Annotated in this window: 49 protein-coding genes and 5 tRNA genes (2 of these 54 cut by a window edge); 6 read left to right on the top strand and 48 right to left on the bottom strand. The window is 55.1% G+C overall.

Features of this window, described 5'->3' with window-relative positions:
• The 36 genes from rplN to JJL52_RS00405 all read right to left on the bottom strand — a co-directional run.
• Positions 1 to 365, bottom strand: the 5' portion of a protein-coding gene (gene rplN / locus JJL52_RS00580; RefSeq protein ID WP_202050444.1) for a 50S ribosomal protein L14. 4 nt of this gene lie to the left of the window's left edge; 365 of the gene's 369 nt are visible here — the first part of the coding sequence; the start codon lies at positions 363 to 365; the stop codon falls past the left edge of the window.
• A 38-nt stretch (positions 366 to 403) separates the two neighbouring features.
• The gene (gene rpsQ / locus JJL52_RS00575) at positions 404 to 667 is read right to left on the bottom strand and encodes a 30S ribosomal protein S17 (protein ID WP_202050443.1); all 264 of its coding nucleotides are present in this window, start codon (positions 665 to 667) and stop codon (positions 404 to 406) included.
• A 2-nt stretch (positions 668 to 669) separates the two neighbouring features.
• Entirely contained in the window at positions 670 to 861 is a 192-nt protein-coding gene (gene rpmC / locus JJL52_RS00570; protein WP_202050442.1) for a 50S ribosomal protein L29, read from the bottom strand.
• Positions 861 to 1,274: a 50S ribosomal protein L16 gene (rplP, locus tag JJL52_RS00565; RefSeq protein WP_005373952.1), complete on the bottom strand. Its 414-nt coding sequence runs from the start codon at positions 1,272 to 1,274 to the stop codon at positions 861 to 863. The genes rpmC and rplP overlap by 1 nt, the downstream gene beginning before the upstream one ends.
• Before the next feature lie 19 nt (positions 1,275 to 1,293).
• Positions 1,294 to 1,965: a 30S ribosomal protein S3 gene (rpsC, locus tag JJL52_RS00560; protein WP_005373954.1), complete on the bottom strand. Its 672-nt coding sequence runs from the start codon at positions 1,963 to 1,965 to the stop codon at positions 1,294 to 1,296.
• Between the two features lie 8 nt (positions 1,966 to 1,973).
• A complete protein-coding gene (gene rplV / locus JJL52_RS00555) occupies positions 1,974 to 2,309 on the bottom strand; it encodes a 50S ribosomal protein L22 (protein WP_005373955.1) in 336 nt (111 codons plus the stop codon).
• Positions 2,310 to 2,316: 7 nt separating this feature from the next.
• Positions 2,317 to 2,589: a 30S ribosomal protein S19 gene (rpsS, locus tag JJL52_RS00550; RefSeq protein ID WP_005373958.1), complete on the bottom strand. Its 273-nt coding sequence runs from the start codon at positions 2,587 to 2,589 to the stop codon at positions 2,317 to 2,319.
• A gap of 12 nt (positions 2,590 to 2,601) precedes the next feature.
• Positions 2,602 to 3,429 carry a 50S ribosomal protein L2 gene (rplB, locus tag JJL52_RS00545; RefSeq protein ID WP_202050441.1) on the bottom strand — a complete coding sequence of 276 codons (828 nt, stop codon included), beginning with the start codon at positions 3,427 to 3,429 and terminating at the stop codon, positions 2,602 to 2,604.
• Between the two features lie 40 nt (positions 3,430 to 3,469).
• A complete protein-coding gene (gene rplW, locus JJL52_RS00540) occupies positions 3,470 to 3,769 on the bottom strand; it encodes a 50S ribosomal protein L23 (protein WP_202050440.1) in 300 nt (99 codons plus the stop codon).
• Positions 3,766 to 4,386, bottom strand: coding sequence for a 50S ribosomal protein L4 (rplD, locus tag JJL52_RS00535; protein WP_202050439.1), 621 nt, complete (start codon positions 4,384 to 4,386; stop codon positions 3,766 to 3,768). Before rplD ends, rplW begins: the two co-directional genes overlap by 4 nt.
• 3 nt (positions 4,387 to 4,389) lie before the next feature.
• Positions 4,390 to 5,040, bottom strand: a complete 651-nt coding sequence (rplC, locus tag JJL52_RS00530) for a 50S ribosomal protein L3 (protein WP_202050438.1) — start codon at positions 5,038 to 5,040, stop codon at positions 4,390 to 4,392.
• 19 nt (positions 5,041 to 5,059) lie between these two features.
• Positions 5,060 to 5,371: a 30S ribosomal protein S10 gene (gene rpsJ, locus JJL52_RS00525; protein ID WP_005373966.1), complete on the bottom strand. Its 312-nt coding sequence runs from the start codon at positions 5,369 to 5,371 to the stop codon at positions 5,060 to 5,062.
• 6 nt (positions 5,372 to 5,377) lie between these two features.
• Positions 5,378 to 6,568: an elongation factor Tu gene (tuf, locus tag JJL52_RS00520; protein ID WP_202050437.1), complete on the bottom strand. Its 1,191-nt coding sequence runs from the start codon at positions 6,566 to 6,568 to the stop codon at positions 5,378 to 5,380.
• Between the two features lie 26 nt (positions 6,569 to 6,594).
• A complete protein-coding gene (gene fusA / locus JJL52_RS00515) occupies positions 6,595 to 8,697 on the bottom strand; it encodes an elongation factor G (RefSeq protein ID WP_202050436.1) in 2,103 nt (700 codons plus the stop codon).
• Positions 8,698 to 8,724: 27 nt separating this feature from the next.
• The gene (rpsG, locus tag JJL52_RS00510; protein ID WP_202050435.1) at positions 8,725 to 9,195 is read right to left on the bottom strand and encodes a 30S ribosomal protein S7; all 471 of its coding nucleotides are present in this window, start codon (positions 9,193 to 9,195) and stop codon (positions 8,725 to 8,727) included.
• A gap of 14 nt (positions 9,196 to 9,209) precedes the next feature.
• Positions 9,210 to 9,587 (bottom strand): 30S ribosomal protein S12, encoded by a 378-nt coding sequence (gene rpsL, locus JJL52_RS00505; protein ID WP_005373976.1) that lies wholly within the window; start codon positions 9,585 to 9,587, stop codon positions 9,210 to 9,212.
• A 189-nt stretch (positions 9,588 to 9,776) separates the two neighbouring features.
• Entirely contained in the window at positions 9,777 to 13,982 is a 4,206-nt protein-coding gene (gene rpoC / locus JJL52_RS00500) for a DNA-directed RNA polymerase subunit beta' (protein WP_202050434.1), read from the bottom strand.
• Positions 13,983 to 14,062: 80 nt separating this feature from the next.
• Positions 14,063 to 18,139: a DNA-directed RNA polymerase subunit beta gene (gene rpoB, locus JJL52_RS00495; RefSeq protein WP_202050433.1), complete on the bottom strand. Its 4,077-nt coding sequence runs from the start codon at positions 18,137 to 18,139 to the stop codon at positions 14,063 to 14,065.
• A 127-nt stretch (positions 18,140 to 18,266) separates the two neighbouring features.
• Positions 18,267 to 18,641 carry a 50S ribosomal protein L7/L12 gene (gene rplL / locus JJL52_RS00490; RefSeq protein WP_202050432.1) on the bottom strand — a complete coding sequence of 125 codons (375 nt, stop codon included), beginning with the start codon at positions 18,639 to 18,641 and terminating at the stop codon, positions 18,267 to 18,269.
• Positions 18,642 to 18,685: 44 nt separating this feature from the next.
• Positions 18,686 to 19,180, bottom strand: a complete 495-nt coding sequence (rplJ, locus tag JJL52_RS00485) for a 50S ribosomal protein L10 (RefSeq protein ID WP_202050431.1) — start codon at positions 19,178 to 19,180, stop codon at positions 18,686 to 18,688.
• Positions 19,181 to 19,371: 191 nt separating this feature from the next.
• Positions 19,372 to 20,067: a 50S ribosomal protein L1 gene (gene rplA / locus JJL52_RS00480; protein WP_202050430.1), complete on the bottom strand. Its 696-nt coding sequence runs from the start codon at positions 20,065 to 20,067 to the stop codon at positions 19,372 to 19,374.
• The gene (gene rplK, locus JJL52_RS00475) at positions 20,067 to 20,498 is read right to left on the bottom strand and encodes a 50S ribosomal protein L11 (RefSeq protein ID WP_202050429.1); all 432 of its coding nucleotides are present in this window, start codon (positions 20,496 to 20,498) and stop codon (positions 20,067 to 20,069) included. The genes rplA and rplK overlap by 1 nt, the downstream gene beginning before the upstream one ends.
• A 100-nt stretch (positions 20,499 to 20,598) precedes the next feature.
• Positions 20,599 to 21,132, bottom strand: coding sequence for a transcription termination/antitermination protein NusG (gene nusG / locus JJL52_RS00470; protein ID WP_005373997.1), 534 nt, complete (start codon positions 21,130 to 21,132; stop codon positions 20,599 to 20,601).
• A 4-nt stretch (positions 21,133 to 21,136) separates the two neighbouring features.
• A complete protein-coding gene (gene secE, locus JJL52_RS00465; protein ID WP_202050428.1) occupies positions 21,137 to 21,517 on the bottom strand; it encodes a preprotein translocase subunit SecE in 381 nt (126 codons plus the stop codon).
• A 39-nt stretch (positions 21,518 to 21,556) separates the two neighbouring features.
• Positions 21,557 to 21,632: transfer RNA gene (locus JJL52_RS00460), tRNA-Trp, on the bottom strand.
• A 46-nt stretch (positions 21,633 to 21,678) separates the two neighbouring features.
• Positions 21,679 to 22,869, bottom strand: coding sequence for an elongation factor Tu (tuf, locus tag JJL52_RS00455; protein ID WP_202050427.1), 1,191 nt, complete (start codon positions 22,867 to 22,869; stop codon positions 21,679 to 21,681).
• 33 nt (positions 22,870 to 22,902) lie between these two features.
• Positions 22,903 to 22,978: transfer RNA gene (locus JJL52_RS00450), tRNA-Thr, on the bottom strand.
• Positions 22,979 to 22,998: 20 nt separating this feature from the next.
• Positions 22,999 to 23,072, bottom strand: a tRNA-Gly gene (locus JJL52_RS00445).
• A gap of 15 nt (positions 23,073 to 23,087) precedes the next feature.
• Positions 23,088 to 23,172 (bottom strand) — tRNA-Tyr (locus JJL52_RS00440).
• 84 nt (positions 23,173 to 23,256) lie between these two features.
• On the bottom strand, positions 23,257 to 23,823 hold the full coding sequence (gene pth / locus JJL52_RS00435) for an aminoacyl-tRNA hydrolase (RefSeq protein ID WP_202050426.1): 567 nt from the start codon (positions 23,821 to 23,823) through the stop codon (positions 23,257 to 23,259).
• Between the two features lie 5 nt (positions 23,824 to 23,828).
• Positions 23,829 to 24,431 (bottom strand): 50S ribosomal protein L25/general stress protein Ctc, encoded by a 603-nt coding sequence (locus tag JJL52_RS00430; protein ID WP_202050425.1) that lies wholly within the window; start codon positions 24,429 to 24,431, stop codon positions 23,829 to 23,831.
• A gap of 45 nt (positions 24,432 to 24,476) precedes the next feature.
• The gene (locus tag JJL52_RS00425; RefSeq protein ID WP_005374006.1) at positions 24,477 to 25,430 is read right to left on the bottom strand and encodes a ribose-phosphate diphosphokinase; all 954 of its coding nucleotides are present in this window, start codon (positions 25,428 to 25,430) and stop codon (positions 24,477 to 24,479) included.
• A 42-nt stretch (positions 25,431 to 25,472) separates the two neighbouring features.
• A tRNA-Gln gene (locus tag JJL52_RS00420) sits at positions 25,473 to 25,547 on the bottom strand.
• A 5-nt stretch (positions 25,548 to 25,552) separates the two neighbouring features.
• The gene (ispE, locus tag JJL52_RS00415; protein ID WP_202050424.1) at positions 25,553 to 26,434 is read right to left on the bottom strand and encodes a 4-(cytidine 5'-diphospho)-2-C-methyl-D-erythritol kinase; all 882 of its coding nucleotides are present in this window, start codon (positions 26,432 to 26,434) and stop codon (positions 25,553 to 25,555) included.
• Entirely contained in the window at positions 26,415 to 27,062 is a 648-nt protein-coding gene (gene lolB, locus JJL52_RS00410) for a lipoprotein insertase outer membrane protein LolB (RefSeq protein ID WP_202050423.1), read from the bottom strand. The genes ispE and lolB overlap by 20 nt, the downstream gene beginning before the upstream one ends.
• 29 nt (positions 27,063 to 27,091) lie before the next feature.
• Positions 27,092 to 28,831 (bottom strand): tetratricopeptide repeat protein, encoded by a 1,740-nt coding sequence (locus JJL52_RS00405; protein WP_202050422.1) that lies wholly within the window; start codon positions 28,829 to 28,831, stop codon positions 27,092 to 27,094.
• Between the two features lie 171 nt (positions 28,832 to 29,002).
• Between JJL52_RS00405 and hemA the strand changes: the two genes are divergently transcribed.
• The 4 genes from hemA (at position 29,003) to JJL52_RS00385 (ending at position 32,685) form a co-directional block, all read left to right on the top strand.
• Positions 29,003 to 30,262: a glutamyl-tRNA reductase gene (gene hemA, locus JJL52_RS00400; RefSeq protein ID WP_202050421.1), complete on the top strand. Its 1,260-nt coding sequence runs from the start codon at positions 29,003 to 29,005 to the stop codon at positions 30,260 to 30,262.
• Complete coding sequence (gene prfA, locus JJL52_RS00395) at positions 30,259 to 31,344, top strand: peptide chain release factor 1 (protein ID WP_202050420.1); 1,086 nt, start codon at positions 30,259 to 30,261, stop codon at positions 31,342 to 31,344. The genes hemA and prfA overlap by 4 nt, the downstream gene beginning before the upstream one ends.
• 5 nt (positions 31,345 to 31,349) lie before the next feature.
• Positions 31,350 to 32,195: a peptide chain release factor N(5)-glutamine methyltransferase gene (gene prmC, locus JJL52_RS00390; RefSeq protein WP_202050419.1), complete on the top strand. Its 846-nt coding sequence runs from the start codon at positions 31,350 to 31,352 to the stop codon at positions 32,193 to 32,195.
• 67 nt (positions 32,196 to 32,262) lie between these two features.
• Positions 32,263 to 32,685 carry a M67 family metallopeptidase gene (locus JJL52_RS00385; protein WP_202050418.1) on the top strand — a complete coding sequence of 141 codons (423 nt, stop codon included), beginning with the start codon at positions 32,263 to 32,265 and terminating at the stop codon, positions 32,683 to 32,685.
• A 43-nt stretch (positions 32,686 to 32,728) separates the two neighbouring features.
• Here JJL52_RS00385 and JJL52_RS00380 read toward each other — a convergent pair whose 3' ends face one another.
• The 4 genes from JJL52_RS00380 to nifJ all read right to left on the bottom strand — a co-directional run bounded on the left by JJL52_RS00380 (position 32,729) and on the right by nifJ (position 40,015).
• A complete protein-coding gene (locus JJL52_RS00380) occupies positions 32,729 to 34,411 on the bottom strand; it encodes an ABC1 kinase family protein (protein WP_202050417.1) in 1,683 nt (560 codons plus the stop codon).
• A gap of 18 nt (positions 34,412 to 34,429) precedes the next feature.
• Positions 34,430 to 35,059, bottom strand: coding sequence for a DUF6781 family protein (locus JJL52_RS00375; RefSeq protein WP_202050416.1), 630 nt, complete (start codon positions 35,057 to 35,059; stop codon positions 34,430 to 34,432).
• A gap of 88 nt (positions 35,060 to 35,147) precedes the next feature.
• Positions 35,148 to 36,167: a dihydroorotate dehydrogenase-like protein gene (locus tag JJL52_RS00370; RefSeq protein WP_202050415.1), complete on the bottom strand. Its 1,020-nt coding sequence runs from the start codon at positions 36,165 to 36,167 to the stop codon at positions 35,148 to 35,150.
• A 233-nt stretch (positions 36,168 to 36,400) separates the two neighbouring features.
• Positions 36,401 to 40,015: a pyruvate:ferredoxin (flavodoxin) oxidoreductase gene (nifJ, locus tag JJL52_RS00365; protein WP_202050414.1), complete on the bottom strand. Its 3,615-nt coding sequence runs from the start codon at positions 40,013 to 40,015 to the stop codon at positions 36,401 to 36,403.
• Between the two features lie 170 nt (positions 40,016 to 40,185).
• On the opposite strand from nifJ, the gene JJL52_RS00360 reads away from it, so the two are divergent.
• A complete protein-coding gene (locus JJL52_RS00360) occupies positions 40,186 to 42,576 on the top strand; it encodes a Lon protease family protein (RefSeq protein WP_202050714.1) in 2,391 nt (796 codons plus the stop codon).
• A 124-nt stretch (positions 42,577 to 42,700) separates the two neighbouring features.
• Here JJL52_RS00360 and JJL52_RS00355 read toward each other — a convergent pair whose 3' ends face one another.
• The 7 genes from JJL52_RS00355 to JJL52_RS00325 form a co-directional block, all read right to left on the bottom strand.
• Positions 42,701 to 43,831: a PhnD/SsuA/transferrin family substrate-binding protein gene (locus tag JJL52_RS00355; protein ID WP_202050413.1), complete on the bottom strand. Its 1,131-nt coding sequence runs from the start codon at positions 43,829 to 43,831 to the stop codon at positions 42,701 to 42,703.
• Positions 43,828 to 46,530: a SpoIIE family protein phosphatase gene (locus JJL52_RS00350; RefSeq protein WP_202050412.1), complete on the bottom strand. Its 2,703-nt coding sequence runs from the start codon at positions 46,528 to 46,530 to the stop codon at positions 43,828 to 43,830. The genes JJL52_RS00355 and JJL52_RS00350 overlap by 4 nt, the downstream gene beginning before the upstream one ends.
• Positions 46,531 to 47,444: 914 nt before the next feature.
• The gene (locus JJL52_RS00345) at positions 47,445 to 48,068 is read right to left on the bottom strand and encodes an SPOR domain-containing protein (protein ID WP_202050411.1); all 624 of its coding nucleotides are present in this window, start codon (positions 48,066 to 48,068) and stop codon (positions 47,445 to 47,447) included.
• Position 48,069: 1 nt separating this feature from the next.
• Complete coding sequence (gene argS, locus JJL52_RS00340) at positions 48,070 to 49,830, bottom strand: arginine--tRNA ligase (RefSeq protein ID WP_202050410.1); 1,761 nt, start codon at positions 49,828 to 49,830, stop codon at positions 48,070 to 48,072.
• Positions 49,831 to 50,409: 579 nt separating this feature from the next.
• Positions 50,410 to 52,641: a primosomal protein N' gene (locus JJL52_RS00335; protein WP_202050409.1), complete on the bottom strand. Its 2,232-nt coding sequence runs from the start codon at positions 52,639 to 52,641 to the stop codon at positions 50,410 to 50,412.
• A 449-nt stretch (positions 52,642 to 53,090) separates the two neighbouring features.
• Positions 53,091 to 53,609, bottom strand: coding sequence for a disulfide bond formation protein B (locus JJL52_RS00330; RefSeq protein ID WP_202050408.1), 519 nt, complete (start codon positions 53,607 to 53,609; stop codon positions 53,091 to 53,093).
• 38 nt (positions 53,610 to 53,647) lie between these two features.
• Positions 53,648 to 54,439 carry a TSUP family transporter gene (locus tag JJL52_RS00325; protein ID WP_202050407.1) on the bottom strand — a complete coding sequence of 264 codons (792 nt, stop codon included), beginning with the start codon at positions 54,437 to 54,439 and terminating at the stop codon, positions 53,648 to 53,650.
• A 91-nt stretch (positions 54,440 to 54,530) separates the two neighbouring features.
• Here JJL52_RS00325 and JJL52_RS00320 point away from each other — a divergent pair, with 91 nt between their 5' ends.
• Positions 54,531 to 55,784, top strand: coding sequence for a multifunctional CCA addition/repair protein (locus JJL52_RS00320; RefSeq protein ID WP_202050406.1), 1,254 nt, complete (start codon positions 54,531 to 54,533; stop codon positions 55,782 to 55,784).
• On the opposite strand, the gene JJL52_RS00315 is transcribed toward JJL52_RS00320, so the two are convergent.
• On the bottom strand, positions 55,738 to 57,671 hold the final stretch of the coding sequence (locus tag JJL52_RS00315; protein ID WP_202050405.1) for an EAL domain-containing protein. It continues 2,236 nt past the right edge of the window; only the last 1,934 of its 4,170 coding nucleotides appear in the window; its start codon lies beyond the right edge, outside the window; it ends in the stop codon at positions 55,738 to 55,740. The two genes, JJL52_RS00320 and JJL52_RS00315, sit on opposite strands and share 47 nt — an antisense overlap.

Raw genomic sequence — 57,671 nt, 5'->3', positions numbered from 1 at the left:
AACACTTCAGGAGCGAGTGAGATGATCTTCATGAATTTCTCACCGCGGAGCTCACGGGTAACCGGCCCGAAGATACGGGTGCCCAGTGGCTGCAAGTTATTGTTCAGGATGACGGCGGCATTGTCGTCGAAGCGAATGACCGATCCATCGGATCTACGCACGCCTTTGCAGGTGCGGACTACCAGGGCGTTGTAAACCTCGCCTTTTTTTACTCTTCCGCGCGGGATCGCATCTTTGATACTGACTTTAATAATATCGCCAATATTCGCATAGCGCCGGTGCGAACCGCCGAGTACTTTGATACACATGACCTTTTTTGCGCCGCTGTTATCGGCGACGTCAAGGTTAGTTTGCATCTGAATCATGATAAATTCCCAGTTTTCTCAAATAAGGTTCGTGCTACTTATTTATTAGCACTTTCTAAAACTTCTACCAGTTTGAAGGTTTTGTGTCTTGATAACGGACGGCATGAGGTAATCGAAACAACGTCGCCTTCCTGGCACACGTTATTTTCGTCATGCGCCATCATCTTGGTCGATCTTTTGACGTATTTGCCGTAAACAGGATGCTTTACAACCCGCTCGACTAGAACGGTAATGGTTTTATCCATCTTGTTACTGATAACGCGTCCGGTGATCGTCCGAACTTTAGTTTGATTTTCGCTCATACTTATGCGCCTTTCTTTTCGTTCAAAACGGTCTGAATCCGGGCCATTTCACGGCGAACCCGTTTCACTTCGGAAGGCTTGGACAATTGACCGGTACTTTTTTGCATTCTCAAATTAAAACGCTCGCGCGCCAAATCGAGCAGTAACGAATTCAGTTCGTCTTGGTTTTTTTGGCGTAATTCTGTTGCTTTCATTACATTATCGTCCGCGCGGTAAACAGTGTTTTCAATGGCAATTTTGCCGCCGCCAGGGTAAACGCTTCCCGTGCCAGTTCTTCACTCACACCTTGGATTTCGTAAAGCATCATACCGGGTCTGACTTGAGCAACCCAGTATTCTACACTACCTTTACCTTTTCCCATACGAACTTCTAAAGGTTTTTTCGTAATCGGCTTGTCTGGGAAGACCCGGATCCAGATTTTTCCACCCCGTTTGACGTGACGAGTAATGGCTCGACGGCCGGCTTCGATCTGACGTGCGGTCAAACGGCCGCGAGTGATCGATTTTAATCCGAAGTCGCCAAAACTGACGGATGAACCCCGCACAGCCACACCGTTGTTTCTGCCTTTGTGCTGTTTACGAAATTTTGTTCTTTTCGGTTGAAGCATGTCTCTGTTCCTTCAACTATTATTTTTTGGTTTCAGAATTAAGCGCGGCCTGATGCGCATCCATGTCGAACACTTCACCCTTGAAGATCCAGACTTTGATGCCGATCACGCCGTAAGTGGTTTTCGCTTCCGCAGTCGCGTAATCGATATCCGCGCGCAGTGTATGCAGCGGCACACGGCCTTCGCGGTACCACTCGCTACGAGCAATTTCAGCACCGTTCAGACGGCCGCCGACGTTGATCTTGATGCCTTCGGCACCTAACCGCATCGTGTTGGTTACCGCGCGTTTCATGGCACGGCGATACATGATCCGTTTTTCAAGCTGCTGCGCGACGCCTTCCGCAACCAGTTGTGCGTCGAGCTCAGGCTTTCTGATTTCTTCGACGTTAACCTGGACGGGAATACCCATCATCTTCGAAACTTCCTGTTTCAAGATTTCGATGTCTTCACCTTTTTTGCCGATCACGATACCCGGACGCGCAGTGTGAATCGTGATGTGCGCATTATTGGCCGGCCGATTGATTTGAATCCGGCTAACCGACGCATGCGCCAGTTTCTTTTTGATGTAGTCTCTGACTTGCAAATCCTGATGCAGGAAGACCGAATAATCTTGGTTATTCGCATACCATCTGGAATTCCAGTCCTTCACGATACCCAGGCGAATACCTACTGGATGTACTTTTTGACCCATTGTGACCCCTATGCTTTCTCTGCGACTTTAACTGTGATATGGCAGGTCCGCTTCAGGATATGGTTTGCACGCCCTTTAGCTCTTGCCTTAAATCTTTTCAAGGTCGCCCCTTCATCAACATAAACGGTAGACACTTTTAACTCATCGATATCGGCACTGTCATTGTTTTCAGCATTCGCGATCGCGGACTCAAGCACTTTCTTCATGATCGCCGCGCCTTTCTTGGAGCTGAATTTCAACACGTTCAAGGCCTGATCCACCGGCAGTCCGCGGATTTGATCCCCAACCAACCGGGCTTTTTGCGCCGATAAAGGCGCATTACTTAATTTTGCACTAGTTTCCATCTCTCACCTATTTGGATTTCTTGTCGGCAACATGGCCTTTGTATGTTCGAGTTGGGGCAAATTCGCCAAGCTTGTGGCCGATCATATTCTCGGAGACGAGAACCGGAACATGAAGGCGTCCATTATGGACCGCAATGGTTAAACCCAACATTTCGGGCACTATCATCGATCTTCTGGACCAGGTTTTAATTGGTTTCCGATTATTGCTGCTTACCGCATCTTCCACCTTCTTGATAAGGTGGTGATCAACAAAAGGACCTTTCTTAATTGAACGTGGCACGCTAATTCCTCACTATTTTTGCTTACGGCGTCTGACAATCATATTGTCAGTCCGCTTGTTCTTTCTAGTCTTGTAGCCCTTGGTCGGCATACCCCATGGCGAAACCGGATGTCTGCCGCCGGAAGTACGGCCTTCGCCGCCACCGTGCGGGTGATCAACCGGGTTCATGACCACACCGCGAACGGTCGGTCTGATACCGCGCCAACGTTTCGCCCCTGCCTTGCCTAAGGAAGCCAGGTTATGTTCCGAATTGGAGACTTCACCGATTACCGCACGGCAATCGGCCAGTACCTTACGCATTTCGCCGGAACGCAGCCTCAAAGTAGCATGAGCGCCTTCGCGCGCAACCAATTGCGCCGATGCACCCGCACTTCTTGCCAGTTGGGCACCTTTGCCCGGCTTCAACTCGACGCAGTGTACTGTGGTGCCCAGCGGAATATTGCGCAACGGCATACAGTTGCCCGGCTTGACCGGCACCGTTTCGGAAGACAGCACTTCCTGACCGGCAGCCAGACCTTTCGGTGCAATGATGTAGCGGCGCTCACCGTCTTTGAACAAGACCAAAGCGATGTTCGCGGTACGGTTAGGATCGTACTCGAGGCGCTCGACAACGGCCGGAATGTCGGTTTTGTTTCTTTTAAAATCAATAATACGGTAGTGCTGCTTGTGACCACCGCCGACATGACGTGTTGTGATACGCCCTTGGTTGTTACGACCTCCCGATTTGCTGTTTTTATCCAGCAATGGTGCATACGGCTTGCCTTTGTGCAGATCGTCTGATTTGATCCGTACGACAAACCGTGAACCTGGTGATGTCGGTTTTGACTTTACAATCGCCATGTTAACTACCGTTTCCTAATTGATCTTTGTATCTGTTGAATTAAGCCGCGGAAAAATCGATGTCATGACCGGGTTTCAGCTTGACATACGCCTTCTTCCAATCCGATTTTTTACCCAAGGTACGGCCAAAACGTTTTTGCTTGCCTTGCACATTCAAGACATTGACGTTGTCGACTTCGACATTGAACATCAATTCGACCGCATCCTTGATTTGCTTTTTGGTCGCTTGCTTCAGAACTTTGAACGCGATAATTTTGTTCGCTTCGGCCTGCAGCGTGCTTTTTTCGGAAATGATCGGCGCGCGAATGACCGTCGTTAAATAATTTTGATGCGTGCTCATGCTAAGTGCTCCTCGATTTTTTTCAGCGCACCCGGAGTCGCAATAACCTTTTCAGCCGAAACCAGCAGCACCGGGTTCAGATTGTTCGCTTCCACCACTTCCACATAAGGGATATTACGCGAAGCCAATGCCAAATTTTGATCGACCGCATCAACCACGATCAGAATGCGGCGCGCATTTAAGCTTTGCAATTTAGCCGCAAAATCCTTCGTCTTCGGCGAAGTCGGCAAAATGTCGCTCGCTACGACCAATCGATCTTGTCTGAGCAGTTCGGACAGGATCGAACGGATGCCCGCGCGAAACATTTTCTTGTTCAGCTTTTGCTCGTAGTTGCGCGGTCTTGCCGCAAACGCCACCCCGCCGGTACGCCAGATCGGACTGCGGGTCGATCCCGAACGCGCCCGACCGGTGCCTTTTTGCCGCCATGGCTTCATACCGCCGCCACTGACTTCGGAGCGGGTCTTTTGCGCTTTGGTGCCGGCCCTTTTGGCGGCCAGAAAGCGCGTAACGATCTGGTGGATCAACGTTTCGTTATAATCCCGACCAAAAACGGCCTCGTTGACTTCGACCCTGCCGGCCGTGTCTTGATCATTCAATGCAGGTACTTGCAAACCCATAACTTAACCTTTATTTTTCATTTTCGAGGCGGGCTTGATCACGACATCACCGCCCTTCGCGCCTGGCACAGCGCCCTTAACCAGAATCAAACGCCTTTCGGCATCGACCGCATGGACGGTCAAATTTTGCACGGTCGTCTTGACCGCACCCAGATGACCCGCCATCTTCTTGCCTTTAAAAACGCGGCCCGGCGTCTGGTTCATACCGACCGAACCGTGCACCCGGTGCGACACCGAATTACCGTGGGTAGCATCCTGCATATGAAAGTTGTGGCGCTTGATCGCCCCGGCAAAACCTTTACCGATACTGGTTCCCTGAACGTCCACGATTTGACCCGCGGAAAAAATATCCAAAGACAGTTCGGAACCGACAGAAATGCCCTCGCCTTCGCCGTCTTCGAGCCTGAATTCCCAAAGACCGCGACCTGCCGTCACATTGGCCGCAGCAAAATGACCGGCCATTGCTTTATTGACTCGCGATGATTTCACGTCGCCAACAGTGACCTGAACAGCGCGATAACCATCGCTTTCGATACCTTTAACCTGAGTGACCCGATTGGAGTCGATCTGCAGTACGGTTACCGGTACAGACGAGCCATCTTCACAAAAAACCCTGGTCATACCGCACTTACGACCTATAAGACCTATTGACATCTGCCAATTCCTCTATCTTTTAATTCAACTTAATTTGAACATCCACGCCTGCAGCAAGATCCAGTTTCATCAACGCATCAACGGTCTTGTCGGTAGGCTCTACAATGTCCAGCAATCTTTTATAGGTTCTTAATTCGTATTGATCCCGGGCATCTTTATTGACATGCGGCGAGATCAAAATCGTGAACCGTTCTTTTTTAGTAGGCAACGGAATCGGGCCTTTAACTTGCGCACCGGTTCTTCTTGCAGTTTCTACTATTTCACCAGCCGATTGATCGATCAATTTATGATCAAATGATTTCAAACGGATTCTGATTGTTTGATTTGACATTGTTTATTACTCGATAATAGAAGCCACAACGCCCGCACCGACGGTACGGCCGCCTTCGCGGATTGCAAAACGCAACCCTTCGTCCATTGCGATCGGCGAGATCAGGGTGATTTCGACCGCGATGTTGTCGCCCGGCATCACCATTTCAGTGCCTTCCGGCAGCTTGACCGCACCGGTCACGTCGGTGGTCCGGAAATAAAACTGCGGACGGTAGCCATCGAAGAACGGGGTATGACGACCGCCTTCTTCCTTGGACAACACGTAGATTTCCGCCTTGAACTGCTTGTGCGGCTTGATGGTGCCTTTTTGCGCCAACACCTGGCCGCGCTCCACGTCATCGCGCTTGGTGCCGCGCAACAGGATGCCGACGTTGTCGCCCGCCTGGCCTTGATCCAACAGCTTACGGAACATTTCCACACCGGTGCAGGTGGTGGTCTGGGTCGGACGGATGCCGACGATTTCCACTTCCTGGCCGACCTTGATGATGCCGCGCTCAACCCGCCCGGTCACCACCGTACCCCGACCCGAGATCGAGAACACGTCTTCGATCGGCATCAGGAAGGCGCCGTCCACGGCCCGTTCCGGCAGCGGGATATAGGTATCCAGCGCCTCAACCAGCTTCACAATCGAGGGCACACCCACTTCGCTTTGGTCGCCTTCCAGCGCTTTCAGCGCCGAACCGACGATGATCGGGGTGTCATCCCCTGGGAATTCATACAGGTCCAGCAACTCACGGATTTCCATTTCAACCAGGTCGATCAGCTCGGCATCGTCCACCATGTCCGCCTTATTCAGGAACACCACGATGTAAGGCACCCCGACCTGACGGGACAACAGGATGTGCTCGCGGGTCTGCGGCATCGGGCCGTCCGCCGCCGAGACCACCAGGATCGCTCCGTCCATCTGCGCGGCACCGGTGATCATGTTCTTCACGTAGTCGGCATGACCCGGGCAGTCCACATGCGCATAATGGCGCGTCGAAGATTGGTATTCCACGTGCGAGGTGGCGATCGTAATCCCCCGCGCCCGCTCTTCCGGCGCATTGTCGATTTGGTCGAATGCTTTGACTTCGCCGCCTTGCAGCTCCGCCATGACCTTGGTCAAAGCAGCGGTCAAGGTGGTCTTGCCGTGGTCGACGTGTCCGATCGTGCCGACATTTACGTGTGGCTTGCTACGGGAAAATTTCTCTTTGGCCATGTGTCAATACCCTATTTCTTTAATATTCAAAATAATGAAGATTTTTTAATAATCGCATCCGCAATACTTGCCGGCGCCTCAGTGTACTTTTCAAATTGCATCGTATATGTCGCCCGTCCCTGAGTCGCCGACCGTAAATCGGTCGCATAACCAAACATTTCGGCAAGCGGCACTTCACAGCTGATTGCCTTGCCTGACGGCGTATCTTCCATGCCATGGATCACACCGCGCCGCCGGTTGATATCGCCGACCACGTCGCCCATGTAATCTTCGGGCGTGATCACTTCCACTTTCATGATCGGCTCAAGTAAGACCGGATCCGCCTTTCTCGCGCCTTCACGGAAACACATCGAACCGGCGATTTTAAACGCCATTTCGCTCGAATCGACATCGTGGTAGGAACCGTCAAACAAGGTCACCTTGACATCGAGAACCGGGTAACCGGCCAGCACACCACTTTTCAACTGCTCCTGTACGCCTTTATCGACCGCAGGAATATATTCTTTCGGCACCACGCCGCCGACAATGCCGTTCACGAACTGGTAGCCCGCACCGGCTTCCTGAGGTTCAATCTTTAGCCAGACATGACCGTACTGACCACGACCTCCAGACTGCCTTACAAATTTACCTTCCTGTTCGACCGCTTTTCGTATGGTTTCGCGGTAGGCCACCTGCGGCGCGCCGACATTCGCTTCAACATTAAATTCTCTGCGCATCCGGTCGACGATGATTTCCAGATGCAGTTCTCCCATTCCGGAAATAATGATCTGTCCCGTTTCCTCATCCGTTCTGACGCGGAAGGAAGGGTCTTCCTGGGCAAGCTTGCCGAGCGCAATGCCCATCTTTTCTTGGTCGGCCTTTGTCCTCGGCTCTACCGCTACAGAGATGACCGGCTCCGGGAAATCCATCCGCTCCAGCACGATTTTATGATCCTGATCGCACAAGGTGTCGCCGGTCGTAATATCTTTTAAACCGATTGCAGCTGCAATGTCGCCTGCACGAACTTCCTTAATTTCTTCGCGACTGTTTGCATGCATCTGCACCAACCGGCCGATCCGCTCCCTGCGCTTTTTAACCGAGTTATAGACACTGTCGCCGGAATTCAGCACCCCGGAATACACTCTGAAAAACGTTAAGGCGCCGACGAAGGGGTCGGTCGCGATTTTAAAAGCCAAAGCGGCAAACGGAGCCTCATCGCTCGACGGTCGCTCCGCTTCGGTTTCTTCGTCCTCCAGATGACCTTTAATCGCCATCACATCGGTTGGCGCCGGCAGGTATTCGATTACCGCATCCAGCATTGCCTGCACGCCTTTATTTTTAAAGGCGGATCCGCAGAAAGCCGGCATCAGCTTATTGGCTATCGCCTGTTGGCGGATGCCTTGCTTGATCTCTTCATTCGTCAGCGCTTCTTCGAGCAGATATTTTTCCATCAACTCTTCACTGGCCTCAGCAGCGGCTTCGACCATATGCTCACGCCAGGCTTTGCATTCTTCCAGCATATCAACCGGGATGTCCTTTTCCTGAAAAGTCATCCCCATGTTGGATTCGTCCCAGTAGATGGCCTTCATCTTGATCAGATCGACCACGCCTTCGAAGCGGTCTTCAGCACCGATCGGCAACTGCATGGGAACAGCCAGACTTCCCAGTCTCGACTTGATCTGCTCGATCACCCGCAGGAAATTCGCTCCCGAACGATCCATTTTATTCACGAATACCAAGCGGGGAACATGATATTTATTCGCTTGTCGCCACACCGTCTCCGACTGAGGCTCGACCCCGCCTACCGCACAGAAAACCGCACAGGCTCCATCCAAAACCCTGAGCGAACGTTCGACTTCAATCGTGAAATCGACATGCCCAGGTGTATCAATTATGTTGATACGGTGCTGCGGAAACTGCTTTTCCATTCCGGACCAAAAGCAGGTTGTCGCCGCAGAGGTGATCGTAATCCCGCGCTCCTGCTCCTGCTCCATCCAGTCCATCGTCGCGGCCCCGTCATGCACCTCGCCTATCTTATGCGACACACCGGTGTAATAGAGGATCCGCTCCGTTGTTGTTGTTTTTCCTGCATCAATATGGGCCATGATACCGATATTACGGTATCGTTCTATCGGAGTCTTGCGAGCCACGGCTAAATTACGATCTGCAGTAATCGATTACCAACGATAATGCGAGAATGCCTTGTTCGCTTCCGCCATACGGTGCGTATCTTCCCGCTTCTTCGCTGCAGCGCCACGATTTTCGTAGGCATCCATTAATTCGCCCGCCAATTTGGCCGGCATGTTCTTTTCATTTCTTTTACGCGACGCGTCGATCAACCAGCGCATCGCCAATGCCACACGGCGAGATGGACGCACCTCAACCGGCACCTGATAGGTCGCACCGCCCACGCGGCGCGATTTCACTTCGACGCGCGGCTGTACATTTTCAAGCGCTTTAGACAAAACATCCAGAGGCTCGCCATGACCTTTGCTTTCGATCACATCCAGAGCACCATAAACGATGCTTTCCGCAATGGATTTCTTGCCGCTTTCCATGATCATATTCATGAACTTGCTCAGCATCACACTGCCGTAACGCGGATCCGGAATGATTTCTCTTTTGGTAGCAACTCTTCTTCTAGACATAGCTTATCAACCTGTTATTTGCCTTTCGGCCGTTTGGTTCCATACTTGGAGCGACCGCATTTTCTGTTATTGACACCAGAAGTATCGAGACTGCCGCGCACGACGTGATAACGCACGCCTGGCAAGTCCTTGACCCGGCCACCTCTAATCAAAACCACAGAGTGCTCTTGCAGGTTGTGACCTTCGCCGCCGATGTAGCTGCTGACTTCAGCGCCGTTGGTCAACCTAACCCGCGCCACTTTACGCAGCGCCGAATTCGGTTTCTTAGGTGTAGTGGTATAAACACGCGTGCAAACCCCCCGACGCTGCGGACAGGCTTCCAATGCTGGAACATTGGTTTTTTCGATTTTCTTGGCACGTGGCTTACGGACCAATTGGTTGATCGTGGCCATTTTTCTAATTACTCCGATATCAATTAACTGCCAGATTATAAAAAAATAACCGCCTGGCTTTAGCGGGCCGGCGGTTATCGGTTTTTTCGACCTGACCAATCACGTTAGTTCATGTTAGCCGTTTATGATACTGACAAAGTTTGGCCAGGTCAAGACGAATTTACATTAAAATGTAATTTAACTCGGTACTTACAGATTCAGCGCCTGTTTGAGAGCCTCTTCCACATCGCTCGCATCGACCGCCGATGCCGCTTCGGATTCGGCTACCTGATACTGCGCAGCGCGATTCTTCCTGTTTTCGTGATAAGCCAAACCGGTTCCCGCCGGAATCAATCGGCCCACGATCACGTTTTCTTTTAACCCTTGCAGACTGTCGCTCAAACCGCGAACCGCCGCATCGGTCAATACACGTGTTGTTTCCTGGAACGATGCCGCCGAAATGAATGATTCGGTTGCCAATGAAGCCTTGGTGATGCCCAACAAGACCGGTTCATAGCTGGCCGGAATTTTGCCTTCGGTTTCCATGCGGTCGTTCTCTTCACGCAACGCGGCGCGCTCGACCTGATCGCCTTTCAGGAAGGACGTATCGCCGGAAGCGGTAATCTCGACTTTTCTCAGCATCTGGCGAATGATGGCTTCGATGTGCTTGTCGTTGATCTTTACCCCTTGCAGACGGTAAACATCCTGAATTTCTTTAACCAGATAATTCGCCAGCTCTTCAACACCGCGCAGACGCAGAATGTCGTGCGGAGTCAACTCGCCTTCGGCAATCGTTTCACCCTTTTCGACATATTCGCCTTCGAATACGGTGATATGGCGCCACTTCGGAATCAGGGTTTCCACCTGTTCGCCGGCCGTATCGGTAATGATCACGCGCTGCTTGCCTTTGGTTTCCTTGCCGAAAGACACGGTTCCGCTCGTTTCGGCCAAAATTGCCGGATCCTTGGTCTTGCGGGCCTCAAACAAGTCAGCAACGCGCGGCAGACCGCCGGTAATGTCACGGGTTTTCGAAGACTCTTGCGGAATTCTGGCCAACACGTCACCGACCTTCACCTCGCCGCCGTCTTTGATGCCGACGATCGCACCGGCAGGCAGAAAGTACTGCGCAGGAATTTCGGTTCCCGGCAAAAAGATCGCTTCGTCGGCGACGCCCACCAGTTTAACCATCGGACGCAATTCCTTGCCCGCACTGCCGCGCTGCTTCGGATCGGTAACCACCAACGAACTCAAACCGGTCACTTCGTCCGAGATTTTTTGTACGGTCACGCCTTCATGGAAGTTTTCCAGTTTGACGACACCGTCCACTTCGGTAATAACCGGATGCGTATGCGGATCCCAGGTGACGATAATGTCGCCTGTGTTCACGCGACCGCCTTCTTGCACCGACAGCACCGCGCCGTATGGAATCTTGTAGCGCTCTCTCTCACGGCCGTAATCGTCGACCACGCCGACTTCACCGGAACGCGAAACCGCGACCAGATTGCCTTCGCGGTTCAAAACCGACTTCAGATTGCTCAATCTTACCGTACCGGACGATTTGACCTGTACGTTACTGATCGCCGCAGACCGGGAAGCCGCGCCGCCGATGTGAAAGGTCCGCATCGTCAACTGCGTACCGGGTTCGCCGATCGACTGCGCCGCGATAACGCCGACCGCTTCACCGATATTGACCAGATGCCCCCGCCCCAAATCGCGGCCGTAGCAGGCCGCACACACACCGTAACGGCTTTCGCAGGTAATGATCGAACGCACCAGCACCTGATCGATGCTCTGCTCTTCGAGCACGTTGACCCAATGTTCGTTCAACAGCGTATTGGCCGGAACGACCACTTTTTCGCCGCTCGCATCCATCACGTCTTTTGCCGCGACACGACCCAACACACGTTCGGACAGAGGTTCCACAACATCGCCGCCTTCGATGATCGGCATCATGATCAAACCATTTTCGGTACCGCAATCGTCACCGGTAATCACCAGATCCTGAGCGACGTCGACTAGACGGCGGGTCAGATAACCCGAGTTCGCGGTCTTTAACGCCGTATCAGCCAGACCCTTCCGAGCACCGTGGGTTGAAATGAAGTATTGCAATACGTCCAGCCCTTCGCGAAAGTTTGCAGTGATCGGAGTTTCGATAATCGAACCGTCCGGCTTCGCCATCAATCCCCGCATCCCCGCCAGCTGACGAATCTGCGCCGCGGAACCCCGCGCGCCCGATTCGGCCATCATGAAGATCGAGTTGAACGATTTTTGCTTAACCGTTTGCCCTTCAGAATTAACCACCGACTCTTCACCGAGGCCATCCATCATCACCTTAGCAACCTGATCGTTTGCGTGCGACCAGATGTCGACAACCTTATTGTAACGTTCACCGTCGGTAACCAGACCTGACGCATACTGGCTTTGAATCTCGCTGACTTCCGCTTCGGCGGCCGTAATGATGTCGACTTTCTTAGCCGGAATCGCCATGTCTTCGACACCGAACGACACGCCGGCGATCGTCGCGTAACGGAAACCGAGATACATCAGCTGATCCGCCAGGATAACCGTATCCTTGTTGCCGAGGTAGCGGTAGCAGTAGTTGATCAGGCGCGAGATGTTCTTTTTGGTCATGTCGCAGTTGACCAATTCGAACGGCATCAGCTCGGGCACGATGTCCCAGATCAGTGCGCGGCCGACCGTGGTTTCGACGCGATGGGTTTTCTCGGTGATTTCTCCGTTTTCGGCTTTGGTTCTTTCAGTGATCCGCAGTTGAATCTTCGACTGCAGTTCCACCGTTTTTTCCATCAGCGCTTTTTGTAGTTCACCGACGCTAACGAAGATGCCGCCTTCGCCTTTCGCATTGACTTTTTGCCGGCTGATGTAATACAGCCCCAACACCACGTCCTGAGACGGATTGATTACCGGCTCGCCGTTCGCGGGCGAGAGGATGTTGTTGGTCGCCATCATCAGCGTTCTGGCTTCGAGCTGCGCTTCGAGCGACAGCGGAATGTGCACCGCCATCTGGTCGCCGTCGAAGTCCGCGTTGAACGCGCTACAGACCAAAGGATGCAGCTGGATCGCCTTGCCTTCGATCAGAATCGGCTCGAACGCCTGAATACCCAGACGGTGCAGGGTCGGCGCGCGGTTCAGCAGGATCGGATGCTCGCGAATCACTTCCTCTAAAATATCCCAAACCTCGGCGCCTTCGCGCTCGACCATCTTCTTGGCCGCCTTGATCGTGGTCGCATGGCCGCGGAACTGCAGCTTGCTGAAAATAAAAGGCTTGAACAATTCCAACGCCATTTTTTTCGGCAGACCGCACTGATGCAGGCGCAAGGTCGGACCGACCACAATTACCGACCGGCCGGAATAGTCGACCCGTTTCCCGAGCAGGTTCTGCCGGAAACGCCCCTGCTTGCCCTTGATCATGTCGGCCAGGGATTTCAAAGGACGCCGGTTGGTGCCGGTAATCGCCCGGCCGCGGCGGCCGTTGTCGAGCAGGGCATCGACCGATTCCTGCAGCATCCGCTTTTCGTTGCGCACGATGATGTCCGGCGCATTCAGATCCAGCAAGCGGTTCAAGCGGTTGTTCCGGTTGATCACGCGGCGATATAAATCGTTCAGATCGGATGTCGCGAAACGGCCTCCGTCGAGCGGCACCAAGGGACGCAGCTCCGGTGGCAGTACCGGCAGCACCTTCAGGATCATCCATTCCGGCCGGTTGCGTGAACTCAGCAGGGAATCGATCACCTTCAGGCGCTTCGAATATTTCTTAATCTTGGTTTCGGAATTGGTCGAATTGATTTCCTCGCGCAACACATTGACCTCTTCCTTCAGGTCGATTGCCTTGAGCAAGTCGTAAATCGCTTCGGCACCCATTTTCGCAACGAAATCGTCACCGTGCAGCTCGACCGCATCAAGGTATTCGTCGTCGGTCAACAACTGGCCTTTGTTCAGCGGCGTCAGGCCCGGATCCAGTACCACGAAGGATTCGAAATACAGTACGCGCTCGATCTCACGGAGCGTCATGTCGAGCAACAGCGCAATCCGCGACGGCAGCGATTTCAGGAACCAGATGTGCGCAACAGGGCTCGCCAGCTCAATGTGGCCCATCCGCTCGCGGCGGACTTTCGACAGCGTCACTTCAACGCCGCATTTCTCGCAGATCACGCCGCGGTGCTTCAGGCGCTTGTATTTTCCGCACAAACATTCATAGTCGCTGACCGGCCCGAAAATCTTCGCGCAGAACAGGCCGTCGCGCTCCGGCTTAAAGGTGCGGTAGTTGATCGTTTCAGGTTTTTTGACTTCCCCATAGGACCAGGCACGGATCATATCGGGAGATGCCAAGCCAATCCGGATGCCGTCGAAATCTTCGGCCCGGCCTTGACGCTTCAAAAAATTCATTAAATCTTTCAAGAGTTTACCCTCTTTAAATTTAAATAAGTCCCGGAAGCTGGGTTCCGGGACAGGCTACCGGTTATACGCCAAGCTGGCGTTTAATCGCGTTCCAATTCGATATTGACCGCCAATGAGCGGATTTCCTTGATCAATACGTTGAACGATTCCGGCATGCCGGCATCCATCTTGTGGTCGCCGTCGACGATGTTCTTGTACATCCGCGTCCGGCCGGTCACGTCGTCGGACTTGACGGTCAGCATTTCCTGCAAGGTATAAGCCGCGCCGTAAGCTTCGAGCGCCCAGACTTCCATTTCCCCGAAACGCTGGCCGCCGAACTGGGCCTTGCCGCCCAGCGGCTGTTGCGTAACCAAGCTGTATGGACCGGTCGATCTCGCATGCATCTTGTCGTCGACCAAGTGGTTCAGCTTCAGCATGTACATGTAGCCGACCGTCACTTCGCGTTCGAACGCTTCCCCTGTCAGGCCGTCGTACAGCACGGTCTGCCCGTGTTCCGGCAGATCCGCCAGCCTGAGCATGGTACGGATGTCTTCCTCGGTCGCACCGTCGAAGACCGGCGTCGCCATCGGCACGCCGCCGATCAGATTTTGGGCCAATTCCAGAATCTCTTTATCCGAGAAGGAGTCCAGATTTTCTTGCCGACCGCTCGAATTGTAAATCTTGTCCAGATACTCGCGAATCTCGTTGATCTTGGCTTTCGCTTCGAGCATCTTGCCGATCTTGATGCCGAGCCCTTTCGCGGCCCAGCCCAAGTGCGTTTCGAGCACTTGGCCGACATTCATCCGCGACGGTACGCCGAGAGGGTTCAACACAATATCGACCGGATTGCCGTCGGCGGTATAAGGCATATCCTCGACCGGTCGGATCATCGAGATAACTCCTTTGTTTCCGTGCCGGCCCGCCATCTTGTCGCCCGGCTGGATGCGCCGCTTGACCGCCAGGTACACCTTGACCATTTTCAATACGCCGGGCGGCAGATCGTCGCCCATCGTGATCTTCCTGCGCTTGTTCTCGAACTTTTCATCGAACGCCTTGCGCTGCTGCTCGATTTGTTCGGCCGCCGCTTCGATCTGCACGTTGATATCTTCGTCTTTCATTCGGATCTTCAGCCAGTCCGAATGTTTCAATCCGGCCAGATAATCCGCGGTCACCTCGCTGCCGGCCTTCAAATGCCCAGGGCCCGATTGGGCGGTCTTGCCGGTGATCGCCTTGGCGATCCGCGCATAGATATCGCCTTCCAGGATTTTCAGCTGGTCGTCCAAGTCTTTCCGGTAACGCTTGATTTCAGCGTCTTCGATCTCCAGCGCGCGCTTGTCTTTCTTAACACCGTCGCGAGTAAAGACTTGCACGTCGATCACGGTGCCTTCGATGCTGCTCGGCACGCGCAACGAAGTATCCTTCACATCCGCCGCCTTCTCGCCGAAAATCGCGCGCAGCAACTTTTCTTCCGGCGTCAGCTGGGTTTCGCCCTTCGGCGTCACCTTACCGACCAGAATGTCGCCCGGCTTCACTTCAGCGCCGACATAGACGATTCCGGATTCATCCAACTTTGACAACGCTTCTTCGCTGACGTTCGGAATATCGGCGGTAATCTCTTCCGGGCTGTGCTTGGTATCGCGTGCGACGCAGGTTTTTTCTTCGATGTGAATCGTAGTGAAGCGATCCTCCTTTACGACGCGTTCGGAAACCAGAATCGAGTCTTCGAAGTTATAGCCGTTCCACGGCATGAATGCGACCAGCATGTTCTGGCCGAGCGCCAGCTCGCCGAGATCGGTCGAAGGGCCATCGGCCAGAATATCGCCTGCCTTCACGATATCGCCCGGCTTGACCAGTGGCTTCTGGTTGATACAGGTATTCTGGTTCGAACGCGTATATTTGGTCAGATTGTAAATATCGACACCCGGCGCACCGGTTTCGGTTTCAGTGTCGTTCACACGCACCACGATTCTAGCCGCATCAATCGCTTCGATGCTGCCGCCGCGCGTCGCCACCACGGCCACGCCGGAGTCTTTCGCGACGGTCCGTTCCATACCGGTGCCGACCAGCGGTTTTTCGGCGCGCAAGGTCGGCACGGCCTGACGCTGCATGTTCGAACCCATTAACGCACGGTTCGCGTCGTCGTGTTCGAGGAACGGAATGATCGAAGCCGCGACCGACACGATCTGTTTCGAAGACACGTCCATATACTGCACGGTATCAGACATCGCCAGCGTAAACTCGTCTTTGTGTCGGCACGACACCAGACCTTCGATCAGCCTGCCGTTTTCATCGACAGGTACGCTCGCCTGCGCGATCACGTACTCACCCTCCTCGATCGCGGAGAGATAATCAACCTGATCGGTGACTTTGCCGTCGATCACCTTACGGTAAGGTGTTTCCAGGAAGCCGTATTCGTTCGTGCGGGCATAAACCGACAACGAGTTGATCAGACCGATGTTCGGCCCTTCCGGCGTTTCGATCGGACAAACCCGGCCGTAATGCGTGGTGTGGACGTCGCGCACCTCGAAACCCGCTCGCTCGCGCGCCAGACCGCCCGGCCCCAGAGCCGAAACCCGGCGCTTGTGAGTCACCTGCGACAACGGGTTGTTCTGATCCATGAACTGCGATAACTGGCTCGAGCCGAAGAATTCCTTGACCGCAGCAGAAACCGGTTTCGCATTGATGATTTCCTGCGGCATCAGGCCTTCGGAATCAGCCAGGGTCAAGCGCTCCTTGACCGCGCGCTCGACGCGCACTAGGCCGACCCGGAACTGGTTTTCGATCATTTCGCCGACCGATCGTACGCGTCGGTTGCCCAAATGGTCAATGTCGTCGACATTGCCGTTGCCGTTCCGGATATCGATCAGTTCTTTCAGGACATCAATGATGTCTTCCTTGCTCAGTGTGCCGGGTCCGACAATTTCGGTTCGGCCCAGACGGCGGTTGAATTTCATCCGACCGACTGTCGACAAGTCGTAACGTTCGTCGGTAAAAAACAGATTCTGGAACAGATTTTCAGCCGATTCTTTGGTCGGCGGCTCGCCGGGACGCATCATCCGGTAAATTTCGACCAAAGCCTCCATCTGGTTGGTAGTGACGTCCAGACGCATAGCATTCGAAATGTAAGGCCCTCTGTCCAGGTCGTTCACAAACAGCGTGTCGATCTCGGTGATGCCATGCTCAATGAAGCGCTCGATCGCGGCAAGCGTCAGCTCGTCGTTAACGCTGGCCAGCAATTCACCGGTCGAATGGTCAATAATATTATTGGCAAGAATCTTGCCGACCAGATAGTCTTTCGGTACCGCAACTTGGGTCAGGCCCGCCGCCAGCATTTGGCGGATATGCTTGCTGGTAATGCGGCGGCCTTCTTCGACAATCACCTGGTCGCCGTGCTTGATATCGAATGCTGCAATTTCGCCACGCATTCTTTCGGGCACGATATGGAACAGCACCTGATCGGCGTCGATCGTAAATTTGTTGGTTTCGAAGAAGATCTTGATGATTTCTTCGTTATCCATGCCCAGTGCCCTAAGCAAGATGGTTGCCGGGATTTTACGGCGGCGGTCGATACGCACATACACGCAATCCTTGTGGTCGAACTCGAAGTCCAACCAGGAGCCGCGATAAGGAATGATGCGCGCATTGAATAACAGCTTTCCAGACGAATGGGTTTTGCCCTTGTCGTGATCGAAGAACACGCCGGGCGAACGGTGCAATTGCGAAACGATGACCCGCTCGGTGCCGTTAATCACAAATGTCCCGTTCTCGGTCATTAAAGGAAGTTCGCCCATATAAACTTCCTGTTCACGAATGTCCTTTACCACTTTAGCGGTTGCAGGCGCATCCTTGTCGTAAATAACCAGCCGAACCAAGACTCTTAGCGGCGCCGCAAAGGTCGCACCGCGCTGCTGGCATTCACGGACATCGAATACAGGCTCGCCCAAGCGGTAGCTGACATATTCCAGCACGGCATAGCCGGAGTGGCTTTCAATCGGAAATACGCTGGAGAAAGCCGCATGCAGCCCCATATTGGCACGCCGCTGCGGGGAAACGCCGGATTGCAGGAAACTGGCGTATGAGTTAATCTGGGTGGCTAAGAGATATGGCACGTCAAGTACTTCGGTACTTTTGCCAAAATTGTTACGGATACGCTTTTTTTCGGTAAAAGAGTAGGACATATCGATTCCAAACCTTTTCGTCATAGACTGTTTTTACTGTTTTTCGACTGGAAACAGTAAAAGGCCGGTGATAATTCTACCACCAGCCGTACTCATTTGGCTTGCGCCGGATTTTGATCAAATGCAATTATTTGATTTCGACAGTTGCGCCTGCTTCAAGCAATTGCTTTTTGAACTCTTCGGCTTCGGCTTTCGATACGCCTTCCTTCAAGGTAGTCGGTACGCCTTCTACCGCGTCTTTCGCTTCTTTCAGACCCAGACCGGTGATACCACGAACCGCCTTAATGACGCCGACTTTGTTTTCACCGAAGCCAGTCAAGATGACATCGAATTCGGTTTGCTCTTCAACCGCTGCTGCCGCACCGCCTGCCGCCGGAGCTGCAGCCACTGCAACCGCTGCGGTCACGCCGAATTTTTCTTCCATCGCCGAAATCAAATCAACGATTTCCATCACGGTCATGTTCGCAACCGCATCCAGGATGTCTTCTTTTGTTACTGCCATCTTAATATACCTCTAAAAATTTGTGTAAACGGGTGAATTCAAGCTTATGCCGCTTCTTTCTGGTCTCTGATCGCCGCCAAAGTACGCGCCAATTTGCTGACCGGCCCTTTCATGACCGACATCAACATCGCGATGCCTTGTTCACGGTTCGGCAAGCTCGCCAAACGCGCCAACTCGGACGGACCATAGGCCTGACCGCCGATCGCTACGACTTTCGTGACCAACTTGTCGTGCGTTTTGGCAAATTCGTGAATTAATCGCCCGGCCGAACCTGGATCTTCCATCGAGAATGCCAGCAATAACGGACCGACAAGGCCGGATTGCATGCATTCGAATTCGGTTCCGGCGACTGCGCGTCTTGCCAGGGTGTTTTTGACCACTCGCAAATATACGCCCGTCTCTCTCGCGGTCTTACGCAATTCGGTCAGTTCCGTTACGCTCAGACCACGATATTCTGCAGCGATGGCAGAATGAGCTTTAGCGGCATATTCAGCGACTTCTTCGACAACAGCTTTTTTGCCGTCTAAATTTAGTGCCACAGCCTACCTCCGGTAAGTTGCTGGATAAGTTGCCCAGCGTGATAAAACGCATCCGTTATGATGCCCCTCACGGACCCTTTCCCCAATATGTTAGGTTCCAGCTTCCGTCTGCGCAGGAAATTAAGTTTATGCAACACCTGCGGTCTTTGACGGTTGCCGTTGTTACCGGCAACCCAAAGTCTATCCAGCCTTTAGATCGAAAGACTGTTTTGGTCCAGCCACAGGCCGGGACCCATCGTTGACGATAAGGTAATTTTTTTGATGTAAATGCCCTTCGATGTTGCAGGCTTGGCTTTCTTCAGGTCAGCCAGCAACGCTTCCAGATTGCCCTGAATTGCGGCCGCATCGAAGCTGATCTTACCGAGCGTACAATGAATGATGCCGGCTTTGTCTGTACGGTAACGGACCTGACCGGATTTGGCATTTTTTACGGCGGACGCGACATCCGGCGTTACGGTGCCGACTTTCGGATTCGGCATCAGGCCGCGCGGACCCAGGATCTGGCCAAGCTGACCGACGACACGCATTGCGTCGGGGGATGCGATCACGACATCGAAGTTCAATTCGCCTCTCTTGACCTGATCGCCCAGATCGTCCATCCCGACGATATCGGCACCTGCCGCTCTGGCTGCGTCGGCGTTCGGGCCTTGCGCAAACACAGCGACGCGTACGGATTTTCCGGTACCGTTCGGCAAAACGGTCGCACCTCTGACGTTTTGATCGGATTTACGCGGATCGACACCCAGATTCACGCTAACATCGATCGATTCGCTGAATTTCGCGGTGCCCAGCTCTTTCAACAGCGCAACCGCGTCGGTAACCGAATATTGCTTGGTTCTTTCGACCTTGCTTCTGATTAATTTCGCTTTTTTAGATAACTTGGCCATTACAAGCCCTCCACGTTCAAGCCCATGCTGCGCGCACTGCCGGCAATCGTTCTGACCGCTGCTTCCAGATCCGCCGCATTCAAATCTTCCATTTTGGTCTTGGCAATTTCTTCCAACTGTGTACGGGTGACGGTGCCGACCTTTTTGGTATTCGGATTGCTGCTGCCGCTCTTGATGCCGCTGGCTTTCTTCAGCAAAATTGTTGCCGGCGGAGTCTTGGTAATGAAAGTAAAACTGCGGTCGCTGTAAACGGTAATTACGACAGGCAACGGCAAACCTTTTTCGACATCTTGAGTCTTGGCGTTGAACGCCTTGCAGAACTCCATAATGTTGACACCGCGCTGACCCAATGCCGGACCAACCGGTGGACTTGGATTCGCCTCACCTGCTTTGACTTGCAGTTTGATGTATGCTGTAATTTTTTTAGCCATTATTACTCCAAATTGGGTGCAAACGCATTTCTGCTCCCCCAGACATAAAAATCCCCGTCTTATGCAGACAGGGATTCAGATAACGACAAACTGTAGTTTCTCAGCTTTTTTCGACCTGATTGAAACTCAGCTCAACCGATGTTGATCGTCCAAAGATCAAAACAGACAATTTCAATTTGCTTTTTTCGTAGTTGACTTCTTCGACGACCCCGTTGAAATCTTTGAACGGCCCGTCGATAATCCGAATCACTTCGCCCACTTCGAACAGAACCTTCGGTCTCGGCTTATTAATTCCTTCTTCAACCCGGTTCAGAATCGACATCGCTTCTTTTTCGGAGATCGGCGCAGGCCTGTCCGACGTACCCCCGATGAATCCCAACACTCTCGGCACATCGCGCACCAAATGCCAAGTCTCGTCGGTCAATTCCATCTGCACCAGCACGTAGCCTGGAAAAAACTTCCTCTCGCTTTTTCGTTGCTGCCCCAAGCGCATTTCGACGATTTCTTCGGTTGGCACCAGAATCTTTCCGAAGTATTGTTCCAATCCCTCTCGCTTGATTCTTTCTTCGAGCGCTTGCTTTACCTTACTTTCGTAATTTGAGTAAGCGTGCACCACATACCATCGCAATGCCATTTGATTACCCGCCTTGGCCCGTTAAAAGACGTACGCCCCAAAAAAGAAACATATCCAGCAACCAAAGAATCAATGCCACAACCGTCACCATCGCAAACACCAGCAGGGTAGTACGGGTCGTTTCATCTTTCGTTGGCCAAACGATTTTTCTGACTTCGATCTTCGATTCCTGCATAAAAGACCATACAGATCTTCCCAATCCGGTCGTAAACATCAAACCCAGAACCGCGCCAATGACCACGACCAAACCAAGCACTCGGTAAATCAGCTGCACCTGCTCTGAAAAATAATAAAATGCAGCGACACCGCCGACCACCAATACTACGGAAAAAACTTGCTTAACAATATCCAGTATTGATGTCTGAGCTTCGGCTTGTGTATTCATATTTTTAAAGTCAGCAAAATGCTTTCGGGTTATTCGTAATGGCAGGCCAGGAGGGTCTCGAACCCCCAACCTGCGGTTTTGGAGACCGCTGCTCTACCAATTGAGCTACTGACCTGTTACGAAAACCTACAGAACTGCGAATTTTAACTTAATCGTAATTATTATTCAACAATGCTGGCCACAACGCCCGCACCGACGGTACGGCCGCCTTCGCGGATTGCAAAACGCAACCCTTCGTCCATTGCGATCGGCGAGATCAGGGTGATTTCGACCGCGATGTTGTCGCCCGGCATCACCATTTCAGTGCCTTCCGGCAGCTTGACCGCACCGGTCACGTCGGTGGTCCGGAAATAAAACTGCGGACGGTAGCCATCGAAGAACGGGGTATGACGACCGCCTTCTTCCTTGGACAACACGTAGATTTCCGCCTTGAACTGCTTGTGCGGCTTGATGGTGCCTTTTTGCGCCAACACCTGGCCGCGCTCCACGTCATCGCGCTTGGTGCCGCGCAACAGGATGCCGACGTTGTCGCCCGCCTGGCCTTGATCCAACAGCTTACGGAACATTTCCACACCGGTGCAGGTGGTGGTCTGGGTCGGACGGATGCCGACGATTTCCACTTCCTGGCCGACCTTGATGATGCCGCGCTCAACCCGCCCGGTCACCACCGTACCCCGACCCGAGATCGAGAACACGTCTTCGATCGGCATCAGGAAGGCGCCGTCCACGGCCCGTTCCGGCAGCGGGATATAGGTATCCAGCGCCTCAACCAGCTTCACAATCGAGGGCACACCCACTTCGCTTTGGTCGCCTTCCAGCGCTTTCAGCGCCGAACCGACGATGATCGGGGTGTCATCCCCTGGGAATTCATACAGGTCCAGCAACTCACGGATTTCCATTTCAACCAGGTCGATCAGCTCGGCATCGTCCACCATGTCCGCCTTATTCAGGAACACCACGATGTAAGGCACCCCGACCTGACGGGACAACAGGATGTGCTCGCGGGTCTGCGGCATCGGGCCGTCCGCCGCCGAGACCACCAGGATCGCTCCGTCCATCTGCGCGGCACCGGTGATCATGTTCTTCACGTAGTCGGCATGACCCGGGCAGTCCACATGCGCATAATGGCGCGTCGAAGATTGGTATTCCACGTGCGAGGTGGCGATCGTAATCCCCCGCGCCCGCTCTTCCGGCGCATTGTCGATTTGGTCGAATGCTTTGACTTCGCCGCCTTGCAGCTCCGCCATGACCTTGGTCAAAGCAGCGGTCAAGGTGGTCTTGCCGTGGTCGACGTGTCCGATCGTGCCGACATTTACGTGTGGCTTGCTACGGGAAAATTTCTCTTTGGCCATCTGAATAAACCCTGTAAAAACATTTCAAATTTCTGGAGCCCATAACCGGATTTGAACCGGTGACCTCTTCCTTACCAAGGAAGTGCTCTACCTACTGAGCTATATGGGCAGCGTCTCAGAATTTTTTTTTGGAGCGGGTGATGGGAATCGAACCCACGTGATCAGCTTGGAAGGCTGGAGTTCTACCATTGAACTACACCCGCATACTTCAAAAAAGTTGGTGGAGAGGGGAGGATTCGAACCTCCGAAGGCAGAGCCGGCAGATTTACAGTCTGATCCCTTTGGCCGCTCGGGAACCTCTCCGATAACGAGTTAGTCGCTTATTATCTTCTATTAAAACCCTTTTGTCAACAAAAGATTTAGCAAATGATTCAAAAATTCCAGCTCCTAAATATTGATTTTGTTCATCGCCGCATCGATTTCGCCCACCACCATTTGAGGAACGAAACTCAAGCCGGTTTTGATTGCACCGTCCAGCAAATCTGCTTCCTGCTTGGACGGCACAGATAAAACAAAATCCGCTACCACTTTTCCGGCTGGCGGACGACCTATCCCCAACCTTAAACGGTAAAAATCCTTTGTATTCAAATGAGCAATAATGTCACGCAAACCATTGTGCCCAGCATGCCCACCATCTTTTTTCAATTTGACGACACCCGGATTAAAATCGAGCTCATCATGCACAACAAGCACTTGATCCGCCTGAAGCTTATAATATTTCAACAGCGCCGCGACTGACTGCCCGCTGCGATTCATAAAAGTCGCGGGCTTTAATAATAGGAGTTTTTCACCTCCTACCCTACACTCAGCAAACTCACCCAAAAACCGCGGAGCCTGCGCAAATGCGGAACCCAAATCGCGCACGAGACAATCTACAAACAAAAACCCGGCGTTGTGCCGGGTCTTTTCATATTGCCGCCCAGGATTTCCCAAACCAACAATAAGCTTTATCACCCTTTTTAAGCAGCCGACTCGTCTTGACCTACTTTACCGGGCATCATCGACACTACCGGCAGATCGTGCTCCGGACCTTGCGCCAACGCGACGATTTCAACACCAGCAGGCAACACGAGATCAGACAGATGGATCGACGCCCCAATATCCAGATTCGCCAAGTTGACCTCAATAAATTCAGGCAAGGCGCCCGGCAGACATGATACTTCGATATCAACCAAAGAGTGCGCCGCAACACCACCCTTCTTACCGCCAACCGAAGTGCTTTCGTTGATAAAATGCAACGGCACATGCACCTTGATCGCTTCAGTCATACTAACCCGCATGAAGTCAAGATGCATGATCTGGAATCTGGCCGGATTGCGCTGAACACCCTTTAAAACCGCTTTTTCGGTTTTGCCATCGATCGTCACATCGAGAATATGAGAATAAACCGCTTCGTGCTCAAGATGCTTAATCACTTCGTTATGATTCAAAACCAGCATTTGCGGCTCTTGATGACCACCGTATATCACAGCCGGAACATCGCCTTGGCGGCGCGCGTTTCTTGCCGCGTTTTTTCCTGACCGCCCACGAGCCTGAGCAACAAATTCGAATACGTTAGACATTTTATCTCTTAACCCCGCGCATCAACGCGCAAAACTTTATTTCTATCAATCGACATACAGAGAACTGACCGACTCACCGACGGCAATACGCCGGATGGTTTCAGCAAGCATCTCAGCCACACTGAGCTGCCTAATCCTTCCCAGCGCCTCGGCCTCCGGGCGCAGCGGAATCGTATCAGTCACCACCAACTCATCCAACACCGAGCGCTCGATATTCGAAATAGCCGCACCCGATAAAACAGCATGCGTGCAGTAAGCCACCACCTTGAGCGCCCCATGATCTTTTAGCGCCTTTGCCGCATGACATAAGGTACCCGCCGTATCGACAAGATCATCAATCAGAACGCAACTACGACCTTCGACGTCGCCGATGATATGCATCACTTCCGACACATTCGCTTTCGGACGTCGCTTGTCGATAATCGCAAGATCAGCATCATCCAATCTTTTGGCTAACGCACGGGCTCTTACCACCCCCCCGACATCAGGCGACACCACCATCAGCCTGTGATATTTCTGCCGCCACACATCCCCCAAAAGAATCGGCGACGCATACACATTATCGACAGGGATATCAAAAAAACCTTGAATCTGATCCGCATGCAGATCAACGGTCAACAACCGATGCGCCCCAGCCTGCTCGATCATCTTCGCCACAAGCTTAGCCGTAATCGGCACTCTCGCCGAACGGGTGCGCCGGTCTTGCCGGGCATAACCATAATAGGGGATCACTGCCGTGATCCGCGATGCCGACGCCCGCTTTAGCGCATCGATCATCACCAATAGTTCCATCAAGTTATCGTTATTCGGCGAACAGGTCGGCTGGATCACAAAAACGTCCTTACCTCGAACGTTTTCCCCGATTTCGACAGCCACTTCGCCGTCGCTGAACCGCCCCACACTCGCCAAACCGAGCCGCATATTGAGCTTCCTTACAATACCTTCTGATAAAGCCAGATTGGCATTTCCGGAAAACACCATCATTGCGGCTTCATTCATTTTTTTACTCCTAAAATGAACTCGACTTGATGCGGATGAAATTGGCTGGGCCGCAAGGATTCGAACCTTGGTATGCGGGGATCAAAACCCCGTGCCTTACCGCTTGGCGACGGCCCAATAATTCATGAAATATTCTCGACAGCCCTGAGCTTCGCATACAAAGGGGACTCATTAACCCCCTTGACCAAATAGCACTGCCACTTGGCAGTGAGCGACCGATAAGCGCTCTTCGCGGACTGTTCCGAATCAAACTGCGCAAAAACACAAGCCCCAGTCCCTGTCAACCTGCCTTCGGCAAATTCGGATAAAGCAACCAGAGCATCTTTTACTGCCTGGTAGCGCCGCTCCACCACATCAAGACAATCATTTTGATGTTGACCGGCGATAAAGTCAGATATTCTGATCGACTTACTGTCCCTTGTCAAGTTTTTATCAGAAAAAATTTCTCCGGTATTCACATGACAGTCTGGACGAATCACCACCGTCCAACACTCCGGCACTTGGATCGGCTCCAATTTTTCTCCGACACCCTCGCCCCAGGCCGCCTGACCGAACACAAAGACCGGCACATCGGCGCCCAGGCTTAATCCGAGCTGTATTAACCGCTCGACCGGCAAGCCCAATCCCCACAAATAATTCAGCGCGACCAGAGTGGTGGCGGCATCGGAACTGCCACCGCCAAGCCCACCCCCCATCGGTAGGTTTTTTTCGACCTCGATCCTGACCCCGCCGGCATATCCGGCCTCCGCCTTCAGCAACCGAGCCGCTCTGACGGTCAAATCGTCAGCCTCCGAAACTCCCGGCAACGTTTGATTAAGACTGACACTGTCTTCGTCGACCGGATGAAACCGGATCCAGTCGCACAAATCGATGAACTGAAAGACCGTTTGCAGCAAATGGTAGCCATCGGGACGGCGGCCGGTGATGCGCAACATCAGGTTCAACTTGGCCGGCGCCGGCCACTTCTCGGTCCAGGCAGGCAGATTAACGCATTTTTCCGTCATGGAGTGTCCATTCATTGATAATCAATTTTAACTTGACTCGATCATTTGCGACCGACATTTTGCGCGGCAAGAGCCATTGCCCGACTTGCTGCATCGCCTGGAACGCAACCGTCCAGCCCGCCTGTGTGAAGCCTTTATCACTTTCCTCGAAGTCCAGCTCAGGCTCCGGCACTCCCAGAACCCAGTAACGCAACGAAGTCACCGGCACGAACATGCCCAGACGTTGATTAATGAAACCTTCGGGATCGCCGGAAGATTCTACCTTGCCGCTGCCCTCGGCCACCGTCACCGTTTCGCCGGAGAGATGAATTTTCACCATGCCCTGCCCTAATGGGCCCGACAAGCTGATTTGCTCATCGTCGCGCCGGTGCGACCAAGCCAGGTCGGCAGTCCAGGAATCCTGCGTACCCGTCAGCGCAACCCGCCCATCCAACGACCAGGGCTCCAGATAATAAAGCGCCTGATTTACTGCTTTGGAATAGGAAACTTCGGGGGGAGCGGTGGCGAAGAGCGAGCAGCCTGTTAATGACGCGGCTAAAACCAGACACAGCAGCCATCGAACGCTTTTCCGCACCGAGGCCAGCCTCTTCGGCCCGCTCCGGCCATCAAGCTTGAGTTCGATCTGCATCGTTTATATTTCTATATCTGTCGGGCGCTTTATTCCGAGCGATTCAATATCCTTTGTCTGAAATCGAGCAGATACTCATCGTCCGGAGTTTCCTTAAAAGCTCTGTCGAACAACTTTTTTGCATCTTCCTTTCTGCCCAGCACCCACAGCACCTCGGCAAGGTGAGCCGCGATTTCGTTTTCCTTCTGTTTGGCATAAGCTTGCTCTAGATACCTGAGCGCCTGCTCTGCCTTTCCCTGCTTGAACAGCAGCCAACCGTAGCTGTCCAGAATGACCGGCTCATCAGGCTGCAATTTCAATGCCCGCAACAAATAGCCCTCAGCTTCGGACAGGCGCGAAGGAAAACTCAGCAAGGTATAGCCCAGCGCATTCAGCGCTTCCGCATTATCGGGGTATTGCGCCAGAATTTTCTTCAGATCGGATTCCAACACATCCAGCTTGTCTATACGCTCGGCGACCAACGCGCGCGTATAAAGCAATTCTTTGCTGTCCGGCTGCTCGGCGAGCGCAGAGCTCAATTCGTCATAGGCATCCTGATAGCGCTTCTGCTGATTCAGCAGCTCAGCCTTCATCAGCGTAATACGGACTCTTTCCTTCGGATAGCTGTCCTGCATCGCCTGCAGCCGCGAAAACGCCTCTTCGTACTGTTTGTCATGGGCCAGCAGATTGATCGCCGCGACTCCCGCTTCGAAATTGAAAGGCTCTTCGCGGACCTGGTCGTACCAATTCAGCGCTTTTTTAGTATTTTCCCGCTTTTCTTCCAGCTTGCCGAGATAAAACCGGGCCTGGTCCTTCCACTCGTCTTCGCCAAGCAATTTCTTCAGGATCTCTTCGGCCTCACTCTCGCGATCCATCTGGATATGCACCAGCGCCAGCGCCAGCCAACTCTCGAAATCCTTCGGGTCCTTTTCGACCAGCTTTTGATATACCTTGCCCGCTTCGTCATATTCGCCGGTCTTAATCAGGAACTGCGTCAGCATCTTGCTGATTTTCTGGTTATCCGGGTATTTCTGATGCGCGTTGCGCAAAAAAGCCACCGCTTTCGGCAAATCGCCGGACATGACCGCAATTTGCGCCCGAAAGGCCAAAGCCTTGTCCCAATCGGGCTGAAGCTTCAACGCCCGCTCAATCTTTGTTTCCGCAACCTCCTGATTTTTCATCTGCATCGCGATGATCGACTGGAGATAGTACACGGTCGCCTGATTGGGACGTTTGACCGACAACGCTTCCAAAGCGTCATAGATGACTCGCAGCTTGCCTTCGCTTTGCAGCGCGGACGCCAATTCCAGTATTGAACTTTCGAAACCCGCCGCATCGTTGTCCAAAATCACGGTCAGATGCTCCAGCGTTTTTTGCTGGTTGCCCGCCTCAAGACTGGACAATACGGCAAGCTTTCTGGCGGTAAGATTCTGCGGATCCTTTTTAAGCCATAACGTCAACGACTTGTTTAATTTTTTCGGATCTTTCAAGTACATTGCGATCATCGCTGCCCGCTCGGCAGGTTTTGGATCCTTGACCCGCTTGGCGGCTTCGATATAGCCCTCATAGGCCAGATCGTACTGGCCGCGCTGACCGGCGAGCTCCGCCGACATCAGCATGAATAGCACATCCTGGTCGATTTCTGTTTTCGCTTCTTTTCGTTTGGGGAGTTCGTTCTGGATAGACGGCTCGGCTGTCAGGGCCGCCGGCGCTTGCTGTTTTTCTGGCGAGCTGGCGCAACCATTGAGTAAAATAGGAGTTAACACCGCAAACAATCTAAAAATTAACACAAAAACATCCTATAATTCGTTGACCTATGATTATAAGGAAAATCGGATGACTCTCGCATCTAAATTTGTTCTATCAAGCGCGAGCGGGATGCATCAGCCCCATCCACATAGACACATGGACGAGCGCAAAGATCAATCCGGCAGCTGCCGTTTGAAATTATCGGTAAAACCATGACACTTCTTGCCGTAGGGCTCAATTACAACACTGCGCCGCTGGCAATCCGTGAGCGCCTGGCCTTCCCAGCCGACATGCTGGATTCGGCTTTGCAGGAATTGGGGCGGATCAAGGAAATCAGCGAAGCGGCGATTCTGTCGACCTGCAACCGCACCGAATTTTATTGCAAGACCGAGGTTCCAAATCAGCAGATATTGATCGACTGGGTCGCCAACAGCAGAAATATCCGCCCCGACGATTTTGCACCTTATCTCTATTGCCACACAGACACCCAACTGATCCGGCACATGTTCCGCGTCGCCAGCGGCCTGGATTCGATGATCCTCGGCGAACCGCAGATTCTGGGGCAAATGAAATCCGCCTATCAGGCCGCGCTGGAAGCGGGCACGATCGGCAAACAGCTCGGCAAACTGTTTCAGTCGACTTTTGCGGCCGCCAAAAAAGTCCGCACCGATACCGCGATCGGCTCCAGTCCGGTTTCAGTCGCTTTTGCCGCCGTGCAAATGGCACAGCAGATTTTCGATAAGCTCAGCGATCAAACCGCGCTGCTGATCGGCGCCGGCGAAACGATCGAACTGACCGCCCGGCACCTGACGCAGCAGGGCATCGGACGCCTAATCATCGCAAACCGGACGTATGATAAGGCCCATATTTTGGCAATGCAATTCAACGGCTTTGCGATCGCCTTGTCGGAATTGCCAGACCATCTGGACGAAGCCGACATCGTGATTTCCTCGACCGCCAGCCAGTTGCCGATTCTCGGCAAGGGCCGCGTCGAAAGCGCACTGAAGAAACGCAAACACAAGCCGATCTTCATGGTCGATCTGGCGGTTCCGCGCGACATTGAAGCGGAAGTCGAGCAACTGAACGACGTCTATCTTTATACGGTCGACGATCTGAAAAACGTGATCGATCAAAACATGAATTCGCGCCGCCGCGCCGCCGAACAGGCGGAAGAAATCATCGACACCCAAGTCGGCCATTTTCTGGCTTGGCTGCGTGCACAAGGGGCTCAAACGACGATCCAGGATTATCGGCGGCAGGCCGAGCAAATCAGAAACGAAACTTTGCAAAAAGCGTTCGCCATGTTAAAAAATGGCACCCCGCCCGAAGAAGCATTGAACCGTCTGGCCCATAGCTTGACCAATAAGCTGATTCACACTCCGAGCGCGCAAATCCGGGCCGCCGCCGAAAACGAAAGACATGACCTCGTCGCCGCGGCCCGCGAAATTCTGAAATTACACCATACTCAATGAAAGACTCCATCAAGCTCAAACTGGAAAATCTAAGCGAACGTTACGAAGAAATCGCCGCCCTTCTCTCCCAGCCCGAAGTCCAAAACAATCAAAAGCAACAACGCTCATTGAGCCAGGAATACGCCCAGATCGGCCCGCTGGTCGACTGTTACCGGCGTTATGTGGAAGCACAGGACCGGCGCCTGTCCGCCCAGGAAATGGCCGGCGACAGCGATCCCGATATGCGCGAACTGGCCAAGGAAGAGTTCCGTGAGGCGGAAGCGCTGGTCGAATCGCTCGAACACGAACTGCAGATCCTGCTGCTGCCGAAAGATCCGAACGACAACCGCAATATTTTTCTCGAAATCCGGGCCGGCACCGGCGGCGACGAAGCGGCGATCTTTTCCGGTGACCTTTCCCGGATGTATCAGCGTTATGCCGAACGGAAAGGCTGGCAGACCGAAGTAATCAGCGAAAATCCAGGCGATCACGGCGGCTATAAGGAAATCATCCTGCGCGTCTCCGGCCGCGACGTGTATTCGCAATTGAAATTCGAATCCGGCACGCACCGGGTGCAGCGCGTTCCCGAAACCGAATCGCAGGGCCGCATCCATACCTCGGCCTGCACGGTCGCGATCATGCCCGAAGTCGAGGAGGTGGATGCGATCGACATCAATCCGGCCGACCTCCGGGTCGATACTTACCGCGCTTCCGGCGCCGGCGGACAGCACGTGAACCGGACCGAATCGGCGATCCGGATTACCCACATTCCGACCGGCGTCGTAGTTGAATGCCAGGACGAACGTTCGCAGCATAAAAACCGCGCCCGCGCGATGTCATTGCTATCGGCACGCCTGCTCGCCGCGGAGCAGGAAAAACAGAACTCCGAACAGGCCAAGTCGCGCAAGCTGCAGGTCGGTTCCGGCGACCGCTCTGAGCGCATTCGGACTTATAACTATCCGCAAGGCCGTCTGACCGATCACCGGATCAACCTGACGCTGTACAAACTCGACGACATCATGGAAGGCGGCCTCGAACAAGTGATACAGCCCTTGACCAACGAGCATCAGGCCGAGCTTTTGACCCAGCTCGGCGAAGAATAACCCGGATGGGCACGATAACGACATTACTTGAAGACGCCGTCTCCCGGCTGTCGAACAGTTCCGATTCGGCCGCGCTCGATGCGGAAATCCTGCTCTGTCTTTCGTTGGAAAAACCGCGCTCCTATCTGCGCGCCTGGCCCGACCGGAAACCCGAGCCGCAGCAAATCCGGCGGTTTCAGGCGCTGCTGCGGCAGCGCCTACAGGGCGCGCCAATCGCTTATCTAACCGGCCGCCGCGAGTTCTGGTCGCGCGAATTCCGGGTCACCCCCGCCGTACTGATCCCGCGCCCCGAAACCGAGCTGCTGATCGAGATCAGTCTAGCCTTGCTGCCGCACGACCGGCCCGCAAAAATCATCGATCTCGGCACCGGCTCCGGAATCATCGCGGTCACACTGGCCAAAGAATTGCCCCAAACCGAAGTAATTGCCACCGATTTCAGTCAAGCGGCGCTGGAAATCGCGAAATACAATGCCGAACAACACGGTGCGGCTCATATCCGTTTTCTGCACAGCGACTGGTTTACTTCGGTGCCGTCGGCCGCTTTCGACCTGGTGGTCAGCAACCCTCCCTATATCGCCGAAAACGATGTCCATCTCGGCCAGGGCGATGTGCGCTTCGAGCCCAGAAGCGCCCTGACGGCGCCCAGCCAGGGGCTGGCCGACATTCGAACGATTGCGGGCGAAGCCCGACGCTATCTCCGTACCGGCGGCCATCTGTTGATCGAGCATGGCTATGACCAAGAATCGGCCGCGCAAGCGATTTTCCGGGACGCAGGTTATGATCAGGTGCAAACCTATAAAGACCTGTCCGGCCAGCCCCGGGCCACCTACGGAAGAAATAGAGCAAGCTAAAGGCTCCCAAACCAAAAACCGAATCTGCAGCCATGATTATTTCGCCTTGAGCCTCTCACCTTAATCCATGCACGAACAACAAGAAATCCATATTCCCCGCAAACTTGCCCAGCAACTGCTCCATCTCGCGCAAATCTCGCCCGATACCGAAATTTGCGGACTGGTCGGCGGCAAAAACGGCATCGCTCAAACCTGTTATCCCATCATAAATGTGGCGGAACATCCGGAGCGACGTTTTCTGCTCGACCCCAAACAACAAATCGCCGCGATGGCGGCGATGCGGGATCAAGGCGAAGAACTGTTTGCGATCTACCATTCGCATCCGGCCGCGCCTGCATTTCCCTCCGGAACCGATCTGGAACAGGCCGCCTATCCCGAAACCTCATATCTGATCATCTCGCTGAATACCAAAGGCATCCTGGAAATGCGCGGTTTCAGAATCGCCGCTCAAACTGCCAACGAAATCAGATTGGTGCTGACCGAGAATTAACGGGGTACTGCAGCGCCTTATCGCGTGAAGCGCCTTGCAACGGCTAACTGCGCCTGTTGCTGCGCCAGATCGAAATGAGCAGCCAAATACCGCCGAGAAAAGCGAAGAGATAGCCTAAGAAACCCAAGACCGGCAGGCTCAAGAACGAACTTTCACCCTTGACAGTGGTGATGATGGAAGTGCCGATAATCAGTGCGGAGGTAACAATTCCCATCGTCAACCGGCTGATCGCCACATCGATCTTATCCACATAGGGGCCGATTCCCTTGACGTTGAAATCGACCTGAACCGCGCCTTTTCGGGAAGCCCTGAGCAACTGGTGCAATTCCTTCGGAAACGCAGCCAGCAGGTCGACGATGCCGACCAGATTATTCCAGCCGCGTTTTGCGATCACGTCCGGCCGGTAGCGATCCGCCATCAGTTGCTGCAGATAAGGCGCCGCGAACACCAGCGTATTGAAATCCGGATCGAGATGCCGGCCGAAACCGTCGAGTGTGACGTAGGCCTTGACCAGAAGCGCCAAATCGGGCGGCAGCGACAAGTTATGGTCCCGAAGGATCGCCAGAAGGTCGCCGATCATCATCTGCAGGCTCAAATCCTTCAGCGACCGATTACTGTATTGATCGACGAACGCATCGATCTCGATCGCCAACGCCTGCTCGTCGGTCTTGATCACCCCGGACCAATCCTCTAGGATTTCGACGACTTTTAGCGGCATCCGATTGACCATTCCGTATAAAAATACGATGACCTGTTCCCGGCGTTCTTCGGTCAGCCGTCCCACCATTCCGAAATCGATAAAAGCAAGCCGGTTGTCCGGCAGATAAAACACGTTGCCGGGATGAGGATCGGCATGGAAAAAGCCGTCTTCCATGATCATTTTGAGCACGGCCTTGGCGCCACGTTCGGCCAGGAGTTTCCGATCCAGGCCGGCCTGATCCAGCGCTCTCAGATCGCGGCCCGGAATACCCTGAATATACTCCTGCACGTTCAGCCGCTCGCCGGTCAGCTCCCAATAAATCGAGGCAATCTTGATGTGCTCATTCCCTGCCAGATTGGCGGCAACCCGTTCGACGTTGCGCGCTTCCGCCGCAAAATCGAGTTCGGCCCTGAGCGACTGCGAGAACTGCCGGAATATCTCGCGCGGATGGTAGCGGCGCAGTTCCGGCACGTCGGATTCGATCACTTCGACGACCCGGTTCAACAGCCGCAAGTCCGCCTCGATAATCCGGCGGATGCCGGGACGGCGGATTTTCAAGATCACCGGCGTGCCGTCCTGCAGCACCGCCCGATGCACCTGCGCCAGCGAGGCGGCCGCCAACGGCTCGCGCTCGATGCTCAGGAAAATGTCCTCGATGTCGCCGCCGATGTCTTCCTGCAATTGCGGAACCAAATCCTCGAACGGCAGCGAAGGCACCTTGTCCAGCAGCTTTTCGAATTCCGCGATATAGGCAGGCGGAAACAGGTCCAGCCGGGTCGCAAGAATCTGTCCCATCTTGATGAACGTCGGGCCCAGATCCTCCAGCACGCGCCGCACCCGCTGCGGAGTGTCGAGCGCCGCATATTCTTCGACACTCTGCCAATGCAGGGTTTTGCCGAGGCGCTCCAAGGCACTCCCGACACCGAGCGAACGCACGACCCCACCGAAGCCGTAACGGATCAGGACGGTCGCAACATCCTGGGCCCGGCTTAAATCCTTCGCGGCATTAATTAATTCCCATATCATGATGTCGTGTTTTGCTCGCTATTTTCGTGATTTTTCGGGATCTAGGCTTTCCGCAATGCCGGCGAGAAAACCGCCGGCGATTTTGGCCAGTGCCGAGGTCGTGGCCGAAGCCCCGGCCATTACCGCATGCTGGCCGCTGACTCGGAAGTTGTCTAGATTTTCCAGAATAACCCGGCTCTGTCTGCCGACCGCCGTCCCGTTCCGCCGGGCATGGTCGAGAAAGTCCCGGGCAATTTTCGCCGCGGTTTCGTTGCTGTGGCGCCCAACCCGTTCCATCGTATCCAGAAACAGGCCTTCGAGGCTTTTCAGGTCATCGGCGGCGCGCTTGAAATCATGGCTGGAAAACTCGTCGAGATTCCCCGCCGCTTCTTCGATCGCCAGCTTCGACGCTTCGGCGGTCTTGCTGAGTGTATCGTCCAGCGCTTCGGTGGTCTGCTTGAAAGCCCGTTTGGCCGGGTCGTAATGCGGGCTCATCCCGTCGCTCATGCCTTTCAATACCGCCTCCATCACGCTCTTGATGTTGTCGATATCCAGGGTACGCTCGGTCAGGGCCTTCAGCGTGATCGCCCGTACCCGCTCGTAAATATCGACACCGGATTCGACCGTTTCGCGGACTTCTCTTTCAACTTGCTGCATCGTATCGTTCATGGCGTTTCTCTCTGCAAATTGCAAAATGGAAAATCAATGATCATTAGGAAGAATCCTTTCGGCTTAGGTTCCGCACCTCTGCCGGGCCTCAAACCCGGATGCCCGGCGGCCGGCTGTAACCGTCCAGCAGATTCAAATAGTTCGAGCGTTCGAAAATGCCGGGATTCATGCAGCGCCGCTTGCTCAACAGTCCTTTCGATTCACTCAGCGCCGCAAATTCATGGCGGGCAAGCCAGTCCCGCATCCCTTTTTCGATCGTACCGAGATAGGCAGGACCGTGTTCAAGCAATACCGAGCAGAGCTGAGTCGCATCGGCGCCGGCCAGGATCAGCTTCAGGGCATCTTCGGCCGTGCGCACCCCGCTGGTTGTCGCCAGCGACAGCCCTACCTTACCGTACAACAGCGCAACCCAGCGCAGCGGCAATCGACTGTCCACAGAGCGCGACCATTGCAACTCGGAAGTCACCTGCAAATTGTCCAGATCGATATCGGGCTGGTAGAAACGGTTGAACAGCACGACGCCGTCCGCACCGGACAGCTCGAGCCGTTTCACGAAATGCGCAAGGCCGGTGAAGTACGGCGACAGTTTCATCGCGATCGGCAGCGAAACCTGCCGGCGCAATTCGGTCAGCAATTCCAGATAACGCGCCTCGATCTCGAGGCCGGATTCGTCGACATCCGCGCTCAGGTAATACACGTTCAGTTCGAGCGCATCGGCGCCTGCCTCCTGCAGCGCTTTGCCGTGCGCCACCCAGCCGTCCAGCGACACTCCGTTCAGGCTCGCTATGACCGGAATTTTCAAAGACCGTTTAAGCTTCGCCAACTGCTCCAGATACTGGTCGAGGCCGTGACGGTAGCCGCTATCGTCCGGCAAGAAGCTGTCCGCCTCGGGATGCCCGATGCTTTGATGGATCAAGAATCGGGCCGCGGTTTCTTCCTGATGCCGCAGTTCTTCCTCAAACAAGGAATACATCACGATCGCGCCGGCGCCGGCGTCTTCAAGCCTCAATGCCGAATCCAGGCTACGTGTCAAAGGTGAAGCCGAGGCGACCAAGGGACTGGTCAGTTTCAGGCCTAGATATTCGGTGCTCAAATCGATCCCGTTCATGATTTCTTCTCTCGGTATTTCCTGGAATATCATACCTGCCGATTATAAAGACAAAAATCGTAGGGTGAGTTAGGCGCGCATTGGCATTGCCTTTGAGCGTCCATCGGTCTTTGCCGCGCATCGTAACCCACCGAGGTTGCCGCAAACGGTGGGTTCGGCGCGCAGAAAGTTTTGTCGAATCCGGAAGACAAAGGCAAAGCGCGCCGAACCCACCCTACATTAATCGGCTCCGCTTAGGTTTTTTCTCCCGCTTTGGATGGTTCGCCGCCCAGCCCTGCTTCACTTTTCGCGAAAACCCTGTTTGCCAGTTCGCGGTAGTGCCGGTAGCGCGCATTGACGTCCTGCTGCGATTGCTGCAAGAAGCGTTCCGACTCGTCCGGGTGCGTTCGGCTGAGGAGGCTGAAGCGCGCTTCGGTCAGTGCATAATCCCGGAACGGCATCGACGGTTTCTGGCTGTCGAGCTGCAGCGGATTGCCTCCTGCCTGCGCCCGGCGGGGATCATAACGGAGCAATGGCCAATGCCCGCTGCGCACCGCCATGTCCTGCTGGCGGAGATTGTTCGACAGGTCGACGCCGTGCGCGATGCAGGGGCTGTAGGCGATGATCAGCGAAGTGCCGGGATAGGATTCGGCTTCCAGAAAAGCGCGCAAAGTTTGCGTATCCTTCGCACCATAGGCGACCTGCGCCACATAGACCTGTTCGTAATCGATCGCGAGCCTCGCCAGATCTTTCTTCGGAGTCGGCTTGCCGGCCGCCGCGAACTTCGCGACCGCGCCGCGCGGCGTCGCCTTCGAGGTCTGCCCGCCGGTATTCGAATAGACTTCGGTATCGAGCAGCAGAATATTCACGTCACGTCCCGAGGCCAGCACATGGTCGAGGCCGCCGTAGCCGATGTCATAGCCCCAGCCGTCGCCGCCGATGATCCAGACGCTGCGTTTGACCAAGGTATCGACGACGCCAAGCAGACGCGCCGCCGCTTCACCGTTCAGCGTTTCCAGGCGTTTTTTCAAGACGGCAACGCGCTCGCGCTGCTCGTAGATGCCGGCTTCATCGCTTTGGTCGGCTTTCAGGATCGCATCGGCGAGTTCCGGGTCGATTTCGCCGCGCAGGTCTTCCAGCAGCTCCTCCCCATATTCCTTCTGCTTGTCGATCGCGATCCGCATCCCGAGGCCGAATTCGGCATTATCTTCGAACAGCGAGTTCGCCCAGGCCGGCCCGTGGCCTTCCTCGTTTCGGCTCCACGGCGTAGTCGGCAGATTGCCGCCGTAAATCGACGAACAGCCGGTTGCATTCGCGACCACCATCCGGTCGCCGAATAACTGCGTCGCCAGGCGCAGATAAGGCGTCTCGCCGCAGCCGGCGCAGGCGCTCGGAAACTCGAACAGAGGACGCAAATGCATCGCCTCCGGAATCTTGTTGTGATGCAGCGCGCCGCGCTCGAAATCCGGCAGACTTTCGAAAAAGCGCCAGTTGGTGGTTTCCTGTTCGCGTAGCGGCGGTTGTGGCCCCATATTCACTGCCTTACGTTCCGGCAGCTTAGGGTCGCGGATCGGGCAGACATCGACGCACAAACTGCAGCCGGTGCAATCCTCCGGCGAAACCTGGTAGCTGACCAACAGATTCTCGAACACCTTGCTCTTGACCGGCACGTATTTAAACGTCGGCGGTGCATTCTTGACCTGTTCCGGCGCAAACATCTTGCTGCGAATTACGCTGTGCGGGCAGACGAACACGCATTTGCCGCATTGGGTGCATAGATCGCTTTCCCAGACCGGAATTTCGAGCGCCAGATTGCGTTTGTCCCAGACTGAGGTTGCGGTCGGAAAGGTACCGTCGGGGGACAGAAAGCTGACCGGCACCGCATCGCCCCGGCCGGCGATGATCTCGGCGGTTACATTTTTGATAAACTCGGGCGCGTAGTCCGGCACCGGAGATGGAATTTCGGTCATGCTGTCAGCTGCACTCGGCACTTCGACCCGATGCAGATTCGCCAGCGCAGCGTCGATCGCCTGCAGATTCGCATCGAGAATCCGCTGGCCGGCCTTCTGGTAGGTCTTGTGTACGGCCGTCTTGATCGCGGCGATCGCTTCAATCTTCGGAACGATTTCGACCAACGCGAAAAAACAGGCCTGCATCACCGTATTGATCAGCCTCCCCAAGCCCACGGATTCAGCGATCGCATATGCGTCGATCGTGTAAAAGCGAATCTTTTTCTCGATCATCGCCGTCTGTATCGAGCGAGGCAGAGACGCCCAAACCCGCTCGGGCGGCAGCGGCGAATTCAGCAGGAACACCGCGCCCGGCGCCGCCTTATCGAGCATCCGGTAACGCTCCGGGAATACCTGCTGATGGCAGGCGACAAACTCGGCTTCGCCGTCTCCGATCAGATAGGCCGAACGGATTTTTTCTTTGCCGAAGCGCAGATGCGAAACGGTCACCGCTCCGGATTTGCGCGAATCGTAAACGAAATAGCCCTGCGCGTAACCCTGTGTCTTGTCGCCGATGATCTTGATCGAATTCTTGTTCGCACTGACCGTCCCATCGCTGCCCAGGCCGTAAAACAGGACATTGACCGCCCGCTTCGAAGCATCTGTTCGGAAACCTGCATCCCATCGCAGACTGGTATGGCCGACATCGTCATGGATCCCGACCGTAAACGGGTTTTTAGGCTCAGGCTTGTCCAGTTCGTCGAACACGGCCTTGACCATGCCCGGGGTGAATTCTTTCGACGACAGCCCGTACCGGCCGCCGATCACTTTCGGCAGTGTGGCAAAGTGCGGTACGGCACTCATTGCATCCTGCGCGAGCGCGGTCACCACGTCTTTATACAAGGGTTCACCGTCCGCGCCGGCTTCTTTCGTGCGGTCGAGCACCGCGATCCGTCGTAGCGTCTTCGGCAGCGCTTCCAGGAGGGCCTCGGCGCTGAACGGCCGGAACAGGCGGACCTTCAGCACGCCGACCTTGTCGCCGCGCGCAACCAAATGCTCGACCGTTTCTTCGGCCGTCTCCGCTCCCGAGCCGATCAGCACAATTGCTTCTTCCGCATCCGCCGCCCCGACGTAATCGAACAGCCGGTAGCTTCGGCCGGTCAGTTCGGCGAACCGGTCCATCGTGGCCTGCACGATACCCGGCATCGCCTGGTAATAAGCATTGACCGTTTCGCGCGCCTGGAAATAAATATCCGGATTCTGCGTCGAGCCGCGTAGCACCGGATGCTCGGGCGACAGCGCCCTTTGCCGGTGCGCCGCAATCAGGCGGTCGGCGATCAATGCCCGCACCGTTCCAAGATCGAGCGGCTCAATACTGGAGATTTCGTGCGAAGTCCTGAAACCGTCGAAAAAATGCACGATCGGAATCCGCGCGGCCAAGGTTGCGGCCTGTGCGATCAGCGCAAAATCCTGTGCCTCCTGCACCGAGTTGGAAGCCAGAAATGCGAAACCGGTCGCTCTGGCGGCCATCACGTCGCTGTGGTCACCGAAGATCGACAGCGCCTGGCTTGCCAGCGACCGGGCCGCCACATGGAAGACCGCCGGCGTCAATTCCCCGGCGATCTTGTACATGTTCGGAATCATCAACAGCAGGCCCTGCGAAGCGGTGAACGTGGTCGCCAGCGCCCCGTTTTGCAGGGCGCCGTGGATCGCGCCGGCCGCCCCCGCCTCGCTCTGCATCTCGACGATACTCGGCACTGTGCCCCAAAGATTCCTGCGTCTGTCCGACGCCCATTTATCGGCCAGCTCGCCCATCGGCGACGCCGGCGTAATCGGGTAAATCGCAATCACTTCGCTGGTCATGTAAGCGACCGTGGCGGCGGCTTCGTTGCCGTCGATCGTGATTTTTCTCTTTTGCATAACGTCACCTGGAGATAAGAGTTATGACTTCAAGGTTCTCTATGCCGATTGTACTCTAAAACCCTTCGGCTGCGCTGTCCCCAATCCGGAATGCGGCGGCGCTTTTTCGAACCCGCTGTCAATGGTGATAAAATTGCAGGTTTCTATTGTTAATGACATCTGAACGCCGCATGACCATCGTTTCCAAATTGCCTATCGAATCCATGAAGCTGCACATCGACCTGAGCGGCGTCGATCTTGAAGGGACGTCATTGCCCGATGCGCCGATCCTCGGGCAGGAACGCGCGCAGTCGGCGCTCGAATTCGGCGTCGCAATGGCGCGCCCCGGCTACAACATTTATGTGATGGGCGAACTGGGGCTGGGCCGACTGTCGATGATCACCCAGCATCTGCACGCAATTGCCGAAAAACAGCCGGCACCGCCCTCTTACGCCTATGCAGACAATTTTCAGAATCCGCGCGAACCGGTCGCGATCGAATTGCCGCCCGAACACGGCGCGGTCTTCAGCACAGATATCGAGCAGTTGATCGACAATCTTCTGGCGACCTTCCCGGCGGCGTTCGAAAGCCCGACCTACCAGCAGAAAAAGACCGCGATCGAGCGCCAGTTCAATCAGTATTACAACAATGCGATCGAAAAAGTCGATCAAAAAGCGCTGGATATGAGCATTGCGCTGTTCCGGGAAAGTGAACAGATTTCGTTCGCACCGATTCGCGACGGCAAGGCGCTCGACGACGCCCAGTTTACGCAGCTGCCGCAGGCCGAACGCGACCTTTTCCACAAACAGATCGAGGAACTCGAAGAATATCTGAGCGATATGCTGCTCGAATTGCCGCAATGGCGCCGCGCGCTGGCCGACAAGATCAAACAGCTCGACAACGACACGATCAGCCAGGCCATCGAACCGTTGTTCGCCGAGCTGAACGACAAGTACCAGAATATCGACGACGTGATCACCTACCTTGCCGAGATCGACAAAAACCTGCGCACCACAATTCCCGAATTCCTGATGCCGGGCCGGACCGCCGACCCCCGCGAGTTCGCGAACCGGCGGCAGGTACTGCTGGAACTCTATGCACCGAACATTCTGGTCGACAACAAGCCCGAACACGGCGCACCGGTAATCCACGAGCCGCACCCGACCTATCAGAATGTGTTCGGGCGGATCGAATATTCCAGCGAACAGGGAACCCTGGTCACCAATTACCGGCGCATCTGCGCGGGCTCCCTGCACCGTGCGAACGGCGGTTACCTGATCCTCGACGCGGAAAAACTGCTGACCCATCCGTTCGTCTGGGAAGGATTGAAACGAGCCCTGCAGGCCGGCAGAATCGAAATCGAATCACCCTATTCGGATCTCGGGATCAACACAATCACCTTAAAACCGGAAGTGATCCCGCTGAACGTGAAGGTGATCCTGGTCGGATCTCGCGATCTCTATTACCTGCTCGAAGAACTCGACAGCGAATTCAATGAGATGTTCAAGATCCTCGCCGACTTCGACCATTACATTTCGCGCGATGCGGTGTCGATGCAGCGGTTTGCGCAGCTGATGAACCGGCATGCGAAAGATTCGGGTGCGAACCCTTTAACTCGGTGCGCAATCGAGGCGCTGATCGAACATAGCTGCAGGCTGGCGGAAAACCAGCATCATTTTTCCGCACGGATCACCGAATCGCTCGACATCATCGGCGAAGCGAACCTGTTTTGCCTGCAGGCGAACCGCGACCGGATCGACCGGGAGCAGATCGAAAAGGCGCTGGCCGCCCGCGAATTCAGGAACGGCCGTCTCGCAGAGATGATGCTCGAAGAAGTGCTCGACGGCACGATTCTGATCGATACGGAAGGCAGCGCGATCGGCAAAATCAACGGCCTGACCGTGCTCGAAATCGGCGGCAGCAGCTTCGGTGCGCCCGCACGGATCACCACGACGGTCTCTCCCGGCTCGCGCGGAATCGTCGATATCGAGCGCGAAGCGGAACTCGGCAAGGAAATCCATTCGAAAGGGGTACTGATCCTGACCGGCTACCTCGGCCACACCTACGCGCAGCAATTTCCGCTGGCCGTCTCGGCCAGCATCGCGATCGAGCAGTCCTACGGCGAAGTCGACGGGGACAGCGCCTCCCTGGCCGAATTGTGCTGCCTGATCTCGGCGCTGACCCGCGTTCCGATCAAGCAGTCGTTCGCGGTAACCGGCTCGATCAATCAATACGGCGAAGTCCAGGCGATCGGCGGCGTAAACGAAAAGATCGAAGGTTATTTCCGGCTGTGCAAGGCGCGCGGACTGGTCGGCCATCATGCGGTGATCATTCCGGCTGCGAACAAACGCAATCTGGTCCTGAAGCAGGAAGTGATCGATGCGGTCGCGAAGGGGCAATTTTCGATTTATGCGGTCACCAGCGTCGACGAGACGCTCGAATTATTGACCGGGGAATCAGCAGGCACGGTCGATCACAATGGCAATTACCCGGAAAACAGCATCAACGCCAAGGCCATCTCAAGATTGAAGGAAATTTCGGACATGGCAAACGTGGACGAGGAAAAAGCCGAAGGTGCCTGATCTGGCGCATCGGATTATGGCCGGAATCGGCCAACCCGCTGCAAGGCGCATCTCCGCCGCAGCTTAAGTTCAAGCCGCGGCCGAAGAACGGTAAACAAAACACCGACTAACGCTTCAAAGCTTCCTAACTGGCGTAGCGGTCGTATACCATTTGCAGCATCTGAACTTCGCCCGGTTCAGGTTTGCACCAGCCGCTGATCTGAATGTCTCGCAGAATCGTTCTGCCTTGCTCATCGTTTTCCATATCCTTCAGAATATCGGCCAATAGCTTACCTTCATCCTGCAGATGGGGGGCTACGCAAAAAAGATGGCAGGCAAAGTGGGTTTCGCTTTCATCAAGCTTGCGGACATTGTTGCGGCTGAACGAAGAAAGCCCTTCGTACGATTTTTTCAGCATGAAAACCAAATCGCATTTTTTTCGAATCAGCGATTGAAGTGCCTTGATTTCATTACCGGCAAAATCGTAGGTAAATTTCGTCGAATCGATGCCGCTTTCGTCGCATAAAAACCGGCCCAGCAAATACACGAAGCTATCCTTCGTCGCCGTGCCTACGCACACTCCCTGATATTCGTGCAAGGTCCGCTGATCATCCACCCGGGTCAACAGAACCACTTCGTCGACCTCCGCCACCGGACGCATCGCCGGTACGAAGCCGTAACGTTTGATCATTGCACAGGCTTCAAACGGCTTTGCGAACAACAGATCGGTGTAGTCACCGTCCAGATGTTCCGCCGACTGTTCGAAATGGATCGCTTTTTTCATGCGGCGCTGCAGATACGTATTGAGCAGATACCAACCGGTCAATTGTTGCCCGGACTGCAGGCTGGCCACGAAATTCAACTTGTCGGGCGCGGCGTCCGAGCTTTTCTGTCTGGCCTCGGCGTCCCGCGGTGCGGGAACGGCGGCCGCGGGAAAAGCGCCAGCGGCGGCAGAATTACCGTCTGACTTGACGAAGCGTCCAAGGCCGGTAATTTTGAACAACATGCTGATCATCCGGTCCAGACTTTGCACTTCCACGCGGATTTTTTTCCGCTCCCATTCTTCGAACAATTTCAGCAACAGCGACAGGCCCATCGAATTGACCCGATCGACCTGGCTGAAGTCCAGCAACACATGCGCCTTCGACGGTATGGCGGTCAACGGCTCCAGTACCGGATTGGCATGCGCATCGATCGAGCCGATGAAATTGTAACAATAGCGGTTGTCCTGCTCGGAAACGGGCTGGATGGAAAAACTGCTGATCATGCTGCTCATATCGATGCCCTCATTTGATAAGCTGATTCATACTCGCTGTGATAAAGAAACTGAAGGCCGGACTCTACGCCCATATCGACGCTGCCGTGTAAATCCCACAGGGTCGTCACCTGGGTGCGTTTCTGCGGATGCACCCGGATTTGCAAATAATCCGACATCCGCCACATCATGTACAGGCCGACGCCGCCGATGCCGGCTTCGACGCCTTCGGACATCGCGTGCGCCAGGTTTTTCAAAAACACGCCGGGCGTCAGGGTGCCCCAGTTGTCGGTAATCATCAAGCCGAGGATGTCTTCGCTTACAGCAATGTCGATACGGACCTCTTCATGCGACGACAATTCACGGGATTCGCCCTTGACGTAATAAGCAACCCCTTTGCCGTCCCGCGGCGCAGCATAAAGGCTGTTTTCGGTCATCTCGTCCAGCACCATCATCAAGGCGTCTAATTGGTCTTTGGGAATGTGTCCCTGATCTTTCAGCCAGGAATGAATCTCTTCCACGATAAACGGTTTGTCGTCCGTATGGGTCAATTGAAAATGGCGATATTGCGCCCTGCCGGGCATCAACGCATACAAATCGTCGTCGGGCGATTCGTTGTGCTGATTCAGCAAGTGATTCCAACCCAACTTTTTGCAAAAATCGTCGTGCCTCGGCAGAATCCGGCAAATGCCGTCCTGGCTGAAGCGCGGCAACAGGTCGGAATAATCCTGTTCGGCAAGGAATACCACATATTCCTTCGCAATCCGCGGTATCGGGTGGTCGCCCTGGCGATAAAAGTTTTCCGAAATGCGGATGATATCGCTGACTTCATTGCTGGCGGCGGTCTGCGCCACGCGGTCGCTGTGCGTCACGATCATCATCGTCACGTCGTCGGAATACAGCATGCTCCGGCAGTGCCGCCTCAACGCATCCAGGATCTGATTGCGCAACTGCTCCGCGTCTTCGACATCGGTATTGGCGTTCAGAATCGCTTCGAGGCGGTCGTAACCGAAAGGCTCCCCGCTGGGGGACTCTTCCTCGACCAGTCCGTCGGTATAGAGGAACAAGCGGTCTCCGACTTCCAGCGTCAATTCGAGCACGGACTCCTGGTAGTCCGAATCGGCGCTTTTCCCCAACGGCAGGCCGGATGCTTCCAGCATTTGCCAACTTTGGGCGCCGCGCTTCAATAAATACGGCAAAACATGGCCGGCATTCGCAAACGCCAGCTTGCCGGTGCGCGCGTCCAGGCTCAAACAAGCCATCGTCATCAGCAACGACTGCTGCGCCGTCGCGCGCATCGTGTCGTTCAGCGAGTTGAGTATCTCGCTCGGACTGGTCACCCCTTCGTGAATCAAGGGATATACGCCCGCCTTCGCGGCACCCACCATGGTGCCGGCCGCAACGCCGTGGCCGCTGACGTCGCCGACCATCAAAATGCTGTGATGCCCGCTCACTTTATAATAGTCGTAATAATCGCCGCCGACTTCGCTCGAAGTCAGCATGTTCGCAACGCCCTGCAGACCGGGCAATTCGATGGTGGGTTGCGGCAGTATCGAGCGCTGCAGGGTAGCGGCCAGATTGACTTCGCCTTGCAACCGGGCGCTCAATTGCGCCAGTTCGGCATGGGCCTTTTGCACTTTTTTCTCGGCTTCCTTGCGCTCGGTAATGTCGATGCCGGTATTCAGGAACATCATCGGCATTCCGCTGGCGGAATTCTTGATCACGGTGGGATTCCAGACGACATGCAGGTAATCGCCGGTGCTGATCCGCATGCGCGTTTCGATAGCTTCGGCGAACTCAACGGTCCCTGACATCATGCCGGAAAACAGCGCGTGCAATTCGCCTTGTTCTTCGGCGGGGATAAATTGGTCGAAAAAATCCTTGCCCCTCAGCTCGATTTCCGGCCAGCCGGTATTTTCCTCGGCATGCTGATTGAATAAAACGATTTTACCGTCCGCATCGAGACCGATGATCAATGCCTGAGTCGTATGGATTACGTTATCGGCAAATGCCTTTTCCTGCCGCATTTTCAATGCGCTTTCCTTCAAGCGCTGCACCATCGGCTGCAGCAGCAGCACGCCGACCAGTGCCAGGGAAGCGAGCAGGATCGCAAACATCAGATTCTGCTTGTTAGCGGTACTGCCCAACATGAATTCGGTCTGGCGCTGATAAATCGAGCTGACTTTATTCATGTCCTCCAACAGCAACGGCGACAGCGTAAACAATAATTTCTGGAGGTCCGGATTGGAAGGGTGAAGATCTTTCGCTGGAATTCTTTGTATTTTACGCGCTAGGGCAAGATAGTCCCTGACCAGATGATCGAGCGGCTTGCTTTTGTCGAAATAGATGAATTTAAGATCGTTCGGCAGATTCCCGGATACGCGCATCAGCCGGTCTCCTTCCCTGACGTAGCGGTCGCCGTCCCGTAGCGACATGTGCATCTGTTCCAGTTCGTTCAGGCTGACGAGTATTTTTCCGTCCAGCTTGTGATCCATGCCGTTTAGTCCGACGAAGACTTTCTGGCTCAGCAGCACGTTGATGTCCTGGACGACCTTGCCTTGTTCGGTGCTCATTTTCACGAGAAGTGCATTGCCTTCCTGGCTGCGAAGGTCGGTAATTAGGACGAAATAGGTAATGGTGGCTACGCCGGCCAGCACGAAAAGCACTGTCGCATATTGCTCCAGCATTCTCCCGACCAAGCGTCGAAATAGATCTTGCATCGATGATCTCCTCTAATTTTTTGCCTTGTTTCGGCTTATTGTTCTTATCAGGCCGGAATTTCAAGCGAATGGTTCGGTTCGCCTTCACCCGATCCGTACTGCCTCGACCTTCCGATGCCCCGCCGCACGGTAAAAACCGTTCAGACGCCCGCGTATCCGATAATTCCGAATTCGGCCGCCGAATGCGCACCGAGGGTTTCGAGCGCCTACGATGAGCCGCCAAGCTGGGCCTGCAAAAGGATTTCTTCTCGGAAAAACCCAGCCTTTTGCTCGATTTTTTCCTTAACCCAAACTTAGCAGACATCAAATTTATGTCAACGCAGGGAAATCACTGTCGAAAATAGTGCACTAATCCCTGGAAATCGGCCTCTGCCGCTATGATTCAACGGATAGCGTCTGCATTTCTGCCCGGCACCGAGCCCCCCACGCCTTTGTCTAACAGTCGCCGATTCTTGCTTTTTATTAGCCGAAATAATGATTATTTTTCAGAAACTTATATGGAAACAAAGAAAAGCGCCGGGAAGGCCTCGTTTGTTTTTCGAACGGCCCGGATTCTTGGCAATTTTGTGATGGGATTGGCAAAAATAATGCCGTGAAAAGGCTATGGAAGGATTATTGAGACGGCTGTTATGCTCTTTCCTGCTCGGGCATTGCATTCGGCACTTAAAGAGACAACATTCATTCCAGACCGGAGCCGCCACGAGGTCAATCCGATTCAATCGCCGAACCGTAAGTAAACCGGCGGCGAGCAGCCCGGTTTTGTCGAAATCGGCTGGCACGGCCCCCGATCAAGGAGTCAGATCTTTGGCGGGATTAAGGGAGGGTATCGGAAACCGCTCAGCGGCAGGCGGAGCAGCCTTTCCGTCAAGGAAAAGACGCCGCTGACTGAAAAAGCCGTTTACATAGACGAGCGTTCACTGCCCGTATTCGGCCACGATCGTATCGATACCGTTCTGGCGCAAGCGCGAACGGATCACGCCGACGCTGGCCATGCGCGTATAAGGCCCTAGCGTCACCCTGTGCCAGGTCACGTTTCCGACCTTGGTCCTCTCGATCCGCGATTCGATCCCCATCAGGGCCAGTTTGGCGCGCAGACGGTCGGCTTCCGCCGTGTCTTTATACGACCCCACCTGCAGGATATAGCGCGCCGCCTTGGCTTTGCCGACCCGCTCCTCGCGCATGCGCGTGTTGATCTCATGATCGGGCACGACGATCTCTTTTTTCGGCAGATAGGTGTAGAAGTCGAACTGAGGGCCTTTCGGCTCGGGCACCGCCTCGACCTTCAGTGTGCTTTTACCTTCCGGCTTAGCCGTCGAGCCGGATGCCGTATTTTCGGTAACCGACGGATTGCCGGCCTGCAAAGGAGTCCCGTTTTGAGCTCCCTTGCTGACCAGATAAAACAAAAAGACCACGAAGCCGATAATCAGCGAGGTGATCAGCATCCAGCGCCACAACGCCAGGCCGTCTTTCTGCCTGGGCCTTCGGCTACGGGCGGATTCGCGGGGGTCTTGAGCTCTGTATTTGTAATCTCTGGACATGTTACATCGTTTCTGGCGAAGTGATCTTTAAGAGCCCCAAGCCGTTGGCGAGCACCTGCCTGACCGCGGCGATCAGGTTCAGGCGGGCGTTGCGCAGCGGCGCATCCTCGACCAGAAACTGGTGCGCGTTATAGTAAGCATGGAAATCGTTCGCCAGTTCGCGCAGATACAGGATCAACTGGTGCGGCTCGTGCTGCAGCGCGGCACGCTCGAGTGTTTCGGGATAACGCGACAGCCTGCCCACCAAATTCAACTCATGCTCTTCCTTCAACAAGCCCAAGCTTTCCATCCCGAGCCCAAGGTCCCTGTCCAGCCCTTTTTCGTCGAGCTGCCGGAACACGCTGCACACCCGCGCATGCGCATACTGCACGTAGAACACCGGGTTCTCGTTGGTTCGGGACGTCGCCAGTTTCAGGTCGAAATCCATATGCTGTTCGGAACGGCGCAGCACGTAGAAGAAGCGTGCCGCGTCCCTGCCGACTTCGTTGCGAAGCTGCCTGAGTGTCACGAACTCGCCGGAGCGGGTCGACATCTGCACCTTTTCCTCCCCCCGGTAGAGAGTCGCGAACTGCACCAGCAGCACCTTCAACTTGTCCGCATCGGCGCCCAGCGCGGTCATCGCGGCCTTGACCCGCGGAATGTAGCCGTGATGGTCCGCGCCCCAGATATTGATAAGTTCTTCGAAGCCCCGGTCCAGCTTGTTCATGTGGTAAGCGATGTCGGACGCGAAATAGGTGTATTGGCCGTTTTCGCGCTGCACCACGCGGTCCTTTTCGTCGCCCAACCGGCTCGATGCGAACCAGACCGCGCCGTCCTTTTCATAAAGATGGCCGCCGGCGCGCAGCCGGTCGAGCGCCTTCGCGACCGAATCGTCGGCCATCAAGCTGCGCTCGGAGAACCATTCCTGGTATTCGACGCCGAATTCCCGGAGATCGTCCCGGATGTCATCCAGAATATCATTCAGGCCGGCCTGGAAAAAATGCTCGTAATGCGCGCCGCCGAGCAGCGTCTTGGCCCTGGCGATCAGTGCGTCGATATGGATTTCCTTGTCGCCGCCCTGCGTTTCGTCGGGCGGAATATCCTCGAACACCGTCTGAACCGGAAAACGGAACGCATCGCCCGAGGCACGGTGAACGGCCGATGAAATGTCGCGCACGTATTCGCCGCGGTAGCCGTTGCAGGGAAAATGCAGCACCTCGCCGCAGTCTTCGAGATAGCGGAGCCAGATACTGGTCGCCAGAATATCCATCTGCCGGCCCGCGTCGTTAACGTAATATTCGCGGTGCACGTCGAAACCGACCGCTTCGAGCAGGTCCGCAACGACCGAACCGTAGGCCGCGCCGCGCCCGTGCCCCACATGCAAGGGACCGGTCGGATTGGCCGAGACGAATTCGACCTGAACCCGCTTGCCTGCCCCCGTTTTGCTTAATCCGAATTCACTTCCTCGGTCATGAACTGTCCGGATGATCTCGTACTGACCGTTCGGATCGATGAAAAAATTGATGAAGCCGGGACCGGCAATCTCCACTTTGATGACCGCATCGTCTCCCGGCAGCGCGGCGGTGATCTTCTCGGCCAGTTGGCGGGGATTCGACTTGGCGGCTTTAGCCAGCATCAGCGCCAGGTTCGATGCAAAATCGCCGTGCGCCGGGTCCCGGCTGTGCTCGATGTTAATGACCGGATCGGCATCCTGCGGCAATGTACCGTCGCTTTTCAGCGTATCGACGGCCTGACGTAACAGTACCTCTAGTTTTTTTTTCATTACGGGTAAAAACGGATAAAAGAATCGAAAAATTATCTGTGCATTATCTATCAAAATTACCCGATTATCCATCCGCTCATGATCAGGCTTGCAGCGTCACGTGCTTTGGATTCGGCGGCGCATGCGGGCCGATCGACGCCCCTGTCGCCGCTTTGAAAGTGTCCCGGGGCGCGGTCCGTGGCCAAGGTAGTGCAGTTTCGTACCCGTTTTCCCTATTTTGGTGCAGCCCTGTCGCACAACTTTCGGAAAAAGGGGGAAAAATGCCCTATGGCACAGGATATGCTTGAGCATTATCGACGTCTGTTGATTCACAGACGGCTACCGCTTTCATGTCAACGGCCCTGAACGATGGCGAGCGTTCAGTCTCCATCGACAACGGCCCCATCGAGGCAAAGCGATTCGGCAGCATCAAGGGCCGACTTTTCCTGACGCTCGACGGTTCTCTACCGCCGAGGCAGGTGCAGCCCCCGCGCCCCGGCTACCGGTCAAACCGCGCAATACGGTGCAATGGACCCTGCCTACCCCTCCTCGCAGATTTCCCGGGGGAGGGGCAGCTTTGGGCGGCGAGCCCTATGCCCATCAATACAAATCCACCGGATCGACATCGAGCGACCAGCGCAGATTTTTTTCCTTTTTGATTTTGTCGATTTCAGGCAGCAGGCGATCCAGCAATTGCTGTAACGCCTGGCGGTTCGCATCCTGCAGCAGCAGTTGGTAACGGTACGAACCGGCCCGCTTCGCCATGGGCGCGGCCACCGGCCCCAGCACCAGCGTTCCGCCGGTCTGCTTGGCGGCGGCCAAGTTTTTCACTGCTTCCAGAAACGCCTTGGGCTTGAAAGGATCGCCGGCCTGAACCCGAAACAGCGCCTGATGGCTGAACGGCGGCAACGCAGCCGCATTGCGCTCGGCCAATGCCTGCCTCGCGAAACCGTTGTAACCCTCGCGGATCAGCGTGGTCAACAACGGATGCTCGGGATGCCGGGTCTGCAGGATGACGGAACCAGGCTTGTCCGCCCTGCCGGCGCGCCCGATCACCTGGACGATCATCTGCGCGAGTTTTTCGGCGGCATGAAAATCGATGCTGTAGAGGCCGCTGTCGGTGTCGAGGATCGCAACCAGCGTCACATTCGGAAAATGATGGCCTTTCGCGAGCATTTGCGTGCCCAGGATGATGTCCGCCCGGCCTTCGTTTATCTGCCGCAGATAGTTTTCGAGCGAACCTTTGCGCTGCGTGGTGTCGCGGTCGAGTCGGACGACCGCTTTATCCGGAAACAGCTCGGGCAGGATTTGTTCGACCCGCTCGGTGCCGAGTCCCAGCGGCCTCAAGGAGCTGCCGGTGCAGGAAAGGCAGCTTTTGACCAGCGGCTGTTCCGCATCGCAATGGTGACAGCGCAGCTTTTGTTCGCGAAAATGGATCACCAGATTCGCATCGCAATGGGTGCAGCGGGCAACCCAGCCGCAATCGTGGCAGATCAGCCTCGGCGCGAAGCCGCGCCGGTTCAGAAACAACAGCACCTGCTCACCCTTCTCAAGCGTCTGCCGGATCTCCGCAAACAACGGTTCGGAGATGCCTTCATGCAGGGACTTGTTGCGGATGTCGAGCAAACGGACCGCAGGCGCCGCCGCGTTGCCGGCACGGTTCGGCAGCTGCAGCAGGCGGTAACGCCCAGCTTGCGCGTTATACAGGCTTTCCAGCGATGGCGTCGCCGAGCCGAGCAACACCGGCACATTGGCCAGTTTGGCGCGGACTACCGCGACATCGCGGGCGGAAAAACGAAAGCCTTCCTGCTGCTTGAAGGAGGCATCATGCTCCTCGTCCAGAATGATCAGGCCGAGCCTCGGCAGCGGCGTAAACAGCGCCGAACGCGTGCCGAGCAGGATCGCGCCCGCACCCTGCTGCATCGATAGCCAGGCGTTCTGGCGCTGGGCATCGGTTAGTTTCGAATGCGAGACTTCGATGTCGACCGCAAAACGCTGCCTGAAGCGGTTTTCGAGCTGCGGCGTCAGGGTGATTTCGGGCAGTAGCACCAACACCTGCAGACCGCGTTCGAGCACCTTCCCGATGATCTGCATGTATACTTCGGTCTTGCCGCTGCCGGTCACGCCTTCGAGCAGGAATACGCCGAAACGGTCAAGTCCCGCGCAGACCTCGGCGACGGCGGCCGTCTGCTCGGGGTTGCATACGATCGGATTGCCCTTGACCGGCGGCGTTTCGGCAACGGCGGCCGATATCGCGGAATCATCAAATTTCACCAGCCCTTTCGCCGCCAGTTGTTTCAGGGCGGGCCGCCAATTATCGACCGACGCCGCCAGTTCGGCCTCGGATAAAGCATCCGGGCACTGCCGGAATACTTCCAGCAACAGCTTCTGCTTCGGCGCTCTTTGCAATAATTCCGATTCGAACTCCCGGCCTTTGGCGCTCAGCATATACCGTACCGGCCGTTCGAGCACGGCAGTTCTGCCCTGCCGAAGCCCCGAGGGAAACGCTGAAGCAAAGACTTCACCGAGCGGATGATGATAGTAGCGCGCCGCCCAATGCAGGAGACGCAAATCGCCCGGCGACAGCAAAGGTTCCCGATCGAGCACGCCGTCTATGGGTTTTAGCCGAACCCCGCTCACTTCGCTGCGCTCCTCCAGGCTGACCAGATAGCCGGTCTTTTGAGCCCTGCCGAACGGCACCGACAGGCGAAGGCCGGGCTTCAGCCGTTCCGCAGCGATTGTTTCCGGAATTTCGTAATCGAATAAACGGTACAGCGGCACATCGACCGCCACGCGGAGAATCGGCGCTGCCTTTTCCTGCAACTTTGCCATAAAAATTGAAACGGGAATTAAAAATGACCGCTAAGTTGCTCTATCTTGAGGACAACTCGGAGTTACCCACAAAAGCTGTGGATAAGTCTGTGGAAAAATACTTTTCAATGACGCTTAATTGCGGTTTTTATTGTGGTTTTGTTAATTTGGCTAAAAACTAGCCTAGCCACATTTTCATTTTATATCAATGAGTTGGAAACACATAAAAAGTATTGAAGCGCCGATTCGAATACCTTGGCCGGATAAAAGCCGCCGCCGAAACACAAGTTCAAACCAGTGCATAACTTGTCAAGCCCGGGAAGAAAATACGCTGTTTAAAATAAAAACGGCCAACGAAAAACCGGCTTCGCCCCCTATCGAATGCTCCGTTTTGCCGGAGCCTGGATGGGTTACGCCGCATGTCGCACTCAATAATGAGGCGCTCGGAATCAGTCCCCCGAAGATTCCGATCAATTCGGCCTGGCATTCCAAAACTGCAGCAGACTCAGCGCCGCCAGCATTAAAAAGGCAATCAAGGTCCAGGCCGGCATGCTCAGCCCCCAGAAAGTCCAATCGACTTTTGCGCAATCGCCCGTACCGTTCAGCATCAATTTCAGCGTTTCGGTCAGCGGAAAATTGTTGAATACGTATTCGAGCCCCGGTCCGCACTCGGGCACTTCTTCGGGAGGCAGATGCTGCAGCCAGACATGCCGGACCGATACCGCGCCGCCGCCCACTGCGGCGAGCGTTCCCAAAATCGCATAAACTTTGATGCCGGCGCGGCCCGGATTATGCAGTCCGGCAATCAGGAACACGACCCCGGTCAGCAAGATTCCGATACGCTGAGATATGCACAACGGGCACGGCTCCAACCCGCCGACGAACTGGAAATAAGCGCCCATCGACAACAGAAAAACGCAGCCGAAGAATCCCAGAAAAAACCATATGCGGGGAGTCAATCTTATCCGTTCCAGCCCATTTTTATTCATTAAATACCCAAGTTGTCATGCATGTGAAATAAATCCGGCTAGAGCCAGATCATTTTGGCCGCCATGATCAGCAGCAATAACGCAAAATAACGTTTCAGTTTTTGCGCCGGAATGAGCCCGGCTAGCTTCGCGCCGATCGGCGCGGTGAGTACGCTGGTCAATACGATTCCGGCGAACGAAGGGAGATAAATATAACCCAAACTCCATTCGGGCAACAGCGGCGCCTTGAAACCCAGCAGGATATAACCGGCGGTTCCGGCAACCGCAATCGGCAGCCCGCAGGCGCTGGACACCGCGACCGCGTTCCGGATGGGAATCTGGAAATGTACCAGATACGGCACAGTCAGGGTGCCGCCCCCAATCCCGATAATTGCCGATAGACCGCCGGTCAATAATGCCATCGCGTGATCCTGAAGCCGCGAAGAAGGTTTCCCGCCGACGTTCGGCTTTCTTTGCAGCGCCAACTGCAGCGCCGCATACAACAGATAAATAACGAACACGAACCGCAATGCCTCACCCGAAATCCGGTCTGCAATCACCGCGCCGAGCACCGCCCCCGCCATGATGCCGGGCACCAGGCGCCAAACCTTGTCCCAGATCACCGCGCCGAGCCGATGGTGCGCGATCACCGATGCGATCGAGGTCAGGATGATCGTCGCCAATGAAGTCGCGACCGACATGATCATTACCTGTCCCTGGGCGACCCCCTGCGCTGCAAACAGCATCGCCAGCACCGGCACCATGATCAGGCCGCCGCCGATGCCGAAAAGTCCCGCAAACAAGCCGGCGACGGCACCCAGCAGCAGGCCGGCCGAAAATAAAACGCTCACTTTGCCTCCTAAAGCCGTTGACGGCCGCCCAATGCCGCCTTTACGCCGTCTATGGTATGCTAAGAGATATCATCAAATAAAGTCATCGAATATGGAAATTTATCTAGTCGGCGGCGCGGTGCGCGACAGTTTGCTGAACCTTCCGGTCGAAGAACGCGATTGGGTCGTAATCGGCGAGACGAACGAGTCGATGATACGCAGGGGATTCAGGCCTGTAGGCAAGGACTTCCCGGTATTCCTGCATCCGGACAGCCACGAAGAATACGCGCTGGCCCGGACCGAGCGCAAGACCGCCCCTGGCTACAGGGGGTTTGCGGTAAATGCGGCACCGGATGTCACCCTGGAACAGGATTTGCTGCGCCGCGATCTGACGATCAATGCAATGGCGATGACCGCGGATGGCCGGCTGGTCGACCCGTACGGCGGCCGCGCCGATCTTGAAACGCGTATTTTGCGCCATGTTTCTCCGGCTTTCGCGGAAGATCCGGTACGGATTCTGCGGATTGCCCGCTTTGCGGCGCGCTATCAGCCGCTCGGCTTCACGATCGCGCCGGAAACGCTCGCGCTGATGCGGCGGATGGTCACGGCCGGCGAAGCCGACTTTCTGGTCCCGGAACGGGTCTGGGCCGAGTTGGCGAAAGCTCTGAAAGAACCCGGCCCGGCCGCATTTTTCCGGACGCTCAGAGACTGCGGCGCGCTCGCGGCCGTGTTTCCGGAAATCGACCGCCTGTTCGGCGTGCCGCAGCCCGAGAAACATCATCCGGAAATCGATACCGGCGTGCATACGCTGATGTGCCTGGAACAGGCCGCACGGCTGTCCGATAAACCCATCGTCCGGTTCGCCGCGCTGACGCACGATCTGGGCAAAGGGGTCACGCCGAAGGACAACTGGCCGCATCACTACGGACACGAGCAGCTCGGACTCGGTGTGCTGGAGGCAATGTGCGCGCGCCTGCGCGTGCCGAACGCATTCAAAGCGCTGGCACTGCAGGTAGCCAAATTCCATACCCATTGCCATAAGGCGTGCGAACTGCGGCCGGGCACCCTGACCGATACACTGGCCGCACTTGGAGCATTTAAACCCCGCCATTCGCTCGACGATTTTTTAGCGGCGTGCGAAGCGGATGCCAGAGGCCGCAAGGACTTTGAAGACCGGCCCTACCCACAAGCCGAATTCATGCGCGGCGCGGCGCGGGCCGGTGCCGAAGCGGATACCGCCTCCATACTGAACAGCGGCCTAAAGGGACCGGAGATCGGCGAAGCGATCCGCCTGGCGCGCATTGCTGCGATCAACGATTTTACCCGGCAACATCTTGCGAGCCGGGAAACAAAGGGAAACACTTGAGCAATTCGCCGAATTCCTCCGCCGGAACCGGTTTACTAAAGTAATAACCTTGAATCTCGTCGCAGGCTTTTTGTTTATACATCGCCAATTGCCCCTCGGTTTCGACGCCTTCGGCGATGGTCTTCATCTTCAAGCTCTTCGCCAGACTGATGATTGCGTCGACAATGTTTTCGCTTTCCTTGTTAATCATCATACCGCGCGTGAAAGATTGATCGATTTTCAGTTTATTCAGCGAGAACCGCTGCAGATAACTCAGGGAAGAATAGCCTGTACCGAAATCGTCGATCGAAATCTCGACGCCCAGTCCGCTTAACTGCCGGGTAATCTCGACGGCGGCCTCAACGTTGTGCATCGCAATGCTTTCGGTCAATTCCAGCTCCAAAAAACGCGGCGGCAATTGATATTTTTCCAGAAAATAGCTGACTGTTTCGACCAGCGTATTGGCGCGAAATTGCGCCAGCGACAGATTGACCGCAATCGATATCCGATGGCCTTCCTGATGCCATCGCCGAGCCTGAATAATGGCCTGTTCGAGTACCCAATCCCCGATCGATAGAATCAGTCCGCACTCCTCCGCGACAGGAATGAATTCCGCCGGGCTGACCCATCCCAATTCCGCATGGTGCCACCGCAGCAAAGCCTCCGCTCCGTTAATACGCTGGCTTTGGGCATCGATCTGCGGCTGATAATAAATTGTCAGTTCCTTGGCTTCCAGGGCATTGCGCAGACGGCTTTCGATCGCCATACGCCGCTGCGTCTGCTGCTGCATGGCCGGCGTAAAAAACTGGTATTGATTACGCCCGTGCTCCTTGGCCTTATACAGCGCCGTGTCGGCGTTCCGGGTCAAGGTTTCGAAATTGTCACCGTTCTCCGGATAGAGGCTGATTCCGATCGAGGGCTGAATATACAGCTGATAGTGCTGGTAATGGATCGGTTCATCCAGCGCCGCGATAATTTTTTTCGCCACGATTGCCGCGCCGTGCCAGTCGGTATCGGCCAGTTGAATGTTGAACTCGTCGCCCCCGACCCGAGCCACGGTATCTTCCTCACGCACCGCGGCCGACAGCCGCTTGCCGACCTCGATCAGGACCTGATCGCCGACCGAGTGGCCCAGCGCATCGTTGATATTTTTGAAATGGTCCAAATCGATAAACAGTAAAGCAAAGGTTTGCTTGTTGCGGTCGGCTATCGCAATCTCATGATCGACCCGCGCCTTCAACAACAAACGATTCGGCAAATGGGTCAACACGTCATAGTGGGCCATATGCTCGATTTGCTGCTTCGCCGACTTGAGTTGAGTGATGTCCGTGAAAATCGCGATGTAATTGGCGATATCTCCGCCTTCGTCCCGCACCACGCTGATGGTCAGCCATTCGGTATAGCAGCTGCCGTCCTTTTTGCGCCCTACCCGTTCGCCCTGCCAGAAGTCGTTCTCATTCAGGCTCTTCCATAGAGACCGGGAAAAATCCTTGTTGTGCGGATCGCCGGACAATTGCCAGGAATTTTTACCCAGGACCTCATGCTCTCGGTAACCGGTAATGCGGGTGAACGCCTGGTTTACGGAAATGATTTGATTGTTTCTGTCGGAAATGATCACGGCTTCCTGGTTTTGGCTAAAGACTTTCGCCCACAGCTCCATCTTTTGCTCAACCTGCCAGCGTACCGTTTCGCGAGCATAAAGCTCCAATGCGAAAGACAGGTCAAGGCTCAGTTCGGTCAGCAAATCCAGAACTTCCTTATCGAAGAAGCCAAGTTGATCGGCGTAAACGCTAAGCACGGCATAAGGCTGTTGATTGAGCGTAATCGGCACCGCGCAGGAAGCGCGCCAGCCATAGCGGCTTCCGCCCGTGTTTTGCCAAGGCTCGGTCAACGAATCGTTTTGAAAAT

Source organism: Candidatus Methylomicrobium oryzae, from assembly GCF_016745425.1.
Taxonomy (GTDB): Bacteria; Pseudomonadota; Gammaproteobacteria; order Methylococcales; family Methylomonadaceae; genus Methylomicrobium; species Methylomicrobium oryzae.
The sequence above is the reverse complement of the archived record's forward strand: the minus strand, read 5'-3'. Positions and strand labels throughout refer to the sequence as shown.

What these genes read in the sequence shown, in the direction of transcription:
- nifJ (WP_202050414.1), bottom strand. Translation starts at nt 40,015, where the DNA reads ATGCAAAAGAGAAAAATCACGATCGACGGCAACGAAGCCGCCGCCACG.
- secE (WP_202050428.1), bottom strand. Translation starts at nt 21,517, where the DNA reads ATGAATACACAAGCCGAAGCTCAGACATCAATACTGGATATTGTTAAG.
- JJL52_RS00375 (WP_202050416.1), bottom strand. Translation starts at nt 35,059, where the DNA reads ATGAACGATACGATGCAGCAAGTTGAAAGAGAAGTCCGCGAAACGGTC.
- tuf (WP_202050427.1), bottom strand. Translation starts at nt 22,869, where the DNA reads ATGGCCAAAGAGAAATTTTCCCGTAGCAAGCCACACGTAAATGTCGGC.
- rplV (WP_005373955.1), bottom strand. Translation starts at nt 2,309, where the DNA reads ATGGAAACTAGTGCAAAATTAAGTAATGCGCCTTTATCGGCGCAAAAA.
- JJL52_RS00350 (WP_202050412.1), bottom strand. Translation starts at nt 46,530, where the DNA reads ATGCAAGATCTATTTCGACGCTTGGTCGGGAGAATGCTGGAGCAATAT.
- JJL52_RS00380 (WP_202050417.1), bottom strand. Translation starts at nt 34,411, where the DNA reads ATGATATGGGAATTAATTAATGCCGCGAAGGATTTAAGCCGGGCCCAG.
- rplC (WP_202050438.1), bottom strand. Translation starts at nt 5,040, where the DNA reads ATGTCAATAGGTCTTATAGGTCGTAAGTGCGGTATGACCAGGGTTTTT.
- JJL52_RS00370 (WP_202050415.1), bottom strand. Translation starts at nt 36,167, where the DNA reads ATGAACGGGATCGATTTGAGCACCGAATATCTAGGCCTGAAACTGACC.
- argS (WP_202050410.1), bottom strand. Translation starts at nt 49,830, where the DNA reads ATGAAAAAAAAACTAGAGGTACTGTTACGTCAGGCCGTCGATACGCTG.
- JJL52_RS00385 (WP_202050418.1), top strand. Translation starts at nt 32,263, where the DNA reads ATGCACGAACAACAAGAAATCCATATTCCCCGCAAACTTGCCCAGCAA.
- hemA (WP_202050421.1), top strand. Translation starts at nt 29,003, where the DNA reads ATGACACTTCTTGCCGTAGGGCTCAATTACAACACTGCGCCGCTGGCA.
- rplL (WP_202050432.1), bottom strand. Translation starts at nt 18,641, where the DNA reads ATGGCAGTAACAAAAGAAGACATCCTGGATGCGGTTGCGAACATGACC.
- JJL52_RS00360 (WP_202050714.1), top strand. Translation starts at nt 40,186, where the DNA reads ATGACCATCGTTTCCAAATTGCCTATCGAATCCATGAAGCTGCACATC.
- rpoB (WP_202050433.1), bottom strand. Translation starts at nt 18,139, where the DNA reads ATGTCCTACTCTTTTACCGAAAAAAAGCGTATCCGTAACAATTTTGGC.
- JJL52_RS00425 (WP_005374006.1), bottom strand. Translation starts at nt 25,430, where the DNA reads ATGAATGAAGCCGCAATGATGGTGTTTTCCGGAAATGCCAATCTGGCT.
- JJL52_RS00345 (WP_202050411.1), bottom strand. Translation starts at nt 48,068, where the DNA reads ATGTCCAGAGATTACAAATACAGAGCTCAAGACCCCCGCGAATCCGCC.
- rplB (WP_202050441.1), bottom strand. Translation starts at nt 3,429, where the DNA reads ATGGCGATTGTAAAGTCAAAACCGACATCACCAGGTTCACGGTTTGTC.
- JJL52_RS00355 (WP_202050413.1), bottom strand. Translation starts at nt 43,831, where the DNA reads ATGAGCAGCATGATCAGCAGTTTTTCCATCCAGCCCGTTTCCGAGCAG.
- JJL52_RS00330 (WP_202050408.1), bottom strand. Translation starts at nt 53,609, where the DNA reads ATGAATAAAAATGGGCTGGAACGGATAAGATTGACTCCCCGCATATGG.
- rpsC (WP_005373954.1), bottom strand. Translation starts at nt 1,965, where the DNA reads ATGGGTCAAAAAGTACATCCAGTAGGTATTCGCCTGGGTATCGTGAAG.
- ispE (WP_202050424.1), bottom strand. Translation starts at nt 26,434, where the DNA reads ATGACGGAAAAATGCGTTAATCTGCCTGCCTGGACCGAGAAGTGGCCG.
- JJL52_RS00320 (WP_202050406.1), top strand. Translation starts at nt 54,531, where the DNA reads ATGGAAATTTATCTAGTCGGCGGCGCGGTGCGCGACAGTTTGCTGAAC.
- prfA (WP_202050420.1), top strand. Translation starts at nt 30,259, where the DNA reads ATGAAAGACTCCATCAAGCTCAAACTGGAAAATCTAAGCGAACGTTAC.
- lolB (WP_202050423.1), bottom strand. Translation starts at nt 27,062, where the DNA reads ATGCAGATCGAACTCAAGCTTGATGGCCGGAGCGGGCCGAAGAGGCTG.
- rplP (WP_005373952.1), bottom strand. Translation starts at nt 1,274, where the DNA reads ATGCTTCAACCGAAAAGAACAAAATTTCGTAAACAGCACAAAGGCAGA.
- rplD (WP_202050439.1), bottom strand. Translation starts at nt 4,386, where the DNA reads ATGGGTTTGCAAGTACCTGCATTGAATGATCAAGACACGGCCGGCAGG.
- rpsL (WP_005373976.1), bottom strand. Translation starts at nt 9,587, where the DNA reads ATGGCCACGATCAACCAATTGGTCCGTAAGCCACGTGCCAAGAAAATC.
- rpsJ (WP_005373966.1), bottom strand. Translation starts at nt 5,371, where the DNA reads ATGTCAAATCAAACAATCAGAATCCGTTTGAAATCATTTGATCATAAA.
- JJL52_RS00335 (WP_202050409.1), bottom strand. Translation starts at nt 52,641, where the DNA reads ATGGCAAAGTTGCAGGAAAAGGCAGCGCCGATTCTCCGCGTGGCGGTC.
- JJL52_RS00430 (WP_202050425.1), bottom strand. Translation starts at nt 24,431, where the DNA reads ATGTCTAACGTATTCGAATTTGTTGCTCAGGCTCGTGGGCGGTCAGGA.
- rplW (WP_202050440.1), bottom strand. Translation starts at nt 3,769, where the DNA reads ATGAGCACGCATCAAAATTATTTAACGACGGTCATTCGCGCGCCGATC.
- rpsG (WP_202050435.1), bottom strand. Translation starts at nt 9,195, where the DNA reads ATGTCTAGAAGAAGAGTTGCTACCAAAAGAGAAATCATTCCGGATCCG.
- rplA (WP_202050430.1), bottom strand. Translation starts at nt 20,067, where the DNA reads ATGGCCAAGTTATCTAAAAAAGCGAAATTAATCAGAAGCAAGGTCGAA.
- nusG (WP_005373997.1), bottom strand. Translation starts at nt 21,132, where the DNA reads ATGGCATTGCGATGGTATGTGGTGCACGCTTACTCAAATTACGAAAGT.
- rpsQ (WP_202050443.1), bottom strand. Translation starts at nt 667, where the DNA reads ATGAGCGAAAATCAAACTAAAGTTCGGACGATCACCGGACGCGTTATC.
- rplK (WP_202050429.1), bottom strand. Translation starts at nt 20,498, where the DNA reads ATGGCTAAAAAAATTACAGCATACATCAAACTGCAAGTCAAAGCAGGT.
- prmC (WP_202050419.1), top strand. Translation starts at nt 31,350, where the DNA reads ATGGGCACGATAACGACATTACTTGAAGACGCCGTCTCCCGGCTGTCG.
- rpmC (WP_202050442.1), bottom strand. Translation starts at nt 861, where the DNA reads ATGAAAGCAACAGAATTACGCCAAAAAAACCAAGACGAACTGAATTCG.
- tuf (WP_202050437.1), bottom strand. Translation starts at nt 6,568, where the DNA reads ATGGCCAAAGAGAAATTTTCCCGTAGCAAGCCACACGTAAATGTCGGC.